Origin of the sequence: Arthrobacter sp. NPDC056691 (genome assembly GCF_042791415.1) — a bacterium.
Classification (GTDB): domain Bacteria; phylum Actinomycetota; class Actinomycetes; order Actinomycetales; family Micrococcaceae; genus Arthrobacter.
In genome coordinates this window covers 114,374-172,044 of record NZ_JBHTXX010000008.1, presented here as the reverse complement: position 1 = coordinate 172,044, position 57,671 = coordinate 114,374, and the positions used below count along the sequence as shown (strand labels likewise).

The following is a 57,671-nucleotide window of genomic DNA, read 5'->3' as shown; positions in this document are numbered from 1 at the left end:
TGGGAGCCCGACGGCGACGGTGCGGGTTCCTGGTTCAAAAATGCCGCGGCCGCCGGCCTGGGTGCTGACCTGGAGTTCTCAGCGCTGCAGGCGGCTGTGGCGGCGGCGCAGGATCTGCCGCACCACCTGGTTGTGGCACTGAACCTCTCCCCGGCCGTGTGCCTGGATCCCCGGCTGCCGGGATTCCTGGAACACGCGCCTCTGGAACCGTCCCGGATCATGCTGGAACTCACCGAACCGCTACAGCCCGGTGAAGTGGACCCCCTGCTGGGTGCCCTGGCGCCACTGCGAAGTTCCGGCATGGGGTTGGCGGTGGACGAGGCCGGCACGGACGCTGCCTCCATGCGCCACATCCGGTCCCTGCGGCCGGAGGTCATCAAGATCGGCCGCGGCATGGTTGCAGGGATCGACGCCGATCCAAGCCGCCAGTACCTGGTGGCCGACCTGGTCGAGTTCGGACGCCAGACGGGAGCCGCGCTGGCCGCCGTCGGAATCGAAACCGCCGCCGAGCTTGCTGTCCTGACCCGGCTGTCAGTGGCCGCCGGCCAGGGGCACTTCCTGGGAAGGCCCACGGTCGACGCCAAGGAATGGGCCACCTGGGCCAGCCATGCCACCCCGGCAGCCGAAAGCGGGCACGGAAGGCACGGTCGCCACACGGCCGGACGGCCACAGCTGGACGGGCACCAGGGTTAGCCCTGCCGCGCGGCCCATTCCTCCACCCGGCGGTTGCTTTCCTCTTCGGAGAGGTCTTCCACGCGGGTCATGATGGACCAGCGGACGCCGAAGGGATCCCGGATGCTGGCGTACCGGTCGCCTGAGACAAACGTGGACAGCGGCTCGCGGATCGTGGCTCCGGCCTGCTCCGCACGATGCACCAGGGCGTCTGCGTCCGCGCAGTAGAGGCCCAGGGAGTAGCAGTCGTTCTCACCCTCCGGCGCCGGAACCAGATGGTATTCGGGGTTGGGTTCGCCCAGCTGCAGGTGGCCGCTTCCAAAGTCGAGTTCCGCATGGACCACCACTCCGCGCATCTCCGTGGCACCGACGACCCGGGCGCCGAACACGTCCTGGTAGAAGGCGATCGCTGCCCTGGCGTTGGTCACGGCAAGGAACGGCGTGAGGCTGGTCAGGCCGTTCGGAATTCCGTGCGTGGTGTGCTCTCCGTGGGCGGCCGTGGTGGATTCGGTGCTTGTAGTATCTGTCATGGCTATGACGCTACGTGCCCGGCCAGGGGCGGCGCTTGGAGATTCGCGACAGTCTGAGGGGACCGGTGGAGAGTTCGTTCAAGGGGATCCTGTACCCGGCCCGGCTTCCCACATTTCACCGCCTTCCGGCGCCGGCCTCCGTGGCGGACCTGGTCCAGTGGTTCTGGATTCCCGAGTGGGACATCGAGCCCGGCCGCACATCCCGCCAGCACCTTATCGCCTACCCCGGTTCCAACCTCGTGGTGCAGCCTGACGCCGTCGTCTTCTCCGGCCCCACTACCCGCGCCGCCCACCGGGACCTGGCTGGCAGGGGCTGGGCGGTGGGTGCGTTGCTGCGGCCGGCGGCCGTGCCGCTGTTCACCGCGGATCCTTCGAGCCTGCGGGACACGGAAGCGGCGGTGGCCGCGGAGGGACTGCACCGTTCCGTTTCGGAGGCCATGAACACGCACGACGGCGGTACCCGCCGTGGGCGGGCAGTGGACGCCTTTGCGGGGTGGCTGGCTTGCTTTGCCGGGCCCGCGGTGACCGAGGAGGCGCTGCTGGCCAACCGGCTGATGGACGTCACTGCTTCGGATGCCTCTCTGGTCCGGGTGGAGGACGCCGCGTCTGCGCTGGCGGTTTCGCAGCGGACCCTGCAGCGGGTGGCCAGGAAATACATCGGCCTCAGCCCGGCCGCGCTGATCCGCCGTCGACGCCTTCAGGACGCTGCGGAGCGGACGTGGCTGGATCCTTCAGCGGATCTGGCAGCGATAGCTGCCGAGCTGGGCTACGCCGACCACGCCCACCTGACGAATGACTTTCAGAAGTACCTGGGATTCACACCGAGCACGTACCGGCGGGCGGTTGCCGGCGAGCGGTGATTAGGCGGGGTAGATGGTGATGGCCGCGGCCTTGATGACGAAGTAGACGTCGGTTCCCGGCGCGAGGCCGAGGTCGGCGGATGCAGCGGGGGTGATGTCGGCCGCGAGGTGACCGGCCCGGGCCCGGATGAGGTCGCCGTGGGGTTCGAGGTCGGTGATGGTGACTTTGAAGGTGTTCCGTGGGCTGCCGTGTTCGGCGGTGGGGTAGATGGAGACCGCCGACGGCGGGAAGGCCGCCACGCCGGGGTTGCCGGGGTGCGCTGTGTCGTCCCGGTGTCCGGCGATGTCCAGGCCGTGATCCGTGGTGAGGCCGCTCCCGGTGATGGCGCCGGTGAGGAGGTTCAGGCCGGACAGGCCTGCGGCGAAGCGGCTGCGGGGTTTTTCGAGGACCTCCCGGGTGGGGCCGTGTTCGGTGATGTGGCCGTTCTCGATGACCATGACCCGGTCGGCGAGCATGAGGGCGTCGAGGATGTCGTGGGTGATGATGAGGGCTTTGCGGCCGGCGAGGACGCGTTTGAGCAGGCGCCGCAGGAGCGGCGCGGCGTGGATGTCCAGGGCGGCCATCGGTTCGTCCAGGAGGAGCAGTTCGGGGTTGGTGGCCAGTGCCCTGGCGACGGCGACGCGCTGGGCCTGGCCGCCGGAGAGCTGGCCGGGGCGGCGTTGGGCGAGTTCTGCGGCGTCGACTTCGCCCAGCCAGTGCCGTGCTGTTTGGTGCGCCTCTTTGCGGGAGATTCCCGCCGCGCGTGGCCCGAAGGCCACGTTTTCCAGCACGCTCAGGTGCGGAAAGAGCAGCGGTTCCTGGGCCAGGAGGGCGGTGCCCCTGGCGTGCGGAGGCGTGAAGTGGCCGCCGTCGATGTCGAAGAGCGTTGCGTCGCCGAGTTCGGCGTAGCCGGTGTCGGGCCGGAGCAGCCCGGCCGTGATGCCGAGCAGTGTTGATTTCCCGGCGCCGTTGGGTCCGAGGACCGCCACGGTTTCAGCCGTTCCGAGGCTGAGGGAGACGTCGAAGTTGCGGGCGCGCAAGGCCGCGTTCAGTGTGAAGGTCATGCGGGGGTTGCCTCCGTGGCGGGCTGCGTGCGGGACCGCCGGTAGGAGAGTCCGACGACGGCCACGGCCACCGCCACCAGGACCAGGGAGAGGGCGACGGCGGCGTCGGCGTCCGTTTCGCGCTGCAGGTAGATTTCCAGCGGCAGGGTCCGGGTGACGCCCTGCAGGCTGCCGGCGAAGGTCAGGGTGGCGCCGAATTCACCGAGGCAGCGGGCGAAGGACAGTACTGCACCCGACGCCAGTCCGGGCAGGACCAGCGGGATGCTGACGCGGCGCAGGACGGTGGTGGGGCGGGCTCCGAGGGTGGCGGCGACTGCTTCGTACTTGGTGCCGGCGGTGCGCAGGGCCCCTTCGAGGCTGACCACCAGGAAGGGCAGGGCAACGAAGGTCTGGGCGAGCACCACGGCGGTGGTGGAGAACGCGATCTGGATCCCTGCCAGTTCGAGGGTTTTCCCGAGCAGGCCCTGGCGGCCGAACGTGTAGAGCAGGGCGATGCCGCCCACCACTGGTGGCAGCACCAGCGGCAGGAGCACGAAGGCACGCAACAGCCGTTGTCCGGGGAAGTTCCCGCGCGCGAGCACCAGCGCCAGCGGCACTCCGAGGACGATGCACAGCGCAGTGCTGGCCGCGGACGTGCGCAGGCTTAGGCCCAGCGCGGTGAGCGAGGACTCTGAGGTGATGAGTGGAACGAACTGGGTCCAGTTAACCTTGGCCACCATGGCCGCCAGCGGCAGCAGGACGAAGAGCCCTCCTGCTGCCGCGATGGCGTAAATCCACAGCGGAATGCCGGTGTAGCCGGCACCGCGGCGTGACGTCATCCTGCGGTCACGGGGCGCCGAATCCGGCGTCGGACAGTACCTTCTTGCCCTCGGCGCCGGTGACGGCGGCGATGAACGCCTTGGCCAGGTCCTTGTTCTTGCTGGCACCCACCGTGGCGATCGGGTAGGTGTTCACGGCCTTGTCCGACTCGGTGAACGGGATGCCCTTGACCTTGCTGCCGGCGGTCTTGACGTCGGTGACATAGACCAGGCCGGCGTCGGCCTCACCTGAGGTGACCTTCCCCAGGACATCGGTGACCGAGGATTCCTCGCTGACCGGCTTCAGCGTGGTGCCGGTGGCCTGTTCCACCTTGTCCGTCGCGGCCCCGCAGGGCACCTGCGGGGCGCAGACCACAACCTTGACCCCGGGCCTGGCGAGGTCGGCGAAGGACGCGATCGACGCCGGGTTGGACGCCGGCACCGCGATCTCCAGCACGTTGGTGGCGAAGTTCGTGGCGGAGCCGTCAATGAGCTTCGCGTCGGAGAGCTTGGTCATGTTCTTCGTGTCGGCGGAGGCGAACACGTCCGCGGGCGCGCCCTGGGTGATCTGCGTGACCAGGTCCGAGGATCCGGCGAAGTTCAGGGTGACCTTGGCGCCGGGGTTGGCGGCCTCGAAGTCGGCGGCGATCTTGGTGAAGGTGGCCTTCAGTGATGCCGCGGCGAACACCGTCACCGTGCCGGAGGGCTTGGCGGTTTGGCTGGCGCTGGCCGTGCTGATGGCTACCGGGGTGGTGTTGCCTCCGCCGCAGCCTGCCAGGCCCGCGGCGAGGGCACCGGCGGCCAGCAGGGCTGTGATGTTCTTGCGGGTGAACCTCATATGATGCTCTTTCCTTGGGGTGTTTCGATGATGACGGTGGTGGCTTTGACCACGGCGGTGGCCACTGAACCAAGTTCCAGTCCGAGTTCACGGACGGCTTCGCTGCTCATGAGGGACACCACCCGGAAGGGGCCGCACTGAAGCTCCACCTGCGCCATGACCTTGTCGGCGGTGATCCCGGTGACCAGGCCAACGAACCGGTTCCGTGCGGACCGGCCCACCTTGGTGGGGTCATCGGGCAGCTGGGCCTGCTGCCGGGCGAGGTGGGCAAGTTCAAGCCCGTCCACGGCCAGGCGGCCGGAATCATCCTTGATGGGCGCAAGGGTCCCGTTTTCTGTCCAACGCCGGACGGTGTCGTCGCTGACACCGAGGAACCGTGCTGCTTCAGCGACTCGTATTTTGGCCATGGACCCAGATTATTCCCTATATGCGGTTCCAGGCAGGCGTTGGACCCGTAAATCCGAATGTGACTGGCAGGCTGTCCCTGCACGTAGACGTCGCAGCGAGGCCCGGGGGTTTCGCAGCCACGGGTTCTTTAGAGTTTTCTTAGTGCCCTCCTTCCACACTTAGAAGGAGGCAGGCATAGAGCGCTGCCGCAGCAACCAGGAGGAGTGGCCAGTGGGCAGGGCTGAGATCGAACGAGACGTCACAGCGGAGCGAACACGGTTGGCGGTGCTGCCGCAGCTGCAGCACTGGATCGCGGTGCCGCTGATGTTCGCCGTCCTGATTGTCGCCGCAGGATTTTCGCTGCGATCCTCAAGGGACTTCACGGGCGCGGACTTCGCCGTCGATGCCGCGTTGAGCCATCACCACACACCGCCCCGGACCGCGATCGCACTTATCGTCAACGTCCTCTTCAGTCCCGCGGCCGGCGTAGTGATCATTGCCGCGATTTGCCTGTTCCTGCTGCTGGTGCGCCGGAGCCCGGTGAATGCGTTCGCCACCGGACTGGTGGCGGCCGGCTCGTGGGTCAGCAGCGAGCTGTTCAAGCTCATCGTGGCCCGGCACCGTCCCGACTCCGCAGCGCTTTTCGACCCCCTGACCCCGGAGCCGGGTACGGACAGCTTCCCCAGCGGGCACACCGCCCTGGCGGTGGCCATCGTCATCGCGCTGTTCCTCCTGGCGCGGGGCAGCCGCTGGCAATGGCCGGTCCTGGTGGTGGGAGCTGCGGTGGCCCTTACGGTTGCCCTCTCCCGCATCTACCTGGGCGTTCACTACCCAACGGACGTGGCGGCGTCGTTCCTTACGTCCCTGACCGGAGCCTCCTTCATCACGGGACTCTGGAACAGATACGGGTTGGCGGCGCTGGCGCGCCTGCCGTTCCTGGCCCGGCTGGGGCCGGTTCCCGCCCCGGTCTCCTGACCAACAGGGCCATACCGGATTGGGAGAGAATGGCAGTCATGGACGCGGACCGGAAGAAGCGCGTGCTGCTGGTGGAGGACGACCGGCAGCTCGGGCCCCTCATCGCTGAACTTATCGGGGACGACTTCGACGTGACCCTTGCCCGTGACGGCCAGCAGGGGCTGCACCTCGGCCTTACGCGGGAGTGGGATGCCCTGGTGGTGGACCGCGGGCTCCCGCTTCTCGACGGCGCAGCCCTGGTCATGGCGCTCCGGGGCAAGGGAGTGACTGCGCCGGTGCTGATCCTCACCGCCCTGGGGACGGTGCAGGACAAGGTGGACGGCCTGGACGCGGGCGCCAACGACTACCTGGTGAAGCCGTTCGACGCTGCCGAGCTCGCCGCCCGGCTCCGCGCCCTGACCCGCACGTTCCGTCCGCCGCTGCGGACCCTGCCGCTCGGGGACTGGACGTACGACGCCGGCACCCGGCTTTTGCTGTCACCCTACGGTGACCGCGTATCGCTTTCCCCCAGGGAGGGTTCGCTGCTTGAGGTGCTGGCCGCCGAACCGGAACGGGTCTTCTCCCGGGCGGAGCTCCTCGGCAGGGTGTTCTCTGCGGCGGATCAGCCGGGCGCCGTTGACACCTACGTGCACTATCTGCGCCGGAAGGCGGGCCGCGGCATCATCCGCACCGTGCACGGCGCCGGATACCAGCTGGGGGACCCATCATGAAAGCGTCCGACGCCGACCGGCAGATCCTGCGGACCGCCGCCCGTAAGGTGAGTGCCCAGATTGCGCTGGTATGCGCCGCGAGCGTCGCCGTCGTGATCCTGGCGCTGGTGCTGTTCGCACTCTACCGTTCCCAGCCCGCCGAACTCGTGCAGCATCCTGCCGGCGCCGGCAGGATCTACATCGACGAAGCCGATGGCCTGCTGGCGCTGATCCTGGGCGGCGCGCTGGGTGTGGTGCTGGCGGCCGCCGCCGGCCTGGTCAGCGCCAGGAGTGCGGTGAAGCCACTGGGCGAGGCACTGTCCGCACAGCGGCGCTTCGTCCAGGATGCCAGCCATGAGCTGCGGACCCCGTTGGCCGTGCTCGACGCCCGGCTGCAGCTCGCCCAGCGCAAAGCCGGCCCGGAGAGCCCGGCCGCACCGACACTTGCCCGGCTCCGCCAGGACAGTGCCGGGCTCGCGGAATTGGTGGACGACCTGCTGCTGATGTCCGCGCCGGCATCCACGGAACAGCTGGAGCCGACGGACATAGCCGCGCTGGTCCCGGCCGTGGCGGACGATCTTCGGCTCCTCGCAGGAGAGGCCCGGATCGGGCTGCAGTGCACCGTTGCCGCCGGGGCTGCCGGACTTCCCCGCGTGCGGGTCCCCGCGCATCTGCTCCGCCGGATGGTCACGGCACTCGTGGAGAATGCCCTCTCGCACACCCCTGAGGACGGCCGGATCGACGTCAATGTTTCGGCGGCGGGCCGGAAAGTCCGGATCATGGTCCGGGACACCGGTCCTGGAATCCTGGGCATCGAGCCCGGGCAGGTGTTCGAACGGTTCGCCCGCGGAAGGCCGGCCTGGCACAACCCGGCACGGCGCAGTTACGGAATCGGACTGGCACTGGTGAAGGAGGCGGCCTTGCGCCACGGCGGCGATGTGACGGTGGCAGAAACGGGGGCGCAGGGAACAGCCCTGAGCCTGGAACTGCCGGCGGCCTAGCAGGACGGGACGGAAGCGGCGTGGGCGGACTCATTGAGGGCATCCTGGGCGTCAGCCCTGCACTGGCCTATACCCTGGTGGCACTGCTCGTTTTCGCCGAGGACGCCCTGTTCGTAGGCTTCGTGATACCCGGCGAGACGGCCGCGGTGCTCGGCGGGGTGGTGGCCAGCCGGGGCCAGGTGCAGCTGGGGCTCATGATGGGCCTGGTGGTTCTGGCCGCGGTCATTGGTGACACCGTCGGGTATGAAGTCGGCAAGCATGCGGGGTCCAGGCTGCTGGAAACCAGGGCCCTCAAACGCCACCGGGACAAGCTGGACAAGGCGCAGGACTTCCTGCGGCGGCGCGGCGGTGCTGCCGTGTTCCTGGGCCGCTTCATTGCATTCTTCCGCGCAGTGATGCCTGCGCTCGCCGGTGTTTCCCGGATGTACTACCCCCGGTTTCTGGCCTTCAACGCCGCCGGCGGACTGGCCTGGGGTACAGGATTCGTGCTGCTGGGCTACCTGGCCGGCAATTCCTATGAGACGGTTGCCAAAACCGCCGGCAGGGATCTCACGGCCGTCATTGTGGTCGTGGCGATTATTGCCGCCGTGGTGTGGCGCGTCCGCACCGCGCGACGGAGAAGGCATCGGGCGGCGCACCAGCCCGACAAGCATGGCTAAAAGGCGCGCGTGGAGGCCAGCCCGTGGTCAGAATTCGACGACTTCGAATTCGAGCAGGTCTGCACCCGTGGCCACCGGCTGGCGGTCGCCGCCGTGCGCCTCGCGGGCCTGGCCGCTCCGCCAGTTCTGGAAGTCCTCTTCGGTGGACCAGGTGGTGACCACGAAGTAGCGGTCGTCGCCCTTGACCGGGCGGAGCAGTTGGAAGCCTTCGAATCCGGGCTGCCCGTCGACGGCGTGTGCCCGGGCGGCGAAGCGCTGCTCGAGTTCGGGGCCCTTGCCCTCGGGGACGTGGATGGCGTTGATCTTCACAACAGACATGGTGTTCCTTTCGTGGGGGAGGAGCTGGGCGATCTTCTGCAGACGAAGCAGGAGTTACCAGAAGTCTGTCATCCCTCCGCAGCATCGTGGTCTTGCAACAGATAGTAAGTGAACCAGTCGGCGGCGAGGGTGGCCGCCTGGGCCAGTGTCCCGGTTTCCTCGAAGAGGTGGGTGGCTCCCGGGATGATTTCGAGCCGCGTTGGCGCCCGCATCAGGGCCATGGCCTGGCGATTGAACGCGAGGACCTGGGGATCGGCACCGCCGACGATCAGCAGGGTCGGGGCGCGGACGGCCGTTAGCCGGGGACCGGCCAGGTCCGGGCGTCCGCCTCTCGAAACAATGGCCCCGATCCGCGCATCCGGTTCGGCTGCTGCCCAGAGGGCGGCGCCGGCTCCGGTGCTGGCCCCGAAGTAGCCGATGCGGCTCGACGCGGTGTCATCCCTTGTGCCCAGCCATCGGATAGCGGCTGCGAGCCGACGTGCCAGCAGGGCGATGTCGAAGACGTTGCCACGGTTGGCTTCCTCATCGGGGGTCAGCAGATCCAGCAGCAAAGTCCCCAGCCCGGCGTTTTGCAGTACCGAGGCGACGAACCGGTTGCGGGGGCTGTGCCGGCTGCTGCCGCTGCCATGGGCGAACACCACAACAGCCTCGAACTGCGCGGGCAGGTGCAGGCTCCCGTGGACGCTGACGTTGCCAGCGTCTATTTCCACGTCAGGCATGGCAGGTTCTCCAAGCTCAAGGCCGGCGAGGGCAGGCTGCGGGCCCATTCCAGTAGATACCCGCGAGGCAAGAGGGGCAACAGAGCCGGAGGATCCGCCCGCGGGCTGCAGGATCCACCCCGTAGGCCGGAAGGCTGGCAACGATCCTGCCCAGGCCTTCATGCTCATGAACGACCACAAGATCACGGACGAGTGCATCCTCAGACAGATCCACGGGAAACCGGTAGGGCGCCGGGGCCACGCCACCTTCGCCGTTTCTGGTTGAGGCTTCAGGCGCCGGGTAAGGCCATTGATATATCCATCTCAGTACCAATGCCGTTCTGCACCCAGGCTGTGAAGTCCGCTAGGGACATGAAGCAGTAGTAGTCGCAGTAGCGCAGACCGTCATCCTGTTCCTGGCTCATGACCGTCGCCCGATTTCAAGCGCACGAGTTGGCTCGGGAAGAAGCTCAGGCCGGCGGTCTCTCCAGCTGGCATGCGCGGCATGATGCGACCGGCCTCCCGAGCCATTGCGTATTTGAGACATTGTTGTTTGGCCTCTTGGAATCCTAGGCAACATGACTATTTCCTTCGAGTGGTTTGTAGCGGGTTGGTATTCCAAGGCTCGCGCGAGCCGCTTAAGCCATCCTTAGCCAGGCCGGTGGTCTCGTAGCCGACAAGCGACTGCATCCATCCGGCGGAGTGTGAAATCGCTTCAAGATCACGAGTACCGAATCACCAGAGTCCGCGTAGTGACCAGGGAAGCGGGGCCGCTCGAAGGCGGCGGCGTAGGCGGCTCTGGCCAGGTACCTGCGGTGCCAAGGTTCCTTCGTCAATAGCTTGTCTCGGGAGCAACCTCGATTTGTCACGTCGATTAAGGATCGCTTAAGGCGGCTACGCAATTCTGGGAGCGCGGGACGGGAGCAGAAACGTGTGTATCGGAACCGTGCAGTGGTTGCCCCACCTTCAGGACCGCGTGAGTCCACGACCGTTATCCGCAAGTCACCGTCATACTCTCCGTACAAAGGAAGTGCCATGATTCACATTTCAAACCGTACGCCGGCCTTCGTGGCGGTGACGGCAGCAGCAATCAGCCTCTGCTTGGCAACGCCCGCCGTGGCGGCGACAGACCCCGCACCGCCCCTCACGTCAGCAGAGCAGAGAGAGCTAGTACCCGCCTACTTCTACCCTCGGGTCAATCCCAATGACGGGATCGTTGACCAGTGGGAGCGGATGTGCAGCGTTGCAAAAGGCAAATCGATAATCGTAATGAATCCGAATTCCGGGCCGGGCGTAAAAGTGGATTCGAATTACACCGCTGCCGTGAAGTATTGCCGGGATAGGGGTCACAAAGTGGTCGGTTATGTCTACACAAACTATGGGCAGAGGGATCCGCAGGGTGTCCGCGACGACGTAGACAAGTATTTGCGGCAGTACGAGGCCGACGGCATTTTTTTGGATGAGATGAATAACTACGCGCAGAGGGCGGCGTTCGGCGGAATGACGTCACGAAGCTACTACAGCGCTATCAGCAAGTACGTTCGCACACATGGTGCAGACCCAGTAGGGCCAGCCCAGATGGTCATAGCCAATCCGGGTGATGTATCTCAAGAACAGGGGCCGTGGGCTATTGATCCCAACTACAATTCTGGGCAGAAGGTGGTTGATGTTCTTGTGGTCTTTGAAGGCACTGCGGCCAAGTACAGCACTTGGGCGCAGCCGACCTGGGTGTATCAAGGAACCGACCGCGTTCAGGCGTACCGGTTTGCCCAGTTGGTGCACTCTGCTAGAGCTATTCCCCGCTCACAGGAGCAATCCCTATTGGAACTGAGCAGGAACCGTCATGCAGGCTATGTCTACGTGACACCCGAAGTTGAAATAAAGGATGCGGGAGGCCACGTGACAAACCCGCTGTGGAACGAACTGTCTCCATATTGGTTCAATCGGATTTTACCCCCCGTTGCCCCGGTAGTCGGAGCCAATGGCACTCTGTTCGAGTAGGCCAGAAGGCGGCGCGGACTCATGAGCGGGGCCCTCCAGCGCGCTTGAGAGTTATCGGAACTGGTTCCGTTGAATGGCCTCAGCTTTCTGACAAAGAGACTTCGCCGAGAAGCGGTTTTAGCCGCTTCTCGGCTGTCTGCCAAATGGCCCCGCATAACCGTCAGGACCAGGGCGCCGCGCTCACGACGTTGCCTTTGGGCGACTCGGAGACTGACGGAATGCCCTGGCCGCGGCTTTGCCCTTCGCCATCGAGCACTTCGTGAACTGCCTGCGTGAGAGTCAGCGTCTGCCCTTTCGCCCAAGCCAGACCGAAGGTAATCGGGCCAGCCTCCGCGCGTGCCTTGGTAATGATGGAATCGACACGTCTGTGTTCTGGGGCGCTGAGCGGGTGTCCCCTGTCGTAGCGATAGGCATCGGCAGCAGCGAGCACACGGATGGCCTGTTCGAGGCGGTGCTGATGGACGTAAACGCTGGCCAGTGACTCGAGGAACCCTACTATATTGCCCTGTGCGCCGAGCTCGACTGCGGTGCCCAGCGCCTCGTGCAGCATTTTTTCTGCCGCTTCGTAGTCCCCGGTCTTTTCCGTTGAATCGGCGAGGTTTGTCAAGACAATTCCCAAGATTGCACGGTCCCCGAGTGGGCGTGCAAGATCGACGCTGGCGCGACTCAATTCAAGAGCTCGGGTGTGGTCGCCGGCATAAAAGGCTGAGAGCCCAAGGACAATGAGTGCAGCAACGCGGGCACGAGGGCTGGCATGCGGCGATGACAATGCTTCGGTGGCAAGTCGCTGCGCCGTAGGGTTGTCGTTCTGTTCCAGCGCTTGCAGCGCCAAGCACATGGTGGTCCAAGCGACGCCCTGGGCGTTGCCTGCAGCTTGGAAGGCGTGCAGGGCCAAGTGGTGAAGGTTGGTCGCCTCGTCGTTGCGGCCGCGTATCCAGCAGAGCGTGGCAGTTCCACTGAGAGCCGGGGCTCTTAGGGCCGGTGATGCATCCGGTGTAGCCGCGACTAGGCCGAGGGAAATCGCGCACGGTTCAGCCACGTCCTCCGTGAGTTCCCAATAGTGCCAGAGATGTCCGACCAGTCTCAAGGCCAAGCTCGTCGAGCCGTTAGGCCCGGTTGCCCACAGGAGCGCTCCGCGAAGATCCGGCGCGTCTGCGTGCAGTTGCTTGAAAGCATCGACCTGATTTTTGGTCCACAATTGTGGGCTGACGGTCTCAGCTAGGCCCAGATAGAACTCAGCGTGTCGGCGTGCAACGACTGCGTCGCCTAGCAAGGTCAGGCGATCGCGGGCGAACTCCCGTATCGCCTGCAACATTGACAGTCGGGTTCCTCCAGCTTCATCGGTGTAGCGACGTAACAGACTATGTCGCACGAGGCCGGTCAGCAGATCGTCGGCCGCGGCAGTATCCGGGGCCAATCCGCAGATAGTGCCCACCGCTGCCACAGTTGGATCGGCGGCGAAGACTCCCAGCTGATCGAAAAGGCGCCGCTCACTCTCACCAAGCAGTTGATAACTCCACCCAATCGTTGCCGTGAGGGTGCGCTGGCGATCTGGAAGATCGCGGAAAGCTGCGGGCAGGGCGGCGAGGCTAACCTCTAGGTCCTCTAGGAGAACGTTCTCTGTTCGCCGCCGCAACTGGGCTGCAGCCAGTTCAATAGCCAGCGGCAGTCCGTCCAGACGGCGACAAAGGCGAGTGATGATGGAAGCGTTGTTGTCATCGAGGGTCAATTGCGGGCGGACTGCTCGACCGCGGGCCAGGAAGAGTTTCACCGCTGGCACTTCCTGCAGCAAGTTCGGAGGGAGCGGCGGGTCGAGTGGCGGGATAGTCAGCGGGGCGAGCTCGTATTCATACTCTGCCCGCAATCCAAGGGGTCGTCGGCTTGTGGCCAGGACCCATAACTCCGGTGCGGCGGTAAGCAAATCCAATACAACCGGCCACGCTTCCTCCAGATGTTCAAAGTTATCCAAGACAAGCAACAGTCGGCGTGAGCGGAGGAATCGGCCCACAATCCTCAGCGGGTCGGAGCCGCCCCAGTTCTCCAGTCCGAGACCAGCCGCGATTGCGGCTGGCACTTGGTGGTTCTCTGTAAGTGGCGCGAGGTTGATCCAGCAAACGCCATCGGTCATCCTCGCCCCGATCCTGGCCGCGGAAGCCAAAGCCAATCGGGTCTTGCCGGTTCCGCCCGGACCGGTAACGGTGACCAGCCTGCAACCTTCGGTGACATACAAGGAACACAGTTTTTGGAGCTCAGTTTCCCGTCCAACTAGCGGCGTGAGTTCGGCAGGAAGATTCTCCATTCGTTTTCTGATCGGACGGTGGCCGTCTAAAGCTGGCGCTGCGAGAGACGGGTCCTGTCGCAGTACCGATCGCTCCAACTCTCGAAGGCGCGAGCCTGGATCGATACCCAGCTCCTCCATGAAGACCTTGCGAGCGTCCCGGCAAGCGGCCAGCGCGTCAGCCTGCCGATCGGAGCGGTACAAAGCGAGCACGAGCGAGGCCCATAATCGCTCCCGGTATGGTTGTCGCGCGATCAAAGACTGCAACTCACCGACCAAGGCGACGTGGCGGCCCATCGCGAGCTCGACGTCAACCAGGTTCTGGTAGATGTCCAATCGGGCCTCTTCCAGTGCATCCAGCTCCGGCCGAAAGACTTCGAGGTCAAATAGATCAGGAAAAGCCGGTCCTCGGAAGAGCTCTACAGCTTGGCGGAGGCAGGTCGCGCCGCCGATCAGATCTCCAGCCTGAACTGCCAGCTCACCGGCTGCGACCTGCTGCCGGAACAGCAGGAGATCAAGCTCTTCCTCGGTGACTGCCAGGACGTAACCTCCCGATTGGCTGGCCAGCCGCCGGGAGGGCACACCCTTTGGGCGATCAGGTTCGAGCATACGCCGCAAATTCGCGACGTAAACTTGCAGCTGTGGACCCGGTTTTGCGGGCGGGCTACCTGCCCAAACGGCGTCAATCAAGAAATCGGATGTTACGACGGAGTTGGCCCTCAGGGCTAGACATTCGAGCACTATTCGCTGCTGACCGGCGCCGACCGCAATCGGAGCGCCATCGACGATAACCTCCAAGGGACCTAGGGCTCGTACCAATAGCGCACCCATTCGCGACGCACCCCTCACCTGAGAGTCACTCACCGGCGTCGAACTGCCCCGCTCCCGCCAAGCCTGTCAATTGGGCATGCTTAACGCTCGCCTGAAACTCGCTGAGCCTTAATCCGGTTGCTTCATCCCCATGATGCCTTCCCGACGCTAGAGGGTCCAGTATTTTCCGGCATGTCTCCCGAGCGCGGTTTCCCCATGCGTCCGGTCGCCGGCCGCTCGGTTCTTGGCCGTTGAACGTTCAGGCTCCAATGAGTGCCCTGCGCGACTACGGCTTTTTGGTCTACTTGGCTGCGATTGCGTAGTAAAGAATCGTGCCATTCCAGCCTGTCTCGGCTGAAATGACATTCCTGCTCCACACGATCGGACGGTTGGTGTACCAGAGCGGCAATCCTGGGAGTTCCTCGAAGAGAACTTCCTGGGCGTTGTTGAACTTGGCGTTGGCCTCAGTCGTGTCCTTGGCTCCTAGGCCCTCTTGGAGCAAAAGATCAAACTTGGGATAGGAGAATTTCTCAAAATTGGCAGACGCCCCCGTCCTCCAGACCGGGCCGAGGAAGTTATACAGGGAAGGGTAGTCGCCCTGCCAGGCGGTCCGAGTGAGGCCTGGCAGGGACTGTGACTTCCGCCGGTCCAGAAGCTCGGCAAATTTTGCAAAAGACTGGACCTCTGCCGCGATGCCTAGATTGTTCTTGAATCCATTGGCCACCGCCTCGACCCACTCTCTATTACCGCCGTCGGTGTTTGAAGCAATTTGCAGAGGCAAGGAGCCATCGTACGGTTCGATTCTCTCGGCTTGTGCCCACAGATCGCGTGCCGCTGCTGGGTTATATGTCAACACGTCGTTTCCTGGGATCTTGTCGCTATATCCATCGAGAACTGGGGCGGTGAATTCTCTGGCCGGCGTGCACGTGCCGCTGAAGACCACCCTGCAGATTTCTTCGCGGTTGATGGCGTGCGATAAGGCCTGACGACGAAGATGGCCCGCCTCACCTTGGAAGTTCGGATTGTATGGGGGAACGATCAGCGTTGCATTTAGGGCAACTGGCTTCGCGGCATTGCGACCTTGGAAATCGCTCTTATACGACTTGAGGGCGTTGGCGGGCAAAACATCGCTAACGTCCAAATTGTTGGCCTGAAGGTCGGTGTAAGCGGGGCTGGGATCGGTGTAAAAGTTGAACGTCACGCCCCCGTTCTTGGCCTTCCGCGGTCCGTCGTATGCGTCGTTCCTTACGAGGGAGATGGATTGGTCATGAATCCACGAGCCCTTTTTCGCTAGCTTATAGGGACCGTTGCCAACAGGGTGCTCGCCGTAAGTTTTCGGGTCCTTCAATGCCTCTGAAGGCAAGGGATAGAACGCTGAATAGCCAAGGCGGAGCGACCAGTCAGCTTCCGGCTGGGTAAGCCTCACGAGAATGGTGAAGTCGTCTTTGAGAGCCAGCCCGGACATCGCCTGCGCAACGGGAGCCGGCGTTGTAACGGTCTTTCCATCAACACCGGCTGTCGTGTGTACTGCACTCACGGCGTCGAACCCCTCGATCGATTCGAAGAACGATCCGTTTACCTGTACATTCGTGCTCAGCGCCGCGAAGTTCCAAGTGTCGACAAATGTCTTGGCAGTGATTTCCTCACCATTGGTGAACTTGGCGCCTCTTTTGACCTTGATGGTCCAGTTCTGGGCATCCGCGGACTCAACGGATTCAGCGAGCGCGTTAACAGGCTTACCACTGGGGTCATAGCTGCGCAGACCCTCGAACAGCAGATCGACTATTCGGAGGCCATATTCCTCGTTGGTATTTGAGGGTATCAGCGGATTCTGTGGCTCGTTGCCATAGGCGGTGATGATCTTGTCGGCGCTGTTCTTGGCCTGGTCACTGTCGACAGTGGGAGCACTACCGTTGCAACCAGCTAGGGCGAGACCCGAGATGAGCACAATGCTAAGGGCTGTGAAAGTGGATCGAAATCGCATTTCAGCCTCCTCGGATTGGTGACGTCATCGTTGCCGTCTGCGCTTGCGTTCCTCTGTCAGTTGACGACTACCGTTGCCGTTGCCAGGCACTATCGGCAGGCATAGGGCCGGATCCGGCATTCACAGCACCCGTCTTAGCGGCGAACGCGCTCAAGTCCACCAAGCGACGACATGCAGACTATGTTTTTTGTGACAGTAAATCTCCCGACCAAAGAGTGGACCGAGAAGGACGCATACCGATTGGGATCATGTCACGGAATAACCTTTCCGCTTCGCTTGTCGATAGGAAAGATTGGCGCCAGAGACGAGCGAATGTCAAGGTGACGGCGAGACCTCATCTCGATACTGCTTGCAAAGAGGTGCCCGTCTGGGTGGCGAAAGGTGTCCGCATTAAAGCTTGCTAGTTCCGAACAGGGTCTGCGCTGGGTGGCGGATTTGATCCGTTTTGTGCCACCGAAGCGGATGAAGGGGGCCAACTGCTACCGAGTGCCACGTGAGATCCGTCTGCACTCAAGCCCATCCCCATCGTTCGGAATGCGCCTAAAAGCTGCATTCACGGACACCAAAGGTGCGGTTGCTTCCGCTTGCGACGAGTCGAGACAGCTGAGCCTCGTCTTGGTCCGGATCGCATATGTGGACGCCGCGGTGCGGCCCGTCTGGATCGTCTCTTCACATGTGCCCCAACTTGTTGTCGACAGGTACTCGAGGCGCGGTCAAAGCGAGCAGGCGGGATCCCGTAACCCGCACGATGGAGGCTCTTGGCGGTTAAGCACTGGGCCTTTCCGGGGCAGGCCCAATCTCTGCTCCAAACCTCGTCTGCAGTTTGCTGGTCCTGGGGGCTTGTATGGGAGTGTCAGTCAACACAATCCGGCCAAAGGTTTTGACCCCAGTTCATCGGGTCATCGTGAGCCCGTACGGGCAACCAAAGATTGGCTGCTACGCCTGCCGGGGAGTCAGCTTGAGACGGAAGCAGCATCATCACGCAGCAATGAGCCGTCACCGAGGCCATGTACCCTTCGACGGTCGAGGATGCGACGCCGGATGCGCTTTCGTGACGGGAGCCGTCGAGCGACCCACCCGATTGAATCCCAAATGTTCCTCTTCGTTTCATGGCTGGCATCTCCTCGAAACCGCTTAACCCGCGTGGCCACTTGTGCCCTGTGCATCAGGCTGGGGCGGGAATTCATCTTCTTGGCATAAGGGTCCCCTTATGGGCTTAAGCCACGCTTAAATCACCTTCATGGGCGCCTGGCAGTTGGCGTGGCGGTGGCAGGGAGCATGGTTGCGGAGACACTGCCTTCGAACACGTTCTGTTGAGGGTCGTAGCAAATCCTGTCTGACCGCATTCAGGACGCTGAGCCGGCGTCCGTCCGACACTCCATTTGGGACGCCTTCTGGTCTGCGTATGACTGATGATGCCGATGCCCAGTCGGGCGTGGCCGTACGGAGGAGTCGGGTGCACCTGGGAGCAACGGCGCCCGACACCCGTCGGCGAACGTTCAATCCTGATAGTGCCTTCGGGGTGCTGACCGGCTCAGCCAATTCGGTCGAGGACGCTGGGTCCGAGGAAGCTGCCGATCTCGCCGCCTTCACAGCGTTTAAGGATCTCTTAAGACCTCCGCGCGACCCTTGGGGCACCTCAACCGAGATATACAACCCGAAAGGAACAGACATGTTGGGAAAAAAGGGGACCTTATTGATCGCCGGCGGCGTGATTGCAGCAAGCCTCGGCGTATCTTCCCCACCCGCGCAGGCTGGACCGTGCATAACCTGCCCCGGCGCCCCCATCCCGATCTTTCGGCCGCTAGCCCCCAACATTGGCACAGCCTCCGATGGAGTACCCGGAGGCAGTATCACAGCGACCGCCAACTGGAGCCCTCCGAACAAGGATCCGTTGGTTTTGAGGGCGAATCCTAACGGCTATCGCGTGCGAGCCAATAGGGTACAGCTCGTACGTGATCCGGCCACGCACATCGCGCACTGGGTCGTTGTGAGCTCCACAACCTCTGCAGTGCTTCCGACCGATCCGCGAACCCTCATAACTCCGGTTCGGACCCTATCCATGACGCTCCCGCAAAGTGGTACCTACACATTCCAGGTCCAAGCAACAAGCGGGCTCGGCGATAGCCCCTATTCGGCACCCTCCAATAGGGTGCAAGGCCAGTGACCGGGACCTCACTGCCTTTCCCCTTCGATGCCCTCTCTTGTAAATGCGGGCGGAGGACGTGCAGCAGCAAAGCGCAAGTTGCCGGTCCTGACGTGGTCAACGGCCTCCGCCTTCTCCCAACCCATCTGTGGATTCGCCAAATCACAGCGAATTCATGCGAATCGAATTCGAGACATCAATGAAAATCAAATTAGCTCTCATAGCGGCCGCTGGTCTGAGCCTCCTGACAGGGGTCAGCCCAACGGCAGCCACGCCGCAAGGCGCCCAGTTGCACAACGCCCTGCCCGCGGAGACTGCAACGAACGTTGTGGCAGCGGCGCCTAAGGAGACCCTCTTAACCCGACTCCATCCTTCCAGTCTTCTTCAGTCCACAGGGAACCTCTACTGGACTGAAAATACGGCGAACGAATTCTCTTCAAATTATTCGAGTGTGTATCGAACCGCGAAGAGCGGTGGGCCATCGCGCCTGCTCTACCGAGAGGCGGGACTGCGCCACTTCGGCGTCCTGGCTTATGCCAAGGTGGGGGGTGTCTGGTATGGCTATGTCGCCGCTAAGGATGCAGGCTCACTCGGAAAAGCAAGAATCCAGCGGTTCCTCTTGGACGGAGGAGGTAGAGGTCGCACTGTCTTTCAGGGAAGTAACACGATCACAGGCATGGCCAGCGACGGTGCATCTCTGTACTTTGCCGATGGGGTGGGCGTTCATGCACTTTCCCTCGTGGGAAATGGTCGAATCCGGACGTTGGTTTCCGGGGCGAGCGTTGATCAATTAAGTCTGGCCGGAACAACGCTGTTCTACAGCACTGGCCGAACCATCAACTATGTTTCCCTGGTTACGGGAAAACGAACACCACTCGCAACAGCACCAACTCGCATCACTGCGCTCCATGCAACACGAAATCAATCCGGAGTCGCCTATGCGTACTGGGGAGAATACAGCGGCAGGGTGGCGCGGCAGGGCACCGTCGGAGGGATCACAACGTTCCGGGGGCCTCAAAGCGGCCGACGAGTCAGCAGTGTGTCGTTTGACGGTGCCCGAGTGCTCTGGTCGGACTGCTCCCTGAACGGACTGGATTGTGCGGTTCGGGCTCGAGGTAAGACCCAGACCACGATTTCCCTTGCACAAGGATTCGTATTCGCGGTGCAAGGGGATCTGACCCGAACTTTCTGGGCAGCGCCTGAAGGGCTCAAGTCCTACACGCGATGATGCGTCATCATTCCTCCGGCGGTCTTGTTCGGCTGCAGATGCCAAGAGACTCGCAGGCAGCAGCATTGGCCGCGAGTGCCTCTAGGTGGCATGAATCAGCCGGCGGCAGGCTGGTGGACACGGGCTGTAAACGGGCCGCCTAATCACCGGATTGCGGGATCCTTCGGAACATCTTTGGGTCCCGCATTCAGATTCCACTTTCCGCTGTCTTTCAACACGTATTACATGGACACTCGGATTTTTCTCAGGAGCTGGAAATGAAAAAACCGCTACGTAATCGCCCGCCTGCCCCTTGCGCAGTTGCTAGGGAACAGGTGGTAGCAAACCCGACACTCGCACGAAGCCCGGGTGTGCGCCGAACGACTACTGGGCTAACAACAATCGTGGCGCTGGTTGGATTCTTCCTCGTGGGCGCGACACCTGCCCAGGCGGCGACCGGAGTCGGCAAGTCAGGAAATACGCTGACCATCTCGGCTGCGCCAGGCGCCACTAACAAGATCACAATTTCGAGGTCTAACGACACCTTCACTATTCGAGACGGCGGCGACCCGATCAGTTCGGGGACCGGATGCGGCGGGTTCCCTCCGATTGTTCCTATCACCTGTTCAGCGGTGGGCATTACTCAGGTAGTAGTGAACGCTGGTGATCTGAATGACACGGTGACCAGCAACAGCTTCGGAGTCAGGACAACGATCCATGGTGGCTCCGGTAACGACACGCTAATGGCGGGCCCTGCCAGCGGCCCCGTCAATTTTTTCGGTGAGGATGGAGGTGACGTTCTGCTCGGAGGGCTAAATGCCGACGTATTCGATGGCGGCGCCGGTGCGGACACCATGATTGGCGGCGGCAGCAACGACCTTGTCGACTACAGCAAACGCGAAGAGCGTGTGTTGGTAAGCCTGGATAACGCCGCGAACGACGGACAAACATTTGAAGGCGACAACGTTGCACCCGACATCGAGAGCATCTCTGGAGGTAGCGGCAACGACATTCTCACTGGAAGTCAGCTCTCGAACACTATCGATGGCAACGGTGGCGACGACATCCTAAACGGGGGGAATGGCGATGACGTGCTTCGGGGCGGACCGGGCGCTGACCGTGTTGACGGCGGCAGTCAAAACGACCGTATGGAGGGTGGGGATGGCAACGATGTGCTGGTTGGAGGCACCTTGGCCAATACGCCGAGCCCTCTAGCCAGCGATACGGATGTACTCCTAGGAGGCCCAGGTACGGACACAGCCGACTATACAACCCGGACGGTGCCTGTTCGGGTTTCCATCGACGACCTGGCTAATGACGGCCAGATTGGCGGCGCTGCAATTGAGGCGGACAACGTTCGTGCTGACGTTGAAAACATCGATGGCGGGTCCGCCGCCGACGTTCTCACGGGGAATGACCGCACTAATCGAATCCGCGGATTCGCCGGGGCGGACAAAATCGATGGTCTGGGGTCGAATGACTCTCTAACTGGCGGTGCTGACAACGACACAATTACCGGTGGAGCCGGTACCGACGCCATGGCCGGCAACAATGGAGAAGACACCATACTTGCCGTGGACGGCGTAGCGGAGACGCTTCAGGGCGGAAACCAGTCGGACCGTTGCGTTGGGGATGCGGTCGATGCGAAGGCGTCCTGTGAAAGGTAGCCTAGGGCGCATCCCAGGCAAGCTCAGACAGTGCGACTCAAAACCGACCCATGACTCGATCCATATTTAGGACTCGTTGGAGGTCCGCCAGCAAACGTTGGCGGACCTTCAACCGTTCCCGGGGGCGAGGGCCTTCCCGCCCTGAAGATGGCGGCGGTGCAGTCTGAGGAGATCTGACCGGATTCAGATGGCATGTCCGTCCATGTGCCGGGGTTGCTTGACGCCCTTCGCCGCTTCCGCATATCCTGAACGAACGGTCGGTAAATAATCCCGGTACGAGTTCCAGTACGGACGTGAATGCATAGGAGCAACCATGGCAGCGCAGAACCTGCAGTCAGTGCCTGACCAGCCGGCAGCCCCCAACGAGCCAGCCGCGGAGGCAGAAGCACAGGCCCAGCTGGAGGCCGAGGGCCGGGCATACTTTGACCGCGTGATCTCCGAGGATTCCCGGATCGAGCCGCGCGACTGGATGCCCGCCGCCTACCGCAAGACCCTCCTGCGCCAGATCTCGCAGCACGCGCACTCGGAGATCATCGGCATGCAGCCGGAGGCCAACTGGATCTCCCGCGCCCCCAGCCTGAAGCGCAAGGCCATCCTCATGGCCAAGGTCCAGGACGAGGCCGGCCACGGGCTGTACCTCTACTCGGCCGCGGAAACGCTGGGCCAGTCAAGGGACCAGATGATGGACGACCTCATCGCGGGCAAGGCCCGCTACTCCTCGATCTTCAACTACCCGGCCCTCACCTGGGCGGACATGGGTGCCATCGGCTGGCTGGTGGACGGCGCCGCCATCTGCAACCAGGTGCCGCTGTGCCGCGCCTCCTACGGTCCCTACGGCCGGGCCATGGTGCGCATCTGCAAGGAAGAGTCCTTCCACCAGCGCCAGGGCTTCGAGATCCTGCTGGAGCTCTCCAACGGAACGCCCGCGCAGAAGCAGATGGCCCAGGACGCGGTGAACCGCTGGTACGCCCCGGCCCTGATGATGTTCGGCCCGCCGGACGACGATTCCCCCAACTCCAAACAGTCCATGGCCTGGAACATCAAGCGCTTCAGCAACGATGAGCTGCGCTCGCGGTTCGTCGGCATGATGGTGGAGCAGGTCAGGGTCCTGGGCCTCACCCTCCCGGACAGCGAGGTCCGCTTCAACGAGGACACCAGGAAGTGGGAGCACCGCCCGCTCGACTGGAACGAATTCAAGGAAGTCCTGGCCGGACGCGGCCCCTGCAACTCGCAGCGGCTTGAGCGCCGCCGGGAAGCGCACGACGACGGCGCCTGGGTCCGCGACGCAGCGGCCGCCTACGCAGCAAAACAGTCAACGAAGACGAAGGAATACGCAGCATGAGCCTCCATGTCGACACCCCAACCTCGCAAGCTCGGCCGGGGACCCCGGTCGCCATGGCTCCACACGGCAACCCGGAAGTACCGGCCAGCTCCGCCGGAGCAGTAGAAAGCTCGGCCGCCAAGGTCCCTGTCGCTTCAACCGCCGAGGCAGCAACTCCGCACCGCAGCGTCTGGCCCCTCTGGGAGGTCTTCGTCCGGTCCAGCCGCGGCCTGAGCCACGTGCACGCCGGCAGCCTGCACGCGCCGGACGCCGCCATGGCCCTGCGCAACGCCCGCGACCTCTACACCCGCCGCAACGAGGGCGTCTCCATCTGGGTGGTCCCGGCCGACGCCATCGCCGCCAGCGACCCGGACGCCAAGGGCTCGTTCTTCGAATCTCCCCAGGGCAAGGACTACCGGCACGCCACGTACTACACCAAGAGCGAAGGCGTGAAGCACCTGTGAGCACAGAACAAACGACAGCAGGCCACGGCGACATCTCCGTCGGCGTCGCCGGAGCAGGCGCCAGCGGCGACGGTTCCGCCAGTGCCACCCGCATCACGCCGGGCAACGCGCTCCGCCCGGAGGACATCGCGCTCGAGGTCCGCACCGGCCTGGCCAAGCCCACGGAAGACGTGGCCGAGTACGCCCTGCGCCTGGGTGACGACGCCCTGATCCTCGCCCAGCGCCTGGGCCACTGGATCTCCCGCGCCCCCGAGCTGGAGGAGGACGTGGCCCTGGGCAACATCGCCCTGGACCAGCTGGGCCACGCCCGCTCCTTCCTCAGCTACGCCGCCGGCCTGGACGAGAAGACCGAGGACGACCTCGCCTACTTCCGCCGCGAGCACGAGTTCCGCTCCGCGCACCTGTTCGAGCAGCCCAACGGGGACTTCGCCGTCACCATCGCCCGGCAGTTCGTGGTGAGCTACTACCAGTTCGAGCTGTACCGCCGGCTGACCGAATCCACGGACGCCACGCTGGCCGCCATCGCCGCCAAGGCCGTAAAGGAAGTGGACTACCACCGCGACCACAGCGCCCAGTGGATCCTCCGCCTGGCGCAGGGCACCGAGGTGTCCCGCCAGAAGATGATCGCCGGCCTGAAACTGATCTGGCCCTACGTCGGCGAGCTCTTCGCGGATGACGAGCTGACCACCCGCCTCAGTGAAGCCGGTGCCGCCGTCGAGCCTTCCAGCCTGAAGGCGGACTTTGACCGCCTCACCGGCGAGGTCTTTAGGGAAGCCGAGTTGGACATCCCCGACGTCCCGTTCGCGCCGGGCGGCGGCCGCCGGGGAAAGCACTCCGAACACCTGGGCTACATCCTCGCCGAGATGCAGGTGCTGGCCCGGGAGCATCCCGGAGCAAGCTGGTGACTGCCGTGTACGTATCGGACTTCGAGACCAAGGCCGGGGCCGCCAGGGAACAGAATGCCCGGCAGAAGGCGTGGGACATCGCCGCCACCGTGTGCGATCCGGAGATCCCGGTGCTCAGCATCGAGGACCTGGGCATCCTGCGGAACGTGGACGTGTTCGACGACGGCGGGCTGGTGCCCGCTGTCCAGGTCACCATCACGCCCACGTACTCGGGCTGCCCGGCGATGGACGCCATCCGCGACGACCTCAGGGCCGCCTTCCGCAAAGAGGGCTACCCCAGCGTGCACGTGGAGCTGGTGCTCGCCCCGGCGTGGACCACGGACTGGATGACCGAGGCCGGCAAGGCCAAGCTGCGGGAGTACGGCATCGCGCCGCCCTCAGGCATGTCCAAAGCCGGTGGCCACTCCGGCCCCATCAGGCTCAGCCTGGCCGTGAAGTGCCCGCAGTGCTCGTCGCTGAACACCAAGGAACTCACCCGCTTCGGTTCCACCTCCTGCAAGGCCCTGTACGTGTGCCAGGACTGCAGGGAACCGTTCGACTACTTCAAAGTCCTGTAAGGAATTTCCCATGCCTGTTGTCCGCCAGACTGCCGCCGAATCGGCGCAGGCCACCGGCCGCCGTCGTCCGTCCTTCCATTCGCTCACCGTCGCGGAGGTGCGCCGGCTCACCGAGGACGCCATCGAGGTGACCTTCGCGGTGCCGGCCGGGCTCGCCGGGCAGTTCGACTACCTGCCGGGCCAGTACGTGGCCCTGCGCACCACGCTGCCGGATGAGGCCGGCGAGCCGAAGGAGATCCGCCGCAGCTACTCCATCTGCGCCGAGCCGCGCAGCTTCGCGGACGGCAGCAGCGAGATCCGGGTGGCCATCAAGAAGGACCTGGGCGGGCTGTTCTCCACCTGGGCCAACGCCGAGCTCAAAGCGGGAGACGCCCTGGACGTGATGAGCCCCATGGGCGCGTTCGTCTCCAAGCACGGCCGGGACGGGCAGGCCGTGGAGCAGAACGTCATGAACTCCATGAACCATCCCGAGGAGCTGGCGGGGGAGGCCGGGAACTTCGTGGCCATCGCCGCGGGCTCGGGCATCACCCCGGTGATCGCGATCGCGCGGACGCTGCTGGCCGCCAGCCCGGACACCCGGTTCGACCTGATCTACGCCAACAAGGCCGCCATGGACGTGATGTTCCTCGAGGAGCTCGCGGACCTGAAGGACAAGTACCCGCAGCGCCTGGCGCTGCACCACGTCCTGTCCCGCGAGCAGCGGATCGCGCCGCTGCTGAGCGGCAGGATCGACGCCGAGAAGCTGCGGGCGCTGCTGGGCACCGCCATCCACGCGGACGACGTGGACGAATGGTTCCTGTGCGGGCCGTTCGAGCTGGTGCAGCTGTGCCGGGACACCCTGGCCGAGCGCGGCGTGAAGCCGGAGCACGTCCGGTTCGAGCTGTTCACCTCCGGCAAGCCGGACCGGCCCGAGGGCAACGCCGGCCGCCCCGTCATTGAGGACGAGTCCAAGGAGACGTACAAGATTACGTTCAAGCTGGACGGCCTGCAGGGCGACGTGGCCAGCCCCACGCACGCCCGCGAGTCCATCCTCAACGCCGCGCTGCGGGTCCGCCCGGACGTGCCGTTCGCGTGCGCCGGGGGAGTGTGCGGCACCTGCCGCGCCAAGGTGGTCACCGGCACCGTGACCATGGACGAGAACTACGCACTGGAGCAGGATGAGCTGGACAAGGGCTACGTCCTGACCTGCCAGTCCCACCCCACCAGCAAGGAAGTCACCGTCGACTTCGACGTGTAGGCCTGTCCGAACATCCGGTCTCAACTGTAGGAGCCCCCATGATCTCCCTCTCCATCGCCGGCGGCGTCGCCGAAATCGTCCTCAACGCCCCGCACAAGCTGAACTCGCTGGACGAACAGGCCCTGGCGGATCTGTCCCAGGCGTACGACGACGCCGCTGCCGCCGCCTCGCGCGGTGAGGTGCGGGCGCTGCTGCTCAGGGGAGAGGGGCGCGCCTTCTGCGCGGGCCGGGACATTGCCGGCGTGACGCCGGAGAACGACGACGCCGAGGCGTACCTGGGCGGGCTGGTCCAGCCGCTGCTGCAGAAGATGAGCGCCTTCCCGGCGCCGACCTTCGCGGCGGCACAGGGCGCCTGCCTGGGTGTGGGGCTGGGGCTGCTGCTGGCCACGGACGTGGTGTACGTGGCGGAGAACGCGAAGTTCGGCTCACCGTTCGCCAAGCTTGGCGCAACGCTCGACTCGGGCGGCCACTGGTACTTCACTGAGCGCCTGGGCATGCATCGCACGCTGGACCTGATCTACACGGCCGAGCTGATCTCTGGTGCGGAGGCGGTGGCGCAGGGGATGTTCAGCCGGGCTTTGCCGGCGGACGAGTTGCTGGACTCCACGCGCTCGATCGTAGCGAAGGTGGCCACCGGCGCAACAGGCGCGTTCAAGGCGAGTAAGGAACTCGTGGCGCATATCCGCGACCAGCGCCTGGGGCTTTGGGCGTCGATGCAGGAAGAGAACACCGAGCAGGCCCGCCTCTGCAAGACGGAAGACTACGCTGAAGGCTTCAAGGCCTTTCAGGAAAAGCGCGAGCCTCAGTTCAAAGGCTAGCGAATCTTCGGGGGCCGGGCAGGCTTAGGCGGGAGCACCGGCTGGGCCCGGTGAATCCACTGCTCCGCAATACCCAGCACCCAAACCCCGAGTATTGCCCCGGAAGTGTTGGCCACGATATCCATGGCGCTGGGAAACCGGTCGTGCAGGAACAGCTTCTGTCCCAGCTCGATGCAGCACGAAGCCAGGAAAGCGCTCAGCACGATCCGTCCGCGGTGGAACGCGGGGAAGGCTAGAGCTGCGAGGATGCCAATCGGTGTGAACATCAGGATGTTGGACGCGAATTCCACGAAGCTGTAGTTGATCAGTTCGGGAAGTCCCGAGTGGTGAAGGGCAAACAGCACCGCCTGCAGCCGCCCGGCCACAGGACGGTCAACCGGGGTCGGCCAGAACGCCACAAGTGTGAGTGCCGCCAAGTACAGAGCCAGCAGGGCGCGCGCAGATCCCACGACGTCGGCCCGGCTCCATTTCCCCATACGAAAACGCTACGGGAGTCTCCCCGTGAGCCGAAATCTAGGGACTGCAGTTTCATTTTCTGCAAGTCAATTTGTAAGGTTCGATCATGACATTGGGGAAATCAGTACGTAAAGCAGTCATTCCAGCCGCCGGTTTGGGCACGCGCTTCCTGCCTGCCACCAAGGCGATGCCGAAGGAAATGCTGCCGGTAGTAGATGCGCCGGCCATCCAGTACGTCGTGGAGGAGGCAATTAACGCGGGCCTGAACGACGTTCTGATGATCACGGGCCGCAACAAGCGGGCGCTGGAGGATCACTTTGACCGGGCGCCGGCTCTGGAGAGCACGCTTGAGCTGAAGGGCGATCAGGCGCGTCTCGAGGCGGTCCAGCACGCTTCGGGTCTCGGTCCAATCCACTACGTTCGGCAGGGCGAGCCCAAGGGCCTCGGCCACGCGGTCCTGTGCGGCCGCCAGCACGTCGGTGACGAGCCTTTTGCGGTGCTTCTGGGCGATGACCTCATCGACGAACGGGACGAGCTCCTGACCACCATGATCGACGTTCAGGCAAAGACCGGGGGATCGGTGGTGGCCCTGATTGAGGTGGAGCCGTCCCAGATCAGCGCCTACGGCTGTGCAGACATCTCGGCGGTTGACGGCGAGGGCTATGTCCGGGTGAACAGCCTAGTGGAGAAGCCTCCGATCGATGAGGCACCCTCCAATCTGGCCGTCATCGGCCGGTACGTGCTGCATCCGGCGGTATTTGATGTTCTTGAGAACACCGAGCCCGGACGAGGCGGCGAGATCCAGCTGACGGACGCCCTGCAGACGCTTGCCGCTGGCGAGGGGGAGGGTGCCGGCGTATACGGCGTCGTCTTCCGCGGACGTCGCTACGACACGGGCGACAAGCTGAGCTACCTAAAGGCTGTCATCACACTTGCTTCCGAGCGTCCCGAATTTGGCGAGGACCTGAAAGCCTGGATGAAGAACTTCAACACGTAGAACGCCAACGCAGCCAAAAACAAAGGAAGCCCCCACAGCGGTCGGGGCTTCCTTTGTTTGTTGCTGACCACAGTCTCATGACAAGGAAGGGGCCCGTTCCGAAAACCGGAACGGGCCCCTTCCTGAAGCGCGAAACTAAGTGCTTAGGCTGATGCCTCAGCGTTGGCGCGGCGACGAACGACGACCACCGAAGCGGCGCCGGCGACCAGCGCGCCGCCACCAACCAGCGACCAGAGAACCAGGCTGGAGTCAGCACCGGTGTTGGCCAGGCCTGCAGCTGTGTTGCCGCCGGTGTTGGAGAGCCCAGTGCCCGTGCCGGTACCTGTGCCAGCAGCCGCGGCTACAGTAACGCTCTGGGATACGGACTTGCCAGAGGTGTTGCCTACAGCCGTCAGCGTGTAAGTACCCGCTTCGCTGAGGCTGAGCGGGAGCGCAAAGGATCCGTCAGCAGCAGCAGTCGTCGTGAGGGTCTGCGGAGCAGCCAGGACGTTGATCTTGGACGGGACCGACATTGCGGCGCCGCCGGAGAAGCCGCCACCGAGTGCCTGCGGGGCAACGGTCAGCGTAATGGTGATAGTGATGGTTTCGCCCGCCAGGAAGCCGGTTCCGGAGAAGGTGAACGTCTGGCCCGGAGTGACGGTGCCGTCCGATACGGTGCCGCCTCCTCCCGGTGCCGGGTAGTTGGCGGCCATGGCCGGCACGGCGCCGGTCAGTGCAATGGTTCCTGCAAGCGCGAGCGCAGCAATAGACTTCTTCAATTTGTCCCCCCTGAGACCTTTTAACACACGGATGTCACATTATTGTGGAGATTCCCCATCCCCATGTGACCGTGGGGTGAATCTCATTGTCCTGCCCAAAGAAGATTAGCACTCTGGGTCGAGTGATTCCAAAGTCAATCAAGACACTTTACATACTGTTAATGAGCTGGCTACGCAGCCGGAGGGCAATCCGCCGGAATCGTGTCCAAAACCACGTCTTTCAGTGACTGAACTGTTGGCGTTACGGAGAGTTTTGGTTCCGAGTGCTGCACTATCTTGCCGAACGTGAAGTCAACGGTGCTACTCTCACCCGGGGCGAGGCGGACCGTAACGCTACCGACCGGTCGGCCGGCGTGCCGATGTGCGGCAAACCCAGTCTTTTTGTCGGCAACAAACGCTGTCTCAACGTTCGACTGAACAGGGCCATATGCGATGACGTTTGTCTGAACACTGCCTGCTGGGACGCCGAAGGAACCACCTCCCGTTACGTACTCTGGTAGAGACGTTGCCGCATCCTTCGGCGCCGTGTTAGTGCTTGTGATGCGCACCTTGACCTCGGAGTAACCGTCAGCAGGGCACTGCTCGATGAGCTGCACCGTTCTCTTCACGTAGTAGTCCATCTTGGCGCCGGTGCCGTCGTTGAAGTAGACGCCGAACTGGGCAGGCGAAATGCCGGTGCCGGTAATGGAGCCGCCTAGCGGATACTCGGAGATAATGGCCTCCTCCTCGCTGGTGGAGGACCACAGTAGAACTCGCCTCTCAGATGCTCCACGAGTAAGCCCCTCAATGAGCTTCTTGGTATCCCCAGTTCCCGTTGAAAGCTTTGTAAACACTTCCTGGGCAACACCGGCGAAGTACACGTCTTGCAGTTCGGGCTCAGAGATTTTCGAGTAGACATCTGAAAGTAAAGTTGGAACCACGTTCTTCGACGTGAGCTCCGTGGGCAGAACGCTCTGACTGATCTGTTGAAGATGCGGATCGTTGAGGCGAACAGCGCCAGTGGACTCAAGGATGTAACTGAGCGCGACAGGGTCGATCGAAAGAACGCCGTCTAGCTGCTCGCCGGTCTCAGCTTTCCACATGGCTTGGGCTGTCTGCGCCGCTGTCGGAAAGTCCGGAGTGAGATTAACGTCCTGCATAAATTTGCCGAGACGCCTAGAGAAGATGTTGCTCTGCTCCGGGTCCACCTTTACAACGGGATCAAACGCACCCATGGCGCTTGCGCTGGTTTGCGAATCTAGCGAGAGCTTCCCTTTATCGACATTCAGAACAGCCAGCGCGCCAGGAATCCCGCCCGTGGCGCGCGACTCAGCGTTGTTCTGGATTAGCAGGAGGTAACGGCGCGAAGATTTATCGCCCATCATCGCAGGCAGGACGTTGGCTGCGTCTGCCGCGGAGTCTAAATCATCTCGCAACGAACTGAGCTGTTCTCGGGCGTGGATGAGCGGGCTTGATATTTGCGGTATCAAGGTGTCCGCGTTGATGCCATTCAGCCGGTCTGAGGATTGCCTCACAGCCCGGGCTGCGGAAGCTAGCTTTGGCTGCGCTGCAGCTAGCGGTTCGAGGTCCAGTCCCTGCCCTGTCGTCAGCAGGGACTTCCAGTCAAGTGTCTTGAAGATGCCTACCAGCGGGGCGGCGCCCAGTCGGGCGACGTCGTCAGCGGATGTTGCGACTTCACTGGTCGCTTGGAAGTTAGCTCCGAACCAGGGCATCGCGCCGGCCATCGTCCAGACTGGGTCGGAGGCCGCCTCCCGAGCTCTTGAGGTATGTTCCTGAAGTTGCGTTACAGTAGTTCCCGCCGCCCTTGCGTCCTCCCGGAGAACGTCGTTCCTGAGCTTAGGAACCAATTGGTTAGCGGCGTTCAAGTCAGTACTGATGGCATTCGCCTTGACTCCAAGCCACGCGGCGCCCGCTAATGCGATAACCACGACACCGGCCAAACATATGCCCGCGAGCACAAGGCGACGGGACCGAGACCTAGACGGAGCTGTCCTAACACCTGAACTTGGCCCCGAACTTGCGTCCTGCGACTCTGCCACCTCTACGACCGCCCAAGTCCGCGGTACGTCCAACCGGCCGCACGCCATTTCTCTGGGTCTAGGACGTTCCGTCCATCGAGTATGCGCGGCGAGTCTACGCGGTTGAGTAGAGCATAAGGATCGAGGCTTCGATATTGCTCCCATTCAGTCAGAAGAAGCAAAGCGTCAGCCCTTGCAATTGCATGGTTCACGTCCGGCTCGAACTGTAGCTCGGGGAACCGTTTGGCAGCGTTCTCCAGCGCTTTCGGATCGGTCACGGAAACCACCGCCCCCTGGAGCTGAAGCTGGGCTGCGATGCTCAGTGCTGGCGAATCCCGGACATCATCGCTTTCGGGCTTGAAAGCCGCTCCCAAGACGGTAATCCGCTTGCCGAGCAGCGTACCGTCACATAGCTCGCGCGTAAGCTCTACAACTCTTGTCCTTCGGCGCATGTTGATGGCATCAACCTCGCGCAGGAACGTTAGTGCCTGGTCTGCACCCAGTTCTCCCGCACGAGCCATAAAGGCTCGGATGTCCTTGGGGAGGCACCCACCTCCGAAACCGATCCCAGCGTGAAGGAACTTCCTGCCGATACGGTCGTCCATGCCGATTGCGTCGGCCAGCCGTGTGACGTCAGCCCCGGAGGCCTCGCAAACTTCGGCCATTGCATTAATAAAGGAGATCTTAGTTGCCAGGAAGGAGTTCGCTGCGGCCTTGACGAGTTCCGCAGTCGGGTGGTCCGTGACAAGACGCGGAGTGCCTGCTCCCAATGGTGCTGCATACACATCATCCAGCACGGCGACGGCGGGATGGTCTTCGGACCCATCGGGAACACCATAGACGAATCGGTCGGGCTCAAGCGTGTCCGCAACGGCGTGGCCTTCGCGGAGAAACTCTGGATTCCAAACCACGTCGGCAGTGGGTTGCTGGCCCTTGACAAGCTCGGCTAGGCGTGCCGCCGTTCCCACTGGCACTGTGGACTTGCCAACTACCAGGTCTCCCGGTGACAGATGGGGCAAAAGAGCGTTGGTGGCTGCGTCAACAAAAGCCATGTTAGCTCCGTTTTCACCCTTTTTCTGAGGCGTTCCCACACAGATGAAGTGGACCTCACTAGCAGCCGCAGCCGACATATCGGTTGTAAAAGACAGCCGGCCGGTCTCCTGGACTTCTCGAAGAAGCTCGTCCAACCCTGGTTCATAAAAAGGAGCTCGGGCTGCCGAGAGCTCGAGGATCTTTCGTTCGTCCACGTCGATGCCCACTACCTCGTGTCCGAGCTTCGCCATACAGGCAGCATGCACAGCGCCGAGGTACCCGCAACCAATTACAGAAATGCGCATAGTGAAATTTCCTTCCCCAGGAGGGTCATTGTCCGCGCGGGGACGTGTTAATAGGCGCCGGTGCTGTGAAACACAGCGCGGACGGTTCGCAAGATGATGATCAGGTCTCCGGCCAATGACCAGTTCTCCACGTAGTACAGATCAAGACGAACAGAATCCTGCCAAGAAAGATTTGACCGGCCGCTGACCTGCCAGAGGCCTGTCAGCCCAGGCTTTACAAGCAAGCGACGGCGTACATCTTGCTCGTATGCTTCGACCTCACTGGGCAGGGGTGGGCGCGGTCCGACGAGGCTCATGGAACCCGCTAGTACGTTGAACAGCTGAGGAAGCTCGTCGAGGCTGTATTTACGCAGGAAACGACCCACCCGGGTAATTCTGGGATCGTCCTTCATCTTGAAGAGGACGCCGCTGCCCTCGTTGCGATGCGCTAGTTCGGCTAGTCGATCTTCTGCGTTAGCCACCATCGAACGGAATTTGAGCATGCTGAAGTGCGTCCCCTCTATTCCCACACGCACTTGCTTAAAAAGGACCGGCCCACGCGATTCGGTTCTTACCAAGACGGCGACGATCACCATGATGGGCGCTGCAAGAATAACCAATGCTGCCGAGATGATGACGTCGAAAAGACGCTTTGCAACCCGCTGCCCACCTTCGAGAGTGGGAGTCGTAACGTGAATCAGAGGGAGTCCAGCGACCTGCTGTGTATGGATTCGCGGTCCAGCGATATCGGTCAGTGCGGGCGCCATAATAAGTCCCACATTGCGGGACGCTAACTCCCAGCCCAAGTGTCTCAGTGTTTGAGGATGCAGCTGGACACCGGCGGAAACGGCTACTGCGTCGGCACCACAGGACTCGATAGCCTCAATGATTGAACGCGCGTCGGGCCGACAGCCTAGGACAGGTAAGCCAGAATCCACCTCCACGGGCTGACCGACCTGAGCCCCTGGCATGTAGGCAGCGATGGGGAGGTATCCTGCGTGCTTGGCTCTGTGGAGCGAAGCAGCAAGATGTGAGACCGCACTGGGTCCCCCCACGAGAAGCAGCCGGGACATGCTATTACCACGCTGCCGATTAATGTTGAGGTGCTGCCGGATGAGCCAGCGACCCATCAGCAGCCCGAGCAGTCCCACGGGAAGCGCAACGCCCACGTACCCCCTGGCCGTGTCGACTCGGAGGACGTAGGAGACAATGGCGACGAGCCCGAACAGCCAGAGTGATGCAGCCGCGACTCGCTTATATTCGTCGGGACCGGCGCCCAGGACGCGGCTTTGCCGGCTGTTCCAGGCTCCGAGCATCAGCCACCATACGGTGGCAAGTGCTACAGAAAGCCAGGCGTAGGTGAACTCCTGGCCCGCTACCACGAAATCCGGCTCGAAGCCGAAGCGAATAATGAACGCTCCGACGACTGCCCAAATCACCACGAATGCATCGACGACACCCAACAGACGGGAAGATCGTTTACGCCAATCAGTGCCCGCAGGCATCAAAATTTCCCCCACTTCAAAGCAAATTCACAAAACTGTGGCGTTACGGACAACCTCAACTACGTCCGAATGGACGTGAGGTTATCCCGATACCATTCGACCGTTTTGCGAATTCCTTCTTGGAGTCCGATGGAATGTGACCATCCCGAACGGGTTAGCTTAGAAACGTCCAGCAGCTTGCGGGGTGTACCGTCGGGCTTTGAGGTGTCCCATTCGATTACGCCCTTAAAACCGACAGCGTCTGCGACCTCAGATGCCAGTTCCATAATCGTGACATCAGTTCCGGTGCCCACATTGACCTGCGACGGCCCATCGTAGTGCTCCAGCAAGTGAAGGCAGGCGGCGGCCATGTCATCGACATGAAGGAACTCTCGCCTCGGAGAGCCCGTTCCCCAGTTTGTGACCGTTTCCGCGCCGGACCTAGCGGCCTCGTCATATCTCCGGATCAGAGCAGGAAGGACGTGTGAGCCGGCAGCGGAGAAGTTATCACCGGGACCGTAAAGGTTTGTCGGCATCGCCGAGATCCAAGGAAGCCCATACTGCCGGCGAATAGCCTGTACCTGCATGATTCCGGCGATTTTCGCTATCGCATAGGCGTCATTAGTCGGCTCAAGGTGTCCGGTGAGTAGTGAGTCCTCGCGGATGGGTTGTTCCGCAAATTTCGGATAGATACACGAGGAGCCAAGGAAGAGCAGGCGCTCCACGCCATGTTCTCGTGCGGCGTCGAGCACGTTCACCTGGATACGGAGGTTATCGCTCAGGAAATCTACCGGGAAGGTGTTGTTGGCGAGGATGCCACCCACCTTGGCGGCAGCTAGCACGACGTATCGCGGTTTGTTCTCTGAAAAGAATGCGAAAACTTCGTCTCGGTTCTTCAGATCGAGTTCCGCCGACGTGCGTCCTACGACATTCGTGAATCCTTCATTTTGAAGGTTTCTCCAGATTGCTGAGCCGACCAAGCCCCGGTGACCAGCAACGTAGAACGTAGCTGAACGCTCAAGGGGCGTGGGCAAGAACTTTACGTCTTCAGCCATCAGCTCTTCCAGCTATCCAGACGGACCGTGTCGATCCAGTGGTTTCCGGCATGCGTCAGGGCCTCAATGTCTGCGTCCACCATGATGCGCGCTAGCTCCGGCGTATGAACTGAGGCCTTCCAACCCAACTTTTCCTGCGCCTTGGACGCATCACCCACGAGTGCGTCTACTTCAGTCGGCCGTAGATAGCGCTCGTCGAATCGGACGTGGTTTTCCCAGTTCAATCCGGCGTGCTCAAAAGAAATCTGCAGGAAGTCACGCACGGTATAGTTTCCGCCCGTTGCTAGGACGAAATCCTCCGGCTCGTCGGCTTGGAGCATCCGCCACATGCCCTCAACGTACTCCGCAGCGTAGCCCCAGTCGCGCACCGCATCCAGGTTCCCCATGTAAAGCAGATCCTGCTTACCGGCCTTGATGGCGGCGACGGCTCTGGTGATCTTGCGTGTTACGAACGTTTCGCCGCGTCGTGGGGATTCATGGTTGAAGAGGATCCCGTTAACTGCGAACATGCCATAGGCCTCACGGTAATTCTTCGTGATCCAGTAGCTGTAAACCTTTGCAGCACCGTATGGAGACCTGGGATAAAACGGGGTCTCTTCGTTCTGCGGGGGTGGCGTAGCCCCGAACATTTCCGACGATGATGCTTGATAGAACTTCGTCTCGATGCCAGACATTCGTACTGCTTCAAGGAGACGGATCGTACCCACGCCCGTTGTGTCGCCAGTGTGTTCCGGTTCATCGAATGAGACTCGGACGTGAGACTGAGCAGCTAGGTTGTAGACCTCGTTAGGCTTGATCTCAGCCAGCAGGGTTACGAGTCGCGCGCCGTCGCTAAGATCCCCGTAGTGGAGAAAAAGCTTAGCCTTCGGGTCGTGCGGGTCAACGTAAAGGTGGTCGACCCTCGCGGTGTTGAACGTCGACGCTCGTCGGATCAGGCCATGAACCTCATACCCCTTTTTGAGTAGAAGTTCGGCTAGGTAGGACCCATCTTGCCCCGTTATGCCGGTAATCAGTGCGCGCTTCGTCAAGATGCCCCCATGATGCGATAAGAGTAAGTTACGAGCGGCCGGTCATGTTGCCTCGACGCTCGTGCCGCGGAGTACGACAGAGACGATTATATGCGTCTGTGCGAGCATGCCGGTCGGGCGCACGTTTGGAGGGGTTCTTTTACCCTTTGTGAAGCCAGGCCAGGGGAAAAGATGTGGACCCAGCGTCCTAGCTGGGCCCGGTAGCGCCCGAGTCTAGAACCAGCGGAATGATCACAGATTCCACGCCGGTGTGCCCTCTGCACGTGCAACTGGGGAAGGGCAATCAGGCCAAGCCCTTCGGGTAGAATCCTCCCTTGGGGGCAGGCGCTTTGCTGCTGGGCCGGTTAGGTAAACGACACAACAACGAAGGCGCAGGAAGCAATCGTGGCAATTAAACAGCGGAACATCGCGACCGGGGCTCTCTGGACTTACGGGTTCAGCGGTCTCATGCTCTTGATACAAGTTGCGTATACATTTTGCGCAGCCCGCCTACTGACACCTGCTGATTTCGGACCGTATGCGATAGCAGTATCAGCAGCACAGGTCGCTAGTTACTTTGTCGGTTCGGGTGTCATTCAGGCCGTCCTGCAGGCGCGCGAAGACACTCGAGAATCCCGGACTGCGGCATCGACCCTGGTAATCGGCGCAGGGACAATAGTTGCAGTACTGCTGAGTTGCCTGGGAATCGTGTTTCTTGGGATGCCAGCGCAATCCGAAACTGGCGCGATGATACTTCTGCTGGCGTGGATGCCGCTATTGACCGGGCTATCCGGAATTGCAACAGCGTCGATGCGTAGGTCAGGCAACTTTCGACTTCCATCTGCAACTGAAGCGATCGGTTTATTTTGTGGTTTGGCACTCTCCCTCTCCTGCATAGTTGGCGGAGTAGGCGCTGTGAGTCTAGCCATTGGATCAATCGCCACCCCGGTACTTACCGCCGCTACGGCTTGGACGTCACTGCGTGAATTTCCGGTGTTTCGCCTCGCTATGCTCCGAGGGAATACCCACCTGAGGGTTGCGGGACACATTGCTGGCCAGAACCTTGTTCACTATATCCAGTACACGCTTCCCCTGTGGAGTCTTGGCGCTGTCAGTTCCGCTGCAGACGTTGGGTTCTATTCAAGGGCGCAAGGTGTCGCGACGATTCCCTTGAATCAACTCTCGCAAGCTTTCACGCGCGTCATCTATCCACATCTTGCGGATGCTCGTCATACGGGTACTGCAGTTGGTTCCGCGATTGCCAAGTCCATGACAATCGCCATCGCTATCTCCGCAGTTGTGTTTGGGACGATTTGCGGGGTGGCTGAACCGCTCACGCTGTCCTTCCTAGGTGCGCAATGGACGCCCGCAATCCCTTTGACCGCATTGTGGTCTGTTTTTGCCGCGATCAATTTATGCTATGTCGCGGCCGGCTCAGCGCTCGAGTCGCAAGCTGAATTCTCCCATATATGGCGGATTCAAATGCTGGCAATAGCCTCCATGCTGCTAGCGCTCCTACTCGTATTCGCATTTGGCATGAATCCCCTTCGCGTATTAATTGCGGCGGTCAGCGTTCAAGTTGTGGCTCATGCGGCTCAGCTTGTCAGCCTAACCAAGTTGGCGATGATCTCGTGGCGATCCTTGTACGGCTCGTACATTTATGGAACAGTCTTATTTATAGTCGTTAGCGGCATCGGACTACTTTCAAGCCAGCAGTCGCGCTCGTTCGAGTCACCATTTATGTCCTTGACAATCGGCGGCTGTCTATCCGCTCTCGCGGCCATCGCATTCATCTTTGCTACATATTGGACCGAGCCCTCAAGATGTATCCGAGGCATTTATAGAATGCTGAGGCCTATGAAAGTGACGGAAAACCAGTAACATGAAGAGGTATTCAATAGCGGTGCCCGTTGGCGGTCTTCGGGGTGCTGGACTCGGAAACCAGGCGATCCCGATGGCGAAGGCCTGGTTGGCGGCCCATGCCTTAGGCCACACATATGTAGAAATGCCGTGGGCGCTCAATCCGAGAGGTTATAGAAGCGAGCTCGGCGCCCCTCGCACCGACTGGATTAGCTACACAGCTTTGGCACGGTTCTCTCGCCCCGTTCGGGTGAGCCAGCAGGCGTACGTTGAGTCCGGCATCGTTGACTACGGGGAATTCATCCGTGACTTCGTTAGCGATGATGGTATCGCTCATCAGAAATCATTGATTCACGACTCAGGTATGGCCGGAGGGTACGCGGGCATTGTGGGCGCCCGCGAGTTCCTTTGGAAGAGGTTGATCGCCACGGAAGTAGGCATGGGGAGTGTTTCCCGAATTAACCTACAGCGAATCCGATATCAGAAGATTACCGTTGGCGTGCATATACGCGCGGGCGATTTCGATGACCAGCGGCCTCTTCCGGGAACCTTTAACAATCGAATTCCTCTCGATTGGTATACGGATGCCGTCGATTTCCTGAGCAACACACTTGGCGATGATGTCCACTTTTTCTTTGTTACCGAGCCAGACGCTCTTACTCTAGTGAGCGACTGGCGGTCGAGGCTAGGTGTTCTGAATTCCACAATATGCTGTGGCACGGCTACTGAGGACCTAGGCGTGCTCGCCTCGACGGATCTTTTGATTTGTTCTGTTTCCAGCTTTTCGCTCTTGGCTGCTTTCCTGGGAGATAGTGAATATATGTGGTATGCGGACCATTTGACTGTGGAGGATGGTTCGGCGTTCATTTGGTCCGATGCGCATTCGGTGGCATTTTCGAAGTCCAGGCCACGAAATGATCGCTATCACCTCGGAATTGCTGGTCTTCGTGGTTTGCCCTTCCCCGGGGCCCGAGAACATCGGGATGATACGTTGGCACGCTTGAGGTCTAATCTTGCGGCTCGGCATGCCGAGTCTAACTTAATATTTTATGGTGCCATTGACCCTGCACATTTGGGGGAGCGGACTGTATGAAGAAACTTGTGGCAATGATAGCCAGCCATAACCGTGGCGACCTAACTCACCGCACGCTGATGTCTTTATCAGCCCAAGTTCCGCAGGGAATGGAATTGTTCGCGGTACTAGTAGATTGCGGAAGTACTGACGGCACTGCCGATCGATGTCAAGCGCTGGGTGATTGGGTCAAGGTAGTCCACCAATCTGCGGACTGCTACTGGGCGGAGGCAATGTCCAAAGCAGAGCAGACGGCCGAAGAAATGAATGCCGATTTCTTGCTCTGGGTCAATGACGATGTCGATTTCGACGCTGAGGCCGTCCCTAGGCTGTTCGATGTGTACTCATCGCTGGCAGACAAAGCAGCATCGGTTGTTGTTGGATCTATGCAAGATCGCCGAGGTGGGGTGTCGTATGGAGGAATAGCGTTCGGTTCGAGAATCTCAAAGTGGAAACCAATTACTCCGACAACTACGCCTATCACGGCAGATGCGGCTAACGGCAATTTCCTACTTTGTACCAGCGCCTTCGCGCGCCGAGTGGGCGGCATCGATGGCGCGTTTGGCCACTCCTTTGCTGATTTCGACTGGACTCTAAGAGCGCGGAAAGTAGGCGGAAGGATCGTTGTAGCACCCGGGTTCTTCGGTGTCTGTGACCGCAATTCGTTGACTGGAACCTATAGAGATTCTGGGCTCAAAGCTCGCGAACAATGGCGCCGCATCCTGTCGCCGAAGGGATTGCCGCCAGCGGCCAATGCTAGGTTCCTATCGCGCCATGGGGGGAAACTGTGGCCGTTGATTTGGGCCAAACCTTATTTGCAGATTCTCACTCGAATGATTGCTGGCAAGTGATGAACCAGAGACCAATAAGGACGTCTACTGCGGATGTGCGCGTACATCCTGTCAGCGAGTCTCTTGCTACGGACATGATCGTTGGGACGCTTGATGGTCCAAAGACCAAACCAGGATTGATTGTTACTCCCAACATGCATCATCTGGCGATACTGGAGTCCACAGATCTGCTCGCCGGTGCCTACGGACGAGCTTCACTCGTTCTAGCAGACGGATGGCCTGTCGTCTTGCTTGCCCGAATGCTGGGAAGCAGCGTGCGGCGCCGTGCGACAGGCAGCGGTCTGGTCGAAAGACTTTCACAGGCGCGAGTTTCAGGCTTGCGCGTTTGCGTCATTGGCGGGAGTTCATCGGCTAGCAACCAAATGGCTGTTCAAAAATTTGCAATTAGCGGCTGGGCTGCGTTTGGGCAACAGGCACCTCGGCATGTCGTAGAGGATAAACTGGGGCGCCTGCAGCTCATACGAGATGTGATCTCATCTGAACCCTCATTGATAATTGTCGGCATTGGTTCTCCAAAGCAAGAAGTTCTAGGACTCGAACTGCTGGAAAACGGTTTTACCGGTTGGATTCTGTGCGCTGGTGCTGGTGTCGACTTTCTTTCGGGCCAAGTGCGACGGAGTCCAGGAGTGCTTCGTGTGCTAGGCCTTGAATGGCTGCATAGGATAGCGTCAGAACCCCGGCGATTGCTAGTTCGCTATGGTTCTGATATTTTGCCGTTTATTTGTGTAGCATTTCGATCTCTTAGTGGAAAGCCTCCAGCATGACAAACCTATTGATAGTAACGCCGATGCATAATGAGGAAGACAACGTCCGTGCCTTGGCTGATTGTCTCAAGGGGCAGTCCTTTCAAGAGTTCGAGTGGTGGGCCGTCGATGATGCAAGCGATGACAACACGCTGAAGCTCCTTGAGGTTTTGCAGAGTGAACGACGGTTGAGGTTCGTTACTAAAACCAATGATGGAGGGTTGATTGGCGGCTCCGCCTATACATCATGGCGATATGGTGTTCAGGCAGCTATTGATTCATCTCGTGAAACTCCGATAACCCACGTTATGAAATTGGATGCCGATGTTCGGCTTGATCCCGATTATCTTTCACGTGTCATTGGTTCCTTCCGTCAGCAGGATGTCGGTCTTGCTGGTGGTGTGATTGCTTCGCGCGGTATGCGTGAACAGAATTTTCATGTCCCGGGGCCCGTGAAGCTCTACACAATTGATGCTTTCCGCTTGCTTTCTGTTTTGCCTTCGGCCATTGGGTTTGATGTAATGGATGAAGTTGCAATTCAAGACCAAGGTTTGCGTGTTGTTGTAGATCGGCAAGCGAAATTCATGCTTTCGCGTGCCATCGGCGCCAGCGAAGGAGGGCTCCATGGGAGGTACCGCAACGGCCGGGTCTGCCGGTGGACTGGTTACGACAACGCGTACTTTCTTCTCCATTGTCTAAGGTATGTCTTCCGACGCCCGTTTGCTTTGGGGTCCCTGTGGATGCTTGTTGGATATGCCCGTGCCGGCGTTGGCCCCTACAGTCAAGACCTGCGTGACGCTCACCGAAGGATGCAGAAGGCCAAACTGCGCGAAGCCGTTGGTAACCCCGTCAGTTGGTGGAAAAAGGCCTATGGCACGTCATCGCCTGCAAAAGATATTCAGGTATGAGAAGCGTGCATCCGCTAAGAGCGCTCAACCGGATTCAGGATCGTTTTGCCCTAGCCACGGCTCGTCTGAAAACCAGTGCGGTTATAGGTGAGGGTGTAGTCTTCCGCGGCTTTCCCGAGATAGATAACCATGCGGACAGCATAATTTCGATCGGCGCTAACGTTGTCCTCTGCAGTCGAACCCGGGATACGGCACTCGGTGTTAGTCGTCCGGTTATTCTGCGGACACTGAGGCCCGGTGCGGAAATTCGGATATCAGCGAATACGGGTCTCAGCGGGACAGTAATTTGTGCGGCACGTAGTGTCATCATCGGTCAGAACTGCTTGATCGGAAGTGAAGTCATCATTTCGGACACGGATTTTCATCCCATTCACGGTCCCGAATCTCGGAGGAAGGCTGCCCTTCCGGCTCCGAAGGAAGCAGACGCCGTCGTCATTGGCGACAATGTCTTTATCGGAACCAGATCAATTATTCTCAAAGGGGCAGCTATTGGAGCAGGTTCTGTTGTGGGAGCCGGAAGCGTCGTGACAGGGAAGTTTCCCGAACGTTCGATTCTTGCCGGCAACCCGGCACGCGTTATCGGTAGCGTCAGGGACTCAGAATGAGGATTGGGTTTGCCGCACCGGTTCACCTACCTAGTTTGAGCGAGTGGCTGGACCCTGAAGAAGCCAAGGTGAAAACCTACTCTTTTCCCTACATGTCCGAGTTGGTTAAGGCATATCTTGCCCATGGGCATGAGGTGGACGTTTTTTCGTACGGTCTCGGTGAGAGGTCACCCGCTGTCATCGGGAAGGGCCCTCTGCGGGTTTATCTGGCACATAGGCGGATGCAGCCGAAGCTGCGTGCCCTGGATAGGTTTCGATATGAGCGGCGGTCACTCGCGAAGTTGATCGGAGCCAGGAGTCCGGACGTTGTCCATGCCCACTGGACGTATGAGTTTGCAGCAGCAGCCCTAGACACGGGCATACCGGCGCTGGTCACAGCTCATGATTCACCGCTTGCCCTGAAGAAGAATTTCGACGGATTCTATTGGCGTCAGCGTGCGGCGTTGGGGCGCAAAGTTTTGCGGAAAGTGTCGAGGCTGTCGGCGGTCAGTCCTGAATTGTTAGAGGAGCTGCTTGAAGACGCTCCCAATTTAAGAGGGGCGTCGACCGTCATTCCAAACGGCACGGTAGTTCCTTCAATGGGATCTACCAGGGAAGCTTTCGCCGGATCCTTTGTTTCCATCGCGAACGGTTTTGATGATCGGAAGAACACAAAGGTCCTCATCGAGGCTTTTTCGATGTTCCGCAGAAGCAATCCTGATAGCCGCTTGACACTGTACGGATCACAGCATGGTCCAGGGGAGGCCGCATGGGAGTATGCACGCGACCGCGATTCGGCCGAATCCGTGATATTTGCCGGTTCCGTCGCGCCGGACGATCTCCGTCGCGATTTGTTATCCGGGACGCAATGTTTGGTGCACACCAGCCGCTGGGAGGCCTGCAGCATGGCGATTCTCGAAGCACAGGCAATGGGCATCCCCGTCATCGGAGGCAGCAATTCCGGTGGTGTGGCGTACACGCTCGGCTACGGCTCCTCCGGCATCCTGACTGACGTGACATCGCCCTCCGCCGTTGCGGAAGCGATGCAGCGAATTGCCAGCGACCCCGGCCTCGCCGAGCGACTGAGTAGCAATGGGCTCTTGCTTGCGAACCGTCAGTTTGGACTTTCTAATGTCGTTGAAGCCTACTTGGCCCAGCTGGCGGAGATTTCAGTTGGTAAGAGTTAGCACCTGGTCCCGGCGCGCTAGCAATGGCGATAGTTTCGAAGGCCTTACCGGGCTCATCGCATTTGAGGGTGTAGCGGGGCCGGGCGCGTCGGTGGCCGGTTAGAGGTCGAGGTCTTCCGATGATGGGAGTTCCTACACTGCCCATCCGGAAGACCTCGACGTGTCCCCAGGCTACCTTCCTCCCTCCTGACCTGACTACGTCCTGCCGGCTTGATGAGCTTGGGCTCGAAGCTGCCGGGCAGCTTCTCAGGCCCGGCCGGGCGGTGGTGGAATGCCGTGCCGTTGATCCGGACGACTGGTGCCATTCGTGTGGTAGCCAGGGCATCGCCCGCGGAACAATCACACGCCCGCTCGCGCACGAACCGCTGGGATGGCGGCCGACGACGCTGCTGGTGCGGGTCCGCCGCTACAAGTGCACCGGTGCGGCCGGGTATGGCGGCAGGACATCTCCAAAGCCGCGCAGCCCAGAGCGAAGATCTCCCGCCGCGGGCTGCGCTGGGCGCTGGAAGGCATCTGTGCCAGCACCTCACCGTCGCCCGCGTCGCCGAAGGCCTGGGCGTGTCCTGGCATACCGCGAACAGCGCGGTCCTTGCCGAAGGCAAGCGGGTGTTGATCGCGGACCCGGCCCGGTTCAACGGGGTGGCCGTGATCGGCGTCCATGAGCATGTGTGGCGGCGCACCCGGCGCGGGGACAAGTACGTCACCGTGATCATCGACCTCACCCCGGTCCGCGACAGGACCGGCCCTGCACGGTTGCTGGACATGATCGAGGGCCACTCGAAACAGGTCTTCAAAACTTGGCTCGCCGAGCGGCCGAAGGCCTGGCGGGACGGGATCGAGGTCGTGGCGATGGATGGGTTCACCGGGTTCAAGACCTTAGCCGCCGAAGAGCTCCCGGACGCGGTCGAGGTCATGGACCCATTTCACGTCGTCCGGCTTGCCGGCGACGCCCTGGACAGATGCCGTCAACGCGTTCAGCAGCAGACCATTGGTCACCGCGAACGATCCGGGGACCCGCTCTACGCCGCCCGCCGGACCCTGCACACCAGCCACGATCTGCTCACCGGCAAGCAGCAGGACAGGCTGGAGGCCCTGTTCGCCGCGGACGACCACGCCGAAGTCGAAGCGACCTGGGGGATCTACCAGCGCGACATCGCCGCCTACCGCGAACCCGACGGCACCCGAGGCAAACAGCATATGCAAGCACTGATCGGCGCAATCAGCACCGGCGTTCCCGCAGGGCTCACCGAGGTCATCACGCTCGGCCGGACAATGAAACGCCGGGCAGGGGACGTGCTCGCACACTTGGACCGGCCTGGAACCAGCAATGGGCCCACGGAGGCACTCAATGGCCGACTCGAACACCTCCACGGCTCCGCCCTGGCTTCCGGACCTTGCCAACTAAATCGCCCGGTCACTCCTCGAAACCGGCGGATTCAGACCGCGATTACACCCTCAAATGCTATGAGCCACGTTAGTGGCCGAATGAGACAGGTGGTTGTAGTCCGCGAGCATTCTCGCGAGACGGCGCCTGTTGGTGAGCGCGACGCGTGCAGGCTGCTACACCACCGTTGCACGTTTCTGCCGAGTTCAAGCGAGGGCGATGGGTTGGGCTGGCCAGACTTTAGATATGGCCTTCCCAGGGCGGTCTGAGTCTTACTGGGTATTCCCAGCAGGAAAAGTGGTGGCAGATCGCAGTTCAGTTCCCGCCGTAGTAGCGTGCATGTTCTCATGTGGCACAGGTGCGTCGGCAGCTGCCCGAGCCCGGCGAGGCGAGCGTGTGTCTCCGCCTTTTTCAGGACGATCGTCGTTGCTGTAATAGCTGTACGCGTAGGCGTCAGGTCCTTTGACCGGAAGACGATTTAGAACGACGCCCAGAATGTTCGCACCGACCATCCCGAGGGCATCTAGCGCCTTTTCCAGCTCTTGGCGTTTGAGCTTTTGGGATCCAACAACCACAACTACTCCTCCAACGTGCTGCGACAATACGGCGGCATCTGTGACGGGCAACAGCGGCGGGGCGTCGACAACAATTATGTCAAAAGCATTTTCGAGTCGTTCAATCAGATGGCCCATCTCTTCGGACCCTAGAAGCTCGCTGGGGTTTGGGGGAATCTGTCCCGATGCGAGCACAAATAGGTTGCCCTCGCCCCACGGCTGGAGCAGGTCGTTTACGTCTGCTGTGCCGACGAGCGCCGTCGTCAGACCGGCACCTCGATCTAGCCCCAGATATTCGTTGACCATGGGTCGGCGAAGATCTGCGTCGATGAGACACACCGTTTGACCCGCCTGGGCAAGCGCAATAGCAAGGTTTGTGGCGGTCGTACTCTTGCCCTCTCCCGGGACCGACGACGTGACGAGGACGGTTTTAGCGTGTCCGGATACGTTGGCGAACTGCAAATTTGTTCTGAGCTGCCGGAACGATTCCGCCCGAGGACTCTGGGCAGCTGCCTGAGTCAGAAGCGGCTTCTTTGTAGCGTCCTGGTCAAACGCGATACCACCCAGGATTGGGGCGTCAGTAACGTTGCGGAGGTCCCCTTCTCCGCGGATTCGACTGTCCACCGTGGTCCGAAGAACTGCACTCCCAATGCCCAGCGACAGACCAAATACTAGTCCCAGCAGTAGATTTATTCTCGTATTAGGGGCCGACGGCGATGTTGGTGCTTTCGCCGGTTTGATGATGGAAAGACTTACAGGTGAAGCGCCGGCGGAGTCTGGCTTTTCGAGGGAAGCGACCGTCCTGATCAGGCTTTTGCCGATCTCCTGTGCGATTGCGGAGGCCTGGACAGGGGACGAATCAGACACAGAAATGTTGATAAGCACAGTGTTGACATCCGTGGTTGCTTTGACCTGATTCGCCAGGTCTTCGGCTGTTGCAGGCAGTCCTAGTGCATCAATTACAGGCTGAAGAACGATGGGTGAGCCGACTATTTTTACATACGACTGAACGCGGGCTTGGCCAAACGTGTTGCCTTGCTGCAACTCCTGAACCGTTCCGGATCCCTGTATCGACACAAAAAGTTGGGTTTCCGCAGTGTATGTCGGCTTGGTCAAGATGGATGCGGCGCCGCCGATTAGCAACCCCGCTAAAGAGGCCGCGATGATCAAGAGCCAGTTGCGGCGCAAGATTCTAAAGTAGTCGTGAAGGTGCAAACCGAAGTCCCCCTGTGTCGATTTCGGGGCAGCCAGCTAGCACGCCTCCAGAACATCAATTTTCGTACGGTCACGGCAATTGTACCCGCCCGAGGAGGCGCCGGGCTTAGTGTGTCAAGCCAGGTCACGAGCATGCGTCCGCCGCAGCGGCAGGTGCCGTGCGGCTCGGCGGTTCCCTCCACGGCGTCGGGATGCGTCCTGAGAAATCTATCCCACAAGGTGCAGATGCCAACAAGGTCCAAAGCCCGCTAATCTGGGCTCACTCGCTGCGTTGGCTCGTGGCTGAAGCTGGGACAGGTGGCGTATGCAATTTCTTGCCGCAGAGATGGTCGCCCGCATCGAGAGCAGAGCGATTCAGCTTGCGGTGGCGACCTTTGATCGTGCCATACTTCGGATATGGATTTCGCGGGAGCTTTGGTGGCGGTGACTGGGCTCGTAGCGCTCGCGATGGTCGTCTGGCATGTGAGAACGTGGCCCGCCCTAGGCTGGATTCTTGTCGGTCTGGGTGCCGTCTTAAACTCGGATGCAGCCCCTAAGGCGCTATTTGCAATTGGTGGCACCAACATTTTCGCTGAGGACGCTGTTGTGGGGGTGCTATTGCTAGCAGCCCTGAGCCGGAAAATAGGCATTCGTACTGGCTTTGGAGGTAAGCTCTTTCTTCCCGCCACGACTTGCTTTCTCCTGCTTTTCAGCTTAGTTCTGGGTTATGCTGTATACGGTATCCCCGCAATAGTGGAGTTTCGGCCCTTCCTGTATTTTGTTGGAACGCTTGTTTGGGCAACTTCCCTTGATTGGTCCTCAGTAACCACAGAGCTGCATGTGCGGCGTTTCTTTTACGTCTGCGGTTGGGGCATAACCGTCGTTGCATTGATTAATCTGGCTAAAAACGGAATAGCCAGTTCGAGCGATATGTACATCGATTCGGACGGAACATACAGGACATTGCGTCCCCTCGTGGCGTCGCAGGCTGCTCTTCTGGCAGTCGCCGGGGTCTTTGTCCTTCACGACTGGGGACGGCAACGAGGCGGGCTTCGTCTTGCCTCCGGGGCGGTATTTATCGTAGTTGCGATCATCGCGCAGCACCGTTCAGTTTGGACGGCATTGGCCGCTGGGGTCCTGATTTTGGCGATCTCCTCAGACCTGCGGGTTAAGCGACGTCTCTCTATCGTGTCCGTTGTTGGCGCTTACCTCGTCGTAATGCTCGCCATCTCAGGAGTCTTGGACGGCGTTTTTCAATCTCTTATGAACTCGGTGGACGCGATTACGGCCAATAAGAGCACTTTGGAGGATCGCACGTCAGGTTGGGAATCGCTTGTTGCGGATAGTCTTAATAGCGGTCCAGCCGCGGTCCTATTTGGGCAGCCTTTTGGCACCGGATACCTGAGGATTGGGCCTACAGGCCAGGTGCAAACCTATGCTCCTCACAACTGGTTCGTGTCAATATACCTTCGCTCCGGCCTTCTGGGACTTAGTGCGATTCTCGTAGTCTTGGCGGGAGCATGGAAGCGTTTATTCGGCATGCGCTCCGTCTGGGCGGGCTTGATTCTTTGTCTGGTGGTCTTTGCCATGGCCTACTCAGTGCAGTGGTTCTTGGCGGCCCTAATTGGTGGGGCAATCGCGATGTCTAACACCGTTGTAAGAAGGACGGAATCCGACGCAACCAGCAATGCTGTAACAGTCGCCAGCGATGGAGAAAGGGCGGCTCTTCTGTAGTTGTCAGGGTTGCCTCCAACTAGCAGCGCCCATAGCTTGGGGACGTGAGTTCTCAACGAGTATCCACATCCTCAAAGACGAGAAATGTTTGCGTGTCCAGAACGCCCGGCATCGACTGTAGCCGATCGAAAATCACGCGCCTCAGGTGCACGTTGTCGACTGCGCGCACCAGCAGGATGACATCGAAGTCTCCTCCGACAAGGGCAATGTGGTGCACCTCCGGAATCGTTCGTAGTTGCTCACGCAGCTCCCGCCACGAGTGCTGCTGCACCTTGAGCGTGACGTATGCCGATGACTTCAGACCGGCCTTGATGGGGTCCACCAGAGCGGTGAATTTCGTTAGGACTCCTTGGTCGGTTAGCCGCGCGATCCGAGTGTAGGCGTGCGCGCGGGAAATGTGTACGTTCTCCGCCACCTGGGTCACGGACATCCGGCCGTCCCGCGTCAGTTCGGCGATGATGTTGCGGTCCACATCGTCGAGCGGCACCGCCGTCTGTTCCTCGTTCGCCTCATCCATTCGTCTACACCTCCTGCCAGTTACGCAGCTCTCACTTGCAATTTGTCTTTCAGAATAGGTCAGGTTGGCATACTTATCCACGATTTGCCGAGATGCTGGATACGAAACATCAAGCGGGACGATACTGAAATTGAATAGTGGCTACAGAAGGATGGACCATTGACGATCTCCGCAGACCACACTGCGCCCGGCAGGGGGCGGGGCCAGCACGCCCCAGGGCAGGCCGAAGACAAATATCTGGCCGGCGCAGCCGCCGCGGCCGTTCGTAAGTTCGGCATCACAGCTGAGGACTATATGCTGCCGGCCCGCCATCCCATCCAGATGGTGGACCAGGGCGGCAACTTGAAGCACCATTCAGAGCAGGGAGCCGAACCGGGCCACGAGTATCCACTTCCTGGCGACGACGAACTCATCAATGCCTACGAACAGCTCGTTGTCGGTCGTCGGGTCAATGACCAGAACTCCGCGCTGGTGCGCCAGGGCCGCATGGCCGTCTATCCTTCGAGCCACGGCCAGGAAGCCTGCCAGGTAGCAGCCGCGCTCTGCCTTGCCGAGTGCGATTGGATGTTCCCCACCTACCGTGACGCCGTGGCCGTCATGGCCCGCGGTGTCGATCCGATCGGGGCCATGACCATTTTCCGTGGCGACTGGCACGGGGGCTACGACCCGCTCGAACACAAAGTCGGGATCCAGTGCACGCCGCTCACCACGCAGCTGCTCCACGCCGTTGGCGTCGCCCACGCCGCCAAGCTGCGTGGTGAGGACACAGTGGTGCTGGCCATGTGCGGCGACGGCGCCACCAGCGAGGGCGACTTCCACGAAGCCCTGAACTTCGCCGCCGTCTTCCACCTGCCGGTCATCTTCTTCGTGCAGAACAACCAGTACGCCATCTCCGTTCCGCTGGCCCACCAGTCCGTCGCCCCGTCGCTCGCCCACAAAGCCGTGGGTTACGGCATGGCCGGCGAACGCGTGGACGGCAACGACGTCGTCGCCCTGCTCGCCGTCCTGGACCGCGCCGTCAAGCTCGCACGCGAGGGCTCTGGCCCGCTCCTGGTCGAGGCGCACACCTACCGCATGCAGGCCCACACCAATGCAGACGACGCCAGCCGTTACCGTCAGGACACCGAGGTGGCCCAATGGGTGGCCAGGGACCCTCTCACGCGGATGAAGAGGTACCTCACTGACAGAGGGCTGCTCGACGACGATGGCGATGCTCGGATCGCGGAAAAGGCGGAGGCTGTTGCCACCCAGCTCCGCACCGGCCTCGGTGAAGAGGTGCGTGTCGATCCCCAGGATTTGTTCAAGTACGTCTTCTCCAACCCGACACCGCAGCTTAAGGAGCAGTCGGCGCTCCTCGCCGATGAGCTCGCCCGCGACGCTGCCGGCGCCTCATCCGAAACGGAGGCCCCCAAATGAGCCCCACCATCACCACGTCCTCCGAGGCCAATGGGAACCTCAGCTCCGCCACCGCCCTTGCGGCCGCCTCGGCCGCAGCCATCGTCGAAGCAGTCGGCCCCCAGCCGGTCACCATGGCCAAAGCGCTGAACACCGCCATGGTGCACGCGATGCACGCAGACGATTCGGTCCTCGTGTTCGGCGAGGACGTCGGCAAACTTGGCGGCGTCTTCCGTATCACCGACGGCCTCATGGCCGCGTTCGGTGAGCGGCGCTGCTTCGACACCCCGCTGGCCGAGTCCGGCATCGTCGGCATGGCCGTGGGGATGGCCATCAACGGCATGCGCCCGGTCATCGAGATGCAGTTCGACGCCTTCGCCTATCCGGCTTTCGAACAGATCGTCAGCCATGTGGCCAAGATGCATAACCGCACTAAGGGCCGGGTCAAACTGCCCATGGTCATCCGAGTTCCTTACGCTGGTGGCATCGGGGGAGTGGAACATCACTGTGACTCCTCCGAGTCTTACTACGCGCACACCGCAGGGCTGAAGGTGTACACACCGGCCACGGTGGCCGACGCCTACAGGATGCTCAGGGAAGCCATTGACTCGGATGACCCCGTCATGTTCATGGAGCCCAAGAAGCTTTACTGGTCCAAGGACCTGGTGGATCTTGAGATTCTTCGTGAGGAGTACGAAGGGAAGATCGACGGTGGTCGAGCTACCGAGGGTCGCGCTGCTGTGGCCCGTTCCGGCACCGACGCGACCCTCATCGCCTACGGGCCGTCCGTCCCGACGGCGCTTGCGGCAGCCGCCGCAGCCGCCGAGGAGGGGCGTTCACTCGAGGTCATCGACATCCGTACCATCGTGCCGTTCGACGACGAGACCGTCTCGGCCAGCGTCCGGAAGACCGGCCGTGCCGTTGTGATCGCTGAGGCGCACGGCTTCGCGTCCGTTTCATCCGAGATCGTAGCCCGCGTCCAGGAACGCTGCTTCCATCATCTGGCTGCACCCATCCGCCGCGTCACCGGATTCGACGTTCCGTACCCGGCGCCGAAACTCGAGCACTATTACCTGCCCGGCGTGGACCGCATCCTCGACGCCGTCGACGATCTCCAGTGGGAAGACTGATCAGATGAGCGAAATCAAAGTATTCCTCCTCCCTGACTTGGGCGAAGGCCTAACCGAAGCCGAACTTCTGAACTGGCTCGTGGCCGTCGGTGACGAGATCCGAGTGGACCAGCCTATCGCTGAAGTAGAGACAGCCAAGTCCGTAGTAGAGGTCCCGTCTCCGTACGCCGGCACCGTAGCCGAGCTGCACGGAGAGCCAGGCCAGACACTGGACGTCGGGAAGCCATTAATCTCGGTGACCCCGTTGGGATCAGAGGTTGAGCTTGTCGAAACCGAGCCTACTGAAGCCAAGCCCGCAGAAACCAAGGCTGAAGCAATCGCGGCGGCCAAAACCTACCGCACGGAAGAAAAAGCAGGCTCCGGCAACGTCCTCATCGGATACGGAACGCCCGGCGGCACTACAACCGTCCGCCGAACTCGCCTCCGACGTGCCTCCTCGATGTCTTCCGATTCAACCGCCGGCGCGACGTCAGTCGAGCCTGTCGCGATACCGCGAACAGAAACGAAAGACGAAAGCGCCAAGCTGACGACGCACGCAGATGATCTTCTTCTCCAGCGCACCCGGGTCCCCGGCAAACTAGGCGCTGTCATCTCACCGCTGGTGCGTCGTATGGCCAAGGAACACGGTGTCGATCTCGGGCACGTCCATGGCTCGGGCGAAAGCGGACTAATCATGCGCCGCGACGTTGAAGCGGCAATCACGAAGCCGACCAAGGTTGAGCCCCTTGAAACCGAGCACAGGCAGTTGGTTGCACCCGTCGAAACCCGGGTCTCGACGGGGCTGACCAGCGGCGGGGTCGATGCCCGAACCGGTCTGGGCATCACCAGCCGCACTCCGGTCCGTGGTGTCCGCAAAGCAGTGGCGGCCAACATGGCCCGCAGCCGGGCCGAGATTCCGGAGGCGACGGTCTGGGTCGACGTGGACGCGACCGCGCTCCTGGAGCTGAGGGCTGAGCTCAAGAAGGCGGGTCCACACTCCACTCCGGGTCTGCTCGCGTTCATCGCCCGCATTGTCACCGCAGGCTTGAAGAGATACCCCGAGCTGAATACTAGGTTCGTTACGGCGGAAGACACGTCGGGAGGGGAGTCGCAGGAGATTCTGTCATTCCACGGGGTCAACCTCGGGGTTGCTGCCCAGACCGAGCGCGGTCTGGTCGTTCCCTCCGTCCGCAACGCTGACAAGCTCACCGCCCGGGAACTGGACGCAGAGATCAAGCGGTTGACCGCCGTCGCGCGTGACGGGAAGGCGACGCCGGCTGAACTCGGCAGCGGAACGTTCACGCTGAACAACTATGGCGTGTTCGGCGTTGATGGGTCAGCCGCGATCATCAATTACCCTGAAGTGGCGATCCTGGGCGTCGGCCGGATCATCGACAAGCCGTGGGTGGTCGACGGTGCACTCGCCGTCCGCAAAGTGACGGAACTTACCCTGACATTCGATCACCGTGTGTGTGATGGCGGAACGGCAGCTGGGTTCCTACGCTTTGTGGCCGACGCCTTCGAATCCCCAACTTCCTTACTGGCCGACTTGTAGGCGGAAGCTGCCCGTATTCTTTTTCTGGACCTTCGCCGTCGCTTATCCAGTCCGGCGGCGAAGGTCGGCACGTCCTAAGACGTTGTGTCCGAATGATCACTGCAGCGGACAGAGGCCACCAGACCGCCGCCGTCGTCGCAGTACGAAGTGACGTGGTTGGTGATCGCGTTGCAGGTGTCGCAGTAGTGCCTGTGCTGTTTTGTCCCCATGTGCAGATCATACCCAGCAAGGCATTTCTAATAAGTAAACTTAGGCGGGCTGTCCCCGGGCCCGCAAAGCAATTGCCAGTTGTTCCCAAGCCAGATGGATAGAATCGAGGCCTGAAGACCGCAGATGCTCCCCAGATGTACGGAGAAGAAATGTCACGATGGCTCGACGTCGGCACAGACAACTATGTGCTGGTAACTGAAAGTTCCAAGCTCAACACCGGCCTCATCGTGGGGACCGAACGGGCCATGGTGATCGATACCGGCTGCGGGCCGCGGCAGGGCAAGGAAATCCTACACGCCATCCGCGAGAAGACGCGCCTTCCCCTTGTTGTGGTCAACACTCACGCCCACTACGATCACTTCTTCGGCAACGCCGTGTTCGCTGAGGCCGGCGTCGAGGAGTTCTGGGCGCATGAAAACTGCGCCGAGGAGATCGGCGACAACGGCGACGCCCAGCGCAGCGAGGTCACGGACCTCGAACCCGATATGGCCGCCGGCGAAGGCGAGAACGTGGAGTTGGTCGTACCCAATGCGATTGTCCGCGACCAGCCTGTACTCGTTGACCTCGGCGGGCAGACCGTTACCCTCTTCTATCTGGGCCGCGGCCATACCGACGGTGATCTCTTGGTAGGAACCACCACGAGCCTGTTCGCCGGCGACCTCGTGGAGCAGGGATCGCACCCCTCATTCGAGGACTCCTACCCCGAAGAGTGGGCTGACGCCCTGCGGCACCTCTCAGCCCTCCGTCACCGCTACGAATTCTTGGTTCCCGGGCATGGGGAGCCCTGCAGCGACCGCTTCGTCAAGACCATGGCGGACACTATGACCACGGCCGTCCGGCAGGCGCGGCAGTCCATCCGGGATACCCCGGCAGACGCCACCAAGGCCATTCCGGTGCTGCCCTATGGGCCGGAGCAGTCCCGCTGGTTCATCAAGCGGCTGCAGGAGACCCGGCCGCAACACTAGACCGAGTAGTCCTTGCTTCCCGGGTACCCACTGCTGGGAAAGACAGGTAGTGGTTACGCTATTGGCAGCCTGCGGACCCTCCTAGGTTTGATCCATGAAGACCGGAATCAGCGCAGCCGTCCGCCGCTTCATCAGGCAAAACCTCGTGGCCGATGACCCGTTCCCAGAGCGTTCCTGGCTGGATCGCCAAGACATGCCGCGCGTGGAGCAACCCACGGCGTCGGCCGTAGCTGGCCTGCCCGTGGAGCCCCTGAAACCGCTTGCCGGCCGCCATGACGGGCACGGCCAACACCCGCAGCGGTTGCGGTGGCGGACCCGCAGCTACGGTGCCCCCACTCGCCGGGGGGGACGGCAGCTGACCTCCCCTGGCCTTGGCGCTGCGCGTTCCTTGAGCAATTCTTGAGGATAGCCTGAGCTTTCCTTGAGCATACGTACCTAGCATCGCTGGCGTGAGGACATATGGGGGAGCTCGGTACGTTAGGGGATCACGGAGGGAGCTGCGCGGCCGCCAGCTTCGTGCGGTGTCCTACATCGGGCTTGTAGCCCTGGCGGTGACGACTGTCGTGGTGGTGTTGCTGGCCCTACGGTGATAAGTGTCCTTCCGGGCAAGGTTTAATTCGCCGCTCAACAACTGAATAATTGGCTGATTCTGTGCAGTGGGCGTGTCCGATTGGACAGCGCCCTTAACTGCTAAGTAGGCTGGCCAACGATCCAAATGGGGGATCCACTCACCAGCCACATAGTCGTGCCCAGAGCGCTGCTGCTCCGGAAGCGTCGAACGTGCTGCCGTTTCCGGAGGTCTCAACCGTGGCTTTCACCGATTTTGTTCTTGCGTTGTCTGGCCTTCTTGGCAGCTTCTTCCTTCCCTTCGCGGGGCTGTACTGGATGCTGCGCGTCAAGCGCCGCGGCGTTGCAACCGCCGCCGCTGCAGTCACCGCACGAGCCGTGGGCTCTGGGCCGGTGAAGTAGGCGTGCCGTACATCGACATCAACCCTCACCGCGGCCGCCCCAAGTGGTGGAGCTACGTCGCGTTGGGAATCCTTTTGGTGGTCACCGTGGCCGTGGTGGCCACCGCTCTGATGCGGGGCTGAATTCATCGTTTCAGATGCCCGAAATGGCCTTCGCGGCGGGCGATTAGCGTGGTTGGCAAGGCTGCTGACCAATCCGGGCTCCGCTAGCATCTAGAATGGCTATTTGAACCAGACCGATTGACCACCGCAGCGGGACGCCGCTGCGAGTCCCGGGGGGACCGAACATGCCTAGACCAGCGGAAAACCGATTAGCCGAGGCCGGCACCGACGAGGAGCAGCCCGAGCTCCGCCGCCGCCGCTCCCGCCGTCGCAACGACGACGGCTCCGAAGCCTGGACAGGAACCTTCCCCGCCGTGACACCTGAATCCACCGCACCGCCGCTTCCCGTCCGCAGTTCCTCCTGGGCGGAGGCGGCGGCCGTGGCCGACTCACTCAGCGATGCCCCTCCCGCACCTGCTGCGCCGCCGACGCCGCTCCGCCGCCCGGCGGGAGCCCCACCGTCACGCGTTCCCGAAACCGGTGAGGAACCCGAAACCCGGGTGGAACCTGAGATTGCGGAAGCAGACGCTACCGCGCTGCCGACGTCGTTCGTCCGGGAGCAAAAGCCCCGTCCGAAGAAGGGCTTCCGTGGGTTCCTGTACCGGGCCACCGGCGGCTCCTGGAACCTGGGCCCGAGCCCGCACGAGCGCGCGGAGGACGAGTTGGCCCGCAGGATCTCGCGCCAGCTGCAGGGCAGCTTCAACACTGCCGTCCTCAGCCTCAAGGGCGGCATAGGCAAGACTTCCACCACTGTGGGCGTCGGCCTGACCCTAGCCGAGTTCCGCGGCGACCCGCCCTGCGCCATCGACGCCAATCCGGACTCCGGCGACCTGGTGGAGCGTGCGCTGGGTGAGGGCATTTATCAGCAGGCTACGCCTCGGACCATCACGGACCTCCTCGGGAACATCGACTCGATCGATTCGCTCACCGAGCTGTCCCGGTACATGCACCACTCAGGCCGGCTGCACCTCATTGCCGGCGAGCAGGACCCGGAGGTGTCCGACTCGCTCACCGCGGCGGAATACCTGCGGATCCGCAAACTCATCTCCAGCTACTACTCCGTGGCGCTGACCGACTGCGGCACTGGGGTGACCCACAACGCTATGAGCGGCATCCTGCAGTCGGCGGACAACCTGATCATCGCAGCGGGATACGCGGTGAGCGGCGCCAAACGTGCCCGCAGCACCTTGCAGTGGCTAGCTGGCCATGGCTATGAGGAGCTGGCCCGTAACGCGATCGTGGTGATCACTGACAAGGACGAAGTGTCCTCCCGCGTGGACAAGGACGCCATCGAGGAGCACCTGGCCGGAATGTGCCGCGAGCTCATCGCGGTGCCGCACGACAGGGGAGTGGCGGACGGTGACTTGGTGACCTTGGACCACCTGAAGCCGGAAACGCGGCGGGCATATAAGGAGATTGCTGCCGCCATTGTGGACGGTTACCGGTAAGGTGCGGTCACGCGCGGAATGACTTGACGGCACCGTCATCATAGTCAGCTGGGTGATCCGAAGCGGCCTGTTGGATCACAAAAGATGGCGACCGTCGCAATGCTTGAGCAACGCTCTTTCGCCTCCGCGGGACCTGGAAGCGGTCATTTCTTGCCGCACTCGGATCGGTGGCGCTGATCTCTGGATGGGGCAGGCCCAACGGCCCAGCCGAACAACACCCTACAGCGCCCCGCCATTCAGCAGCGCCATGCAATGGATGACCCATGTTATGCAGAGCTTGTTGCCAGTGGGTGCCGACGCCTTTCCGACGTCATGACATGCTGTGGCCGGTCTAGAAGTTTCTGGTATGGTTCCGGGAGCCGACTACCAGGGTCAGTTCAACCTCGCCAAGCAAAGGCTTGCGACCCGAACATCACGGACGAGGGCCCAGCCTTCATCCGGCTCATTGATCTGTTCAACGCTCAGGGGCGGGATTGGTGCGTGTAGCGATTGCTTACTGCTACCCGGAGTGCCTGGACGCAGCCTAGAGCTGTGTGGGAGAGGAGTAGCCCACATGAACAAGGACCCTGAGCCCACTCTACGAGCGCGTAAACTGTTGGCAACCACTTCGGATCTTTGGGGGACTTCTTGCGCCGTAAACTGACTGCCGCCGTTCTGGCCGCCGGCATTGCCCTGTCGGCAGGGTGCGCGCAGACTCCGCCGCCAGTTTCTGGCAAGGTGCAGGAATACTACGACGAGAATATTGCCAACGCCAAGGCCACGCTCGCACCTGCGGCCGCCCCTGCCCAGAAGGTCGTATTTCTTGGGGACTCCTACACGTTTGGTTCGGGTGCATCCTCCATGCAGTTGCGATGGTCGTCCATAGTTGCCCGCAACTTGTCGTGGGGTGAGATTAACATCGGCGTCGGCGACACAGGCTACTCTAACCCTGGAACCAACGCTGGCGGCACTACTTACGACGAACGGGTGGCCAAAGTGGTCGCGTCCAAGCCTGCCATCGTGGTTGTCAGCGGCGGCCGCTACGACGTTGTGCAGCGGGACGCGCAGGTGCTGGTGAACGCCGTGGCGACCACATTCAAGGACATCCGGAGGGCCCTCCCGAAGGCGAGGATCGTTGCGCTTTCACCGGTCTGGGATGCCTCTGCGCCGCCAGCTGAACTCGCCGCTGTGGCTGAGGACGTGCGGTCAGCCGTGGGATCAGTGGGCGGTACCTACATCGACGTTGGGCAGCCACTCATGCAGCACCCGGAAGCGATCAGCGCTGACGGAGTGCATCCCAATGATGCCGGCCATAAACTGCTGGCTGATGCCACGGTGAAGGCATTGACCAAGGCTGGAATCGAAGCCGGTTAGAAGCCGGGACGTATGCGAGGACCC

The 57,671-nt window shown here is 61.5% G+C and carries 48 protein-coding genes and 1 pseudogene (1 of these 49 cut by a window edge); 31 read left to right on the top strand and 18 right to left on the bottom strand.

Annotated features, from left to right (window positions below):
* A protein-coding gene (locus tag ACFRAU_RS09525; protein ID WP_377999713.1) for an EAL domain-containing protein crosses the window boundary here: on the top strand, positions 1-693 show its 3' portion. It extends 399 nt beyond the left edge of the window; 693 of the gene's 1,092 nt are visible here — the last part of the coding sequence; its start codon lies off the left edge, out of view; its stop codon occupies positions 691-693.
* On the opposite strand, the gene ACFRAU_RS09520 is transcribed toward ACFRAU_RS09525, so the two are convergent.
* Positions 690-1,202 carry a VOC family protein gene (locus ACFRAU_RS09520; RefSeq protein WP_377999712.1) on the bottom strand — a complete coding sequence of 171 codons (513 nt, stop codon included), beginning with the start codon at positions 1,200-1,202 and terminating at the stop codon, positions 690-692. The genes ACFRAU_RS09525 and ACFRAU_RS09520 overlap by 4 nt on opposite strands.
* Before the next feature lie 65 nt (positions 1,203-1,267).
* Here ACFRAU_RS09520 and ACFRAU_RS09515 point away from each other — a divergent pair, with 65 nt between their 5' ends.
* On the top strand, positions 1,268-2,062 hold the full coding sequence (locus ACFRAU_RS09515; RefSeq protein WP_377999728.1) for a helix-turn-helix domain-containing protein: 795 nt from the start codon (positions 1,268-1,270) through the stop codon (positions 2,060-2,062).
* On the opposite strand, the gene ACFRAU_RS09510 is transcribed toward ACFRAU_RS09515, so the two are convergent.
* From ACFRAU_RS09510 to ACFRAU_RS09495, 4 genes are read right to left on the bottom strand one after another with little or no spacing between them, the layout of a single operon-like run.
* Entirely contained in the window at positions 2,063-3,106 is a 1,044-nt protein-coding gene (locus ACFRAU_RS09510) for a sulfate/molybdate ABC transporter ATP-binding protein (RefSeq protein WP_377999711.1), read from the bottom strand.
* Positions 3,103-3,924 (bottom strand): ABC transporter permease, encoded by an 822-nt coding sequence (locus tag ACFRAU_RS09505; RefSeq protein ID WP_377999710.1) that lies wholly within the window; start codon positions 3,922-3,924, stop codon positions 3,103-3,105. Before ACFRAU_RS09505 ends, ACFRAU_RS09510 begins: the two co-directional genes overlap by 4 nt.
* 7 nt (positions 3,925-3,931) lie before the next feature.
* On the bottom strand, positions 3,932-4,741 hold the full coding sequence (modA, locus tag ACFRAU_RS09500) for a molybdate ABC transporter substrate-binding protein (RefSeq protein WP_377999709.1): 810 nt from the start codon (positions 4,739-4,741) through the stop codon (positions 3,932-3,934).
* The gene (locus tag ACFRAU_RS09495) at positions 4,738-5,148 is read right to left on the bottom strand and encodes a molybdopterin-binding protein (RefSeq protein WP_377993490.1); all 411 of its coding nucleotides are present in this window, start codon (positions 5,146-5,148) and stop codon (positions 4,738-4,740) included. The genes modA and ACFRAU_RS09495 overlap by 4 nt, the downstream gene beginning before the upstream one ends.
* Before the next feature lie 211 nt (positions 5,149-5,359).
* Between ACFRAU_RS09495 and ACFRAU_RS09490 the strand changes: the two genes are divergently transcribed.
* The 4 genes from ACFRAU_RS09490 to ACFRAU_RS09475 are packed head-to-tail and all read left to right on the top strand — an operon-like array spanning position 5,360 to position 8,452.
* Positions 5,360-6,103 carry a phosphatase PAP2 family protein gene (locus ACFRAU_RS09490; protein ID WP_377999708.1) on the top strand — a complete coding sequence of 248 codons (744 nt, stop codon included), beginning with the start codon at positions 5,360-5,362 and terminating at the stop codon, positions 6,101-6,103.
* A 38-nt stretch (positions 6,104-6,141) separates the two neighbouring features.
* Positions 6,142-6,813 carry a response regulator transcription factor gene (locus tag ACFRAU_RS09485; protein WP_377999707.1) on the top strand — a complete coding sequence of 224 codons (672 nt, stop codon included), beginning with the start codon at positions 6,142-6,144 and terminating at the stop codon, positions 6,811-6,813.
* Positions 6,810-7,793 (top strand): sensor histidine kinase, encoded by a 984-nt coding sequence (locus tag ACFRAU_RS09480; RefSeq protein WP_377999706.1) that lies wholly within the window; start codon positions 6,810-6,812, stop codon positions 7,791-7,793. The genes ACFRAU_RS09485 and ACFRAU_RS09480 overlap by 4 nt, the downstream gene beginning before the upstream one ends.
* A 20-nt stretch (positions 7,794-7,813) precedes the next feature.
* The gene (locus ACFRAU_RS09475) at positions 7,814-8,452 is read left to right on the top strand and encodes a DedA family protein (RefSeq protein WP_377999705.1); all 639 of its coding nucleotides are present in this window, start codon (positions 7,814-7,816) and stop codon (positions 8,450-8,452) included.
* A 27-nt stretch (positions 8,453-8,479) separates the two neighbouring features.
* Here ACFRAU_RS09475 and ACFRAU_RS09470 read toward each other — a convergent pair whose 3' ends face one another.
* Together ACFRAU_RS09470 and ACFRAU_RS09465 are read right to left on the bottom strand one after the other, a co-directional pair.
* Positions 8,480-8,770 (bottom strand): antibiotic biosynthesis monooxygenase family protein, encoded by a 291-nt coding sequence (locus ACFRAU_RS09470; protein ID WP_377999704.1) that lies wholly within the window; start codon positions 8,768-8,770, stop codon positions 8,480-8,482.
* A 68-nt stretch (positions 8,771-8,838) separates the two neighbouring features.
* On the bottom strand, positions 8,839-9,489 hold the full coding sequence (locus ACFRAU_RS09465) for a dienelactone hydrolase family protein (RefSeq protein ID WP_377999703.1): 651 nt from the start codon (positions 9,487-9,489) through the stop codon (positions 8,839-8,841).
* 1,014 nt (positions 9,490-10,503) lie between these two features.
* On the opposite strand from ACFRAU_RS09465, the gene ACFRAU_RS09460 reads away from it, so the two are divergent.
* The gene (locus tag ACFRAU_RS09460) at positions 10,504-11,469 is read left to right on the top strand and encodes a spherulation-specific family 4 protein (protein ID WP_377999702.1); all 966 of its coding nucleotides are present in this window, start codon (positions 10,504-10,506) and stop codon (positions 11,467-11,469) included.
* A gap of 160 nt (positions 11,470-11,629) precedes the next feature.
* Here the strand turns inward: ACFRAU_RS09460 and ACFRAU_RS09455 are convergent, their stop codons facing one another.
* Entirely contained in the window at positions 11,630-14,545 is a 2,916-nt protein-coding gene (locus tag ACFRAU_RS09455) for a BTAD domain-containing putative transcriptional regulator (RefSeq protein ID WP_377999701.1), read from the bottom strand.
* A gap of 313 nt (positions 14,546-14,858) precedes the next feature.
* Positions 14,859-16,541: an ABC transporter substrate-binding protein gene (locus ACFRAU_RS09450; RefSeq protein WP_377999700.1), complete on the bottom strand. Its 1,683-nt coding sequence runs from the start codon at positions 16,539-16,541 to the stop codon at positions 14,859-14,861.
* Between the two features lie 3,631 nt (positions 16,542-20,172).
* Between ACFRAU_RS09450 and ACFRAU_RS09445 the strand changes: the two genes are divergently transcribed.
* The 7 genes from ACFRAU_RS09445 to ACFRAU_RS09415 all read left to right on the top strand — a co-directional run bounded on the left by ACFRAU_RS09445 (position 20,173) and on the right by ACFRAU_RS09415 (position 26,863).
* Positions 20,173-21,561, top strand: coding sequence for a calcium-binding protein (locus ACFRAU_RS09445; RefSeq protein ID WP_377999699.1), 1,389 nt, complete (start codon positions 20,173-20,175; stop codon positions 21,559-21,561).
* A gap of 313 nt (positions 21,562-21,874) precedes the next feature.
* Positions 21,875-22,903, top strand: coding sequence for a 1,2-phenylacetyl-CoA epoxidase subunit PaaA (gene paaA, locus ACFRAU_RS09440; RefSeq protein ID WP_377999698.1), 1,029 nt, complete (start codon positions 21,875-21,877; stop codon positions 22,901-22,903).
* Between the two features lie 53 nt (positions 22,904-22,956).
* The gene (gene paaB / locus ACFRAU_RS09435; RefSeq protein WP_377999727.1) at positions 22,957-23,346 is read left to right on the top strand and encodes a 1,2-phenylacetyl-CoA epoxidase subunit PaaB; all 390 of its coding nucleotides are present in this window, start codon (positions 22,957-22,959) and stop codon (positions 23,344-23,346) included.
* Positions 23,343-24,251: a 1,2-phenylacetyl-CoA epoxidase subunit PaaC gene (gene paaC / locus ACFRAU_RS09430; RefSeq protein ID WP_377999697.1), complete on the top strand. Its 909-nt coding sequence runs from the start codon at positions 23,343-23,345 to the stop codon at positions 24,249-24,251. The genes paaB and paaC overlap by 4 nt, the downstream gene beginning before the upstream one ends.
* The gene (paaD, locus tag ACFRAU_RS09425) at positions 24,248-24,808 is read left to right on the top strand and encodes a 1,2-phenylacetyl-CoA epoxidase subunit PaaD (RefSeq protein ID WP_377999696.1); all 561 of its coding nucleotides are present in this window, start codon (positions 24,248-24,250) and stop codon (positions 24,806-24,808) included. Before paaC ends, paaD begins: the two co-directional genes overlap by 4 nt.
* A 10-nt stretch (positions 24,809-24,818) precedes the next feature.
* Positions 24,819-26,045: a 1,2-phenylacetyl-CoA epoxidase subunit PaaE gene (paaE, locus tag ACFRAU_RS09420; RefSeq protein ID WP_377999695.1), complete on the top strand. Its 1,227-nt coding sequence runs from the start codon at positions 24,819-24,821 to the stop codon at positions 26,043-26,045.
* Between the two features lie 38 nt (positions 26,046-26,083).
* Positions 26,084-26,863, top strand: coding sequence for an enoyl-CoA hydratase/isomerase family protein (locus ACFRAU_RS09415; RefSeq protein WP_377999694.1), 780 nt, complete (start codon positions 26,084-26,086; stop codon positions 26,861-26,863).
* On the opposite strand, the gene ACFRAU_RS09410 is transcribed toward ACFRAU_RS09415, so the two are convergent.
* Positions 26,860-27,339, bottom strand: a complete 480-nt coding sequence (locus tag ACFRAU_RS09410; RefSeq protein WP_377999693.1) for a VanZ family protein — start codon at positions 27,337-27,339, stop codon at positions 26,860-26,862. The two genes, ACFRAU_RS09415 and ACFRAU_RS09410, sit on opposite strands and share 4 nt — an antisense overlap.
* Before the next feature lie 86 nt (positions 27,340-27,425).
* On the opposite strand from ACFRAU_RS09410, the gene galU reads away from it, so the two are divergent.
* Complete coding sequence (galU, locus tag ACFRAU_RS09405) at positions 27,426-28,316, top strand: UTP--glucose-1-phosphate uridylyltransferase GalU (RefSeq protein ID WP_377999692.1); 891 nt, start codon at positions 27,426-27,428, stop codon at positions 28,314-28,316.
* 143 nt (positions 28,317-28,459) lie between these two features.
* On the opposite strand, the gene ACFRAU_RS09400 is transcribed toward galU, so the two are convergent.
* The 6 genes from ACFRAU_RS09400 to gmd all read right to left on the bottom strand — a co-directional run bounded on the left by ACFRAU_RS09400 (position 28,460) and on the right by gmd (position 35,975).
* Entirely contained in the window at positions 28,460-29,074 is a 615-nt protein-coding gene (locus ACFRAU_RS09400; protein WP_377999691.1) for an LPXTG cell wall anchor domain-containing protein, read from the bottom strand.
* A 170-nt stretch (positions 29,075-29,244) separates the two neighbouring features.
* Complete coding sequence (locus tag ACFRAU_RS09395; RefSeq protein ID WP_377999690.1) at positions 29,245-31,002, bottom strand: DUF4012 domain-containing protein; 1,758 nt, start codon at positions 31,000-31,002, stop codon at positions 29,245-29,247.
* A 113-nt stretch (positions 31,003-31,115) separates the two neighbouring features.
* Positions 31,116-32,429: a UDP-glucose dehydrogenase family protein gene (locus tag ACFRAU_RS09390; protein WP_377999689.1), complete on the bottom strand. Its 1,314-nt coding sequence runs from the start codon at positions 32,427-32,429 to the stop codon at positions 31,116-31,118.
* Positions 32,430-32,476: 47 nt separating this feature from the next.
* Positions 32,477-33,913: a sugar transferase gene (locus ACFRAU_RS09385; RefSeq protein WP_377999688.1), complete on the bottom strand. Its 1,437-nt coding sequence runs from the start codon at positions 33,911-33,913 to the stop codon at positions 32,477-32,479.
* A gap of 59 nt (positions 33,914-33,972) precedes the next feature.
* Complete coding sequence (locus ACFRAU_RS09380; RefSeq protein ID WP_377999687.1) at positions 33,973-34,947, bottom strand: GDP-L-fucose synthase family protein; 975 nt, start codon at positions 34,945-34,947, stop codon at positions 33,973-33,975.
* Positions 34,947-35,975: a GDP-mannose 4,6-dehydratase gene (gene gmd, locus ACFRAU_RS09375; RefSeq protein ID WP_377999686.1), complete on the bottom strand. Its 1,029-nt coding sequence runs from the start codon at positions 35,973-35,975 to the stop codon at positions 34,947-34,949. Before gmd ends, ACFRAU_RS09380 begins: the two co-directional genes overlap by 1 nt.
* A gap of 384 nt (positions 35,976-36,359) precedes the next feature.
* On the opposite strand from gmd, the gene ACFRAU_RS09370 reads away from it, so the two are divergent.
* From ACFRAU_RS09370 to ACFRAU_RS09335, 8 genes and pseudogenes are all read left to right on the top strand, one after another.
* Positions 36,360-37,835 carry an oligosaccharide flippase family protein gene (locus tag ACFRAU_RS09370; RefSeq protein ID WP_377999685.1) on the top strand — a complete coding sequence of 492 codons (1,476 nt, stop codon included), beginning with the start codon at positions 36,360-36,362 and terminating at the stop codon, positions 37,833-37,835.
* A 73-nt stretch (positions 37,836-37,908) separates the two neighbouring features.
* Complete coding sequence (locus ACFRAU_RS09365) at positions 37,909-38,907, top strand: hypothetical protein (RefSeq protein ID WP_377999684.1); 999 nt, start codon at positions 37,909-37,911, stop codon at positions 38,905-38,907.
* Positions 38,904-39,737, top strand: coding sequence for a glycosyltransferase family 2 protein (locus ACFRAU_RS09360; protein WP_377999683.1), 834 nt, complete (start codon positions 38,904-38,906; stop codon positions 39,735-39,737). Before ACFRAU_RS09365 ends, ACFRAU_RS09360 begins: the two co-directional genes overlap by 4 nt.
* The gene (locus tag ACFRAU_RS09355; RefSeq protein ID WP_377999726.1) at positions 39,737-40,501 is read left to right on the top strand and encodes a WecB/TagA/CpsF family glycosyltransferase; all 765 of its coding nucleotides are present in this window, start codon (positions 39,737-39,739) and stop codon (positions 40,499-40,501) included. The genes ACFRAU_RS09360 and ACFRAU_RS09355 overlap by 1 nt, the downstream gene beginning before the upstream one ends.
* Positions 40,498-41,388, top strand: a complete 891-nt coding sequence (locus ACFRAU_RS09350; protein WP_377999682.1) for a glycosyltransferase — start codon at positions 40,498-40,500, stop codon at positions 41,386-41,388. The genes ACFRAU_RS09355 and ACFRAU_RS09350 overlap by 4 nt, the downstream gene beginning before the upstream one ends.
* Positions 41,385-41,993, top strand: coding sequence for an acyltransferase (locus tag ACFRAU_RS09345; protein ID WP_377999681.1), 609 nt, complete (start codon positions 41,385-41,387; stop codon positions 41,991-41,993). Before ACFRAU_RS09350 ends, ACFRAU_RS09345 begins: the two co-directional genes overlap by 4 nt.
* A gap of 68 nt (positions 41,994-42,061) precedes the next feature.
* Complete coding sequence (locus tag ACFRAU_RS09340) at positions 42,062-43,159, top strand: glycosyltransferase family 4 protein (RefSeq protein WP_377999680.1); 1,098 nt, start codon at positions 42,062-42,064, stop codon at positions 43,157-43,159.
* 122 nt (positions 43,160-43,281) lie between these two features.
* Positions 43,282-44,627, top strand: a pseudogene (locus tag ACFRAU_RS09335) (ISL3 family transposase).
* Between the two features lie 188 nt (positions 44,628-44,815).
* Here the strand turns inward: ACFRAU_RS09335 and ACFRAU_RS09330 are convergent.
* Entirely contained in the window at positions 44,816-46,312 is a 1,497-nt protein-coding gene (locus tag ACFRAU_RS09330; protein WP_377999679.1) for a polysaccharide biosynthesis tyrosine autokinase, read from the bottom strand.
* A gap of 396 nt (positions 46,313-46,708) precedes the next feature.
* Between ACFRAU_RS09330 and ACFRAU_RS09325 the strand changes: the two genes are divergently transcribed.
* The gene (locus ACFRAU_RS09325; protein ID WP_377999678.1) at positions 46,709-48,025 is read left to right on the top strand and encodes an O-antigen ligase family protein; all 1,317 of its coding nucleotides are present in this window, start codon (positions 46,709-46,711) and stop codon (positions 48,023-48,025) included.
* A 52-nt stretch (positions 48,026-48,077) separates the two neighbouring features.
* Here the strand turns inward: ACFRAU_RS09325 and ACFRAU_RS09320 are convergent, their stop codons facing one another.
* Positions 48,078-48,542: an Lrp/AsnC family transcriptional regulator gene (locus tag ACFRAU_RS09320; RefSeq protein WP_377999677.1), complete on the bottom strand. Its 465-nt coding sequence runs from the start codon at positions 48,540-48,542 to the stop codon at positions 48,078-48,080.
* 159 nt (positions 48,543-48,701) lie between these two features.
* Between ACFRAU_RS09320 and pdhA the strand changes: the two genes are divergently transcribed.
* From pdhA to ACFRAU_RS09285, 7 genes are all read left to right on the top strand, one after another.
* Entirely contained in the window at positions 48,702-49,958 is a 1,257-nt protein-coding gene (gene pdhA / locus ACFRAU_RS09315; RefSeq protein ID WP_377999676.1) for a pyruvate dehydrogenase (acetyl-transferring) E1 component subunit alpha, read from the top strand.
* Complete coding sequence (locus ACFRAU_RS09310) at positions 49,955-51,067, top strand: alpha-ketoacid dehydrogenase subunit beta (protein WP_377999675.1); 1,113 nt, start codon at positions 49,955-49,957, stop codon at positions 51,065-51,067. The genes pdhA and ACFRAU_RS09310 overlap by 4 nt, the downstream gene beginning before the upstream one ends.
* A gap of 4 nt (positions 51,068-51,071) precedes the next feature.
* Entirely contained in the window at positions 51,072-52,601 is a 1,530-nt protein-coding gene (locus tag ACFRAU_RS09305; RefSeq protein WP_377999674.1) for a dihydrolipoamide acetyltransferase family protein, read from the top strand.
* A gap of 359 nt (positions 52,602-52,960) precedes the next feature.
* Entirely contained in the window at positions 52,961-53,776 is an 816-nt protein-coding gene (locus ACFRAU_RS09300) for an MBL fold metallo-hydrolase (protein WP_377999673.1), read from the top strand.
* 807 nt (positions 53,777-54,583) lie between these two features.
* Positions 54,584-54,745, top strand: coding sequence for a hypothetical protein (locus ACFRAU_RS09295; RefSeq protein ID WP_377999672.1), 162 nt, complete (start codon positions 54,584-54,586; stop codon positions 54,743-54,745).
* Between the two features lie 286 nt (positions 54,746-55,031).
* Complete coding sequence (locus ACFRAU_RS09290; RefSeq protein WP_377999671.1) at positions 55,032-56,294, top strand: MinD/ParA family protein; 1,263 nt, start codon at positions 55,032-55,034, stop codon at positions 56,292-56,294.
* Positions 56,295-56,921: 627 nt separating this feature from the next.
* Entirely contained in the window at positions 56,922-57,647 is a 726-nt protein-coding gene (locus ACFRAU_RS09285) for an SGNH/GDSL hydrolase family protein (RefSeq protein ID WP_377999670.1), read from the top strand.
* The last annotated feature ends 24 nt before the right edge of the window (positions 57,648-57,671 follow it).

Bases quoted from the DNA above. Each gene is read 5' to 3' on its own strand.
- ACFRAU_RS09520 (WP_377999712.1), bottom strand. From the start codon at position 1,202: ATGACAGATACTACAAGCACCGAATCCACCACGGCCGCCCACGGAGAG.
- ACFRAU_RS09510 (WP_377999711.1), bottom strand. From the start codon at position 3,106: ATGACCTTCACACTGAACGCGGCCTTGCGCGCCCGCAACTTCGACGTC.
- ACFRAU_RS09505 (WP_377999710.1), bottom strand. From the start codon at position 3,924: ATGACGTCACGCCGCGGTGCCGGCTACACCGGCATTCCGCTGTGGATT.
- modA (WP_377999709.1), bottom strand. From the start codon at position 4,741: ATGAGGTTCACCCGCAAGAACATCACAGCCCTGCTGGCCGCCGGTGCC.
- ACFRAU_RS09495 (WP_377993490.1), bottom strand. From the start codon at position 5,148: ATGGCCAAAATACGAGTCGCTGAAGCAGCACGGTTCCTCGGTGTCAGC.
- ACFRAU_RS09485 (WP_377999707.1), top strand. From the start codon at position 6,142: ATGGACGCGGACCGGAAGAAGCGCGTGCTGCTGGTGGAGGACGACCGG.
- ACFRAU_RS09480 (WP_377999706.1), top strand. From the start codon at position 6,810: ATGAAAGCGTCCGACGCCGACCGGCAGATCCTGCGGACCGCCGCCCGT.
- ACFRAU_RS09470 (WP_377999704.1), bottom strand. From the start codon at position 8,770: ATGTCTGTTGTGAAGATCAACGCCATCCACGTCCCCGAGGGCAAGGGC.
- ACFRAU_RS09465 (WP_377999703.1), bottom strand. From the start codon at position 9,489: ATGCCTGACGTGGAAATAGACGCTGGCAACGTCAGCGTCCACGGGAGC.
- ACFRAU_RS09460 (WP_377999702.1), top strand. From the start codon at position 10,504: ATGATTCACATTTCAAACCGTACGCCGGCCTTCGTGGCGGTGACGGCA.
- ACFRAU_RS09450 (WP_377999700.1), bottom strand. From the start codon at position 16,541: ATGCGATTTCGATCCACTTTCACAGCCCTTAGCATTGTGCTCATCTCG.
- ACFRAU_RS09445 (WP_377999699.1), top strand. From the start codon at position 20,173: ATGAAAAAACCGCTACGTAATCGCCCGCCTGCCCCTTGCGCAGTTGCT.
- paaA (WP_377999698.1), top strand. From the start codon at position 21,875: ATGGCAGCGCAGAACCTGCAGTCAGTGCCTGACCAGCCGGCAGCCCCC.
- paaB (WP_377999727.1), top strand. From the start codon at position 22,957: ATGGCTCCACACGGCAACCCGGAAGTACCGGCCAGCTCCGCCGGAGCA.
- paaE (WP_377999695.1), top strand. From the start codon at position 24,819: ATGCCTGTTGTCCGCCAGACTGCCGCCGAATCGGCGCAGGCCACCGGC.
- ACFRAU_RS09415 (WP_377999694.1), top strand. From the start codon at position 26,084: ATGATCTCCCTCTCCATCGCCGGCGGCGTCGCCGAAATCGTCCTCAAC.
- ACFRAU_RS09410 (WP_377999693.1), bottom strand. From the start codon at position 27,339: ATGGGGAAATGGAGCCGGGCCGACGTCGTGGGATCTGCGCGCGCCCTG.
- galU (WP_377999692.1), top strand. From the start codon at position 27,426: ATGACATTGGGGAAATCAGTACGTAAAGCAGTCATTCCAGCCGCCGGT.
- ACFRAU_RS09390 (WP_377999689.1), bottom strand. From the start codon at position 32,429: ATGCGCATTTCTGTAATTGGTTGCGGGTACCTCGGCGCTGTGCATGCT.
- ACFRAU_RS09385 (WP_377999688.1), bottom strand. From the start codon at position 33,913: ATGCCTGCGGGCACTGATTGGCGTAAACGATCTTCCCGTCTGTTGGGT.
- ACFRAU_RS09380 (WP_377999687.1), bottom strand. From the start codon at position 34,947: ATGGCTGAAGACGTAAAGTTCTTGCCCACGCCCCTTGAGCGTTCAGCT.
- ACFRAU_RS09365 (WP_377999684.1), top strand. From the start codon at position 37,909: ATGGCGAAGGCCTGGTTGGCGGCCCATGCCTTAGGCCACACATATGTA.
- ACFRAU_RS09360 (WP_377999683.1), top strand. From the start codon at position 38,904: ATGAAGAAACTTGTGGCAATGATAGCCAGCCATAACCGTGGCGACCTA.
- ACFRAU_RS09355 (WP_377999726.1), top strand. From the start codon at position 39,737: ATGAACCAGAGACCAATAAGGACGTCTACTGCGGATGTGCGCGTACAT.
- ACFRAU_RS09350 (WP_377999682.1), top strand. From the start codon at position 40,498: ATGACAAACCTATTGATAGTAACGCCGATGCATAATGAGGAAGACAAC.
- ACFRAU_RS09345 (WP_377999681.1), top strand. From the start codon at position 41,385: ATGAGAAGCGTGCATCCGCTAAGAGCGCTCAACCGGATTCAGGATCGT.
- ACFRAU_RS09325 (WP_377999678.1), top strand. From the start codon at position 46,709: ATGGATTTCGCGGGAGCTTTGGTGGCGGTGACTGGGCTCGTAGCGCTC.
- ACFRAU_RS09320 (WP_377999677.1), bottom strand. From the start codon at position 48,542: ATGGATGAGGCGAACGAGGAACAGACGGCGGTGCCGCTCGACGATGTG.
- ACFRAU_RS09310 (WP_377999675.1), top strand. From the start codon at position 49,955: ATGAGCCCCACCATCACCACGTCCTCCGAGGCCAATGGGAACCTCAGC.
- ACFRAU_RS09305 (WP_377999674.1), top strand. From the start codon at position 51,072: ATGAGCGAAATCAAAGTATTCCTCCTCCCTGACTTGGGCGAAGGCCTA.
- ACFRAU_RS09300 (WP_377999673.1), top strand. From the start codon at position 52,961: ATGTCACGATGGCTCGACGTCGGCACAGACAACTATGTGCTGGTAACT.
- ACFRAU_RS09290 (WP_377999671.1), top strand. From the start codon at position 55,032: ATGCCTAGACCAGCGGAAAACCGATTAGCCGAGGCCGGCACCGACGAG.